Annotated in this window: 38 protein-coding genes (1 of these 38 only partly in view); 19 read left to right on the top strand and 19 right to left on the bottom strand. The window is 37.8% G+C overall.

The genetic code is table 11. The features are described from left to right. Positions 1-801: 801 nt before the first annotated feature. From FFO06_RS06885 to FFO06_RS06820, 14 genes are all read right to left on the bottom strand, one after another. Entirely contained in the window at positions 802-1,530 is a 729-nt protein-coding gene (locus tag FFO06_RS06885; protein ID WP_137907362.1) for a metallophosphatase, read from the bottom strand. Between the two features lie 44 nt (positions 1,531-1,574). After that, positions 1,575-2,384: a metallophosphoesterase family protein gene (locus tag FFO06_RS06880; RefSeq protein ID WP_137907361.1), complete on the bottom strand. Its 810-nt coding sequence runs from the start codon at positions 2,382-2,384 to the stop codon at positions 1,575-1,577. Next, on the bottom strand, positions 2,381-3,154 hold the full coding sequence (locus tag FFO06_RS06875) for a GTP-binding protein (protein WP_137907360.1): 774 nt from the start codon (positions 3,152-3,154) through the stop codon (positions 2,381-2,383). The genes FFO06_RS06880 and FFO06_RS06875 overlap by 4 nt, the downstream gene beginning before the upstream one ends. 20 nt (positions 3,155-3,174) lie before the next feature. Continuing rightward, the gene (gene hisI / locus FFO06_RS06870; RefSeq protein WP_236097085.1) at positions 3,175-3,549 is read right to left on the bottom strand and encodes a phosphoribosyl-AMP cyclohydrolase; all 375 of its coding nucleotides are present in this window, start codon (positions 3,547-3,549) and stop codon (positions 3,175-3,177) included. Between the two features lie 153 nt (positions 3,550-3,702). Continuing rightward, complete coding sequence (folE, locus tag FFO06_RS06865; RefSeq protein WP_137907359.1) at positions 3,703-4,350, bottom strand: GTP cyclohydrolase I FolE; 648 nt, start codon at positions 4,348-4,350, stop codon at positions 3,703-3,705. Positions 4,351-4,477: 127 nt separating this feature from the next. Further along, entirely contained in the window at positions 4,478-5,524 is a 1,047-nt protein-coding gene (locus FFO06_RS06860) for a CobW family GTP-binding protein (protein ID WP_137907358.1), read from the bottom strand. A 199-nt stretch (positions 5,525-5,723) separates the two neighbouring features. Further along, entirely contained in the window at positions 5,724-6,710 is a 987-nt protein-coding gene (gene hemB, locus FFO06_RS06855; RefSeq protein ID WP_137907357.1) for a porphobilinogen synthase, read from the bottom strand. A 276-nt stretch (positions 6,711-6,986) separates the two neighbouring features. Continuing rightward, complete coding sequence (locus tag FFO06_RS06850) at positions 6,987-9,221, bottom strand: glycoside hydrolase family 57 protein (RefSeq protein ID WP_137907356.1); 2,235 nt, start codon at positions 9,219-9,221, stop codon at positions 6,987-6,989. Between the two features lie 106 nt (positions 9,222-9,327). Next, positions 9,328-9,558, bottom strand: a complete 231-nt coding sequence (locus FFO06_RS06845) for a NifU family protein (protein WP_028084912.1) — start codon at positions 9,556-9,558, stop codon at positions 9,328-9,330. 86 nt (positions 9,559-9,644) lie between these two features. Further along, entirely contained in the window at positions 9,645-10,298 is a 654-nt protein-coding gene (locus FFO06_RS06840) for a DUF3386 domain-containing protein (RefSeq protein WP_137907355.1), read from the bottom strand. Between the two features lie 152 nt (positions 10,299-10,450). Beyond that, a complete protein-coding gene (locus FFO06_RS06835) occupies positions 10,451-10,813 on the bottom strand; it encodes a XisI protein (protein WP_137907354.1) in 363 nt (120 codons plus the stop codon). After that, positions 10,801-11,217 carry a XisH family protein gene (locus FFO06_RS06830; protein WP_028090069.1) on the bottom strand — a complete coding sequence of 139 codons (417 nt, stop codon included), beginning with the start codon at positions 11,215-11,217 and terminating at the stop codon, positions 10,801-10,803. The genes FFO06_RS06835 and FFO06_RS06830 overlap by 13 nt, the downstream gene beginning before the upstream one ends. A gap of 834 nt (positions 11,218-12,051) precedes the next feature. Beyond that, the gene (locus FFO06_RS06825) at positions 12,052-14,898 is read right to left on the bottom strand and encodes a tetratricopeptide repeat-containing S1 family peptidase (RefSeq protein WP_137907353.1); all 2,847 of its coding nucleotides are present in this window, start codon (positions 14,896-14,898) and stop codon (positions 12,052-12,054) included. A 153-nt stretch (positions 14,899-15,051) separates the two neighbouring features. Continuing rightward, on the bottom strand, positions 15,052-15,594 hold the full coding sequence (locus tag FFO06_RS06820; protein WP_137907352.1) for a COP23 domain-containing protein: 543 nt from the start codon (positions 15,592-15,594) through the stop codon (positions 15,052-15,054). Between the two features lie 281 nt (positions 15,595-15,875). On the opposite strand from FFO06_RS06820, the gene FFO06_RS06815 reads away from it, so the two are divergent. Next, positions 15,876-17,513 (top strand): serine/threonine-protein kinase, encoded by a 1,638-nt coding sequence (locus FFO06_RS06815; RefSeq protein WP_236097084.1) that lies wholly within the window; start codon positions 15,876-15,878, stop codon positions 17,511-17,513. Between the two features lie 279 nt (positions 17,514-17,792). Next, positions 17,793-20,411, top strand: a complete 2,619-nt coding sequence (clpB, locus tag FFO06_RS06810) for an ATP-dependent chaperone ClpB (RefSeq protein WP_137907351.1) — start codon at positions 17,793-17,795, stop codon at positions 20,409-20,411. A gap of 88 nt (positions 20,412-20,499) precedes the next feature. Here clpB and FFO06_RS06805 read toward each other — a convergent pair whose 3' ends face one another. Further along, positions 20,500-21,075 (bottom strand): DUF924 family protein, encoded by a 576-nt coding sequence (locus FFO06_RS06805; protein WP_137907350.1) that lies wholly within the window; start codon positions 21,073-21,075, stop codon positions 20,500-20,502. A gap of 5 nt (positions 21,076-21,080) precedes the next feature. After that, on the bottom strand, positions 21,081-21,647 hold the full coding sequence (locus FFO06_RS06800) for an SRPBCC family protein (protein WP_137907349.1): 567 nt from the start codon (positions 21,645-21,647) through the stop codon (positions 21,081-21,083). A 201-nt stretch (positions 21,648-21,848) separates the two neighbouring features. On the opposite strand from FFO06_RS06800, the gene FFO06_RS06795 reads away from it, so the two are divergent. From FFO06_RS06795 to dhaL, 6 genes are all read left to right on the top strand, one after another. Further along, positions 21,849-22,043: a hypothetical protein gene (locus tag FFO06_RS06795; protein WP_137907348.1), complete on the top strand. Its 195-nt coding sequence runs from the start codon at positions 21,849-21,851 to the stop codon at positions 22,041-22,043. Positions 22,044-22,052: 9 nt separating this feature from the next. After that, complete coding sequence (gene rd / locus FFO06_RS06790; protein WP_137907347.1) at positions 22,053-22,217, top strand: rubredoxin; 165 nt, start codon at positions 22,053-22,055, stop codon at positions 22,215-22,217. 72 nt (positions 22,218-22,289) lie between these two features. Then, positions 22,290-23,531, top strand: coding sequence for a BaiN/RdsA family NAD(P)/FAD-dependent oxidoreductase (locus tag FFO06_RS06785; protein ID WP_137907370.1), 1,242 nt, complete (start codon positions 22,290-22,292; stop codon positions 23,529-23,531). A gap of 63 nt (positions 23,532-23,594) precedes the next feature. Continuing rightward, a complete protein-coding gene (lpxD, locus tag FFO06_RS06780) occupies positions 23,595-24,641 on the top strand; it encodes a UDP-3-O-(3-hydroxymyristoyl)glucosamine N-acyltransferase (protein WP_137907346.1) in 1,047 nt (348 codons plus the stop codon). Positions 24,642-24,712: 71 nt separating this feature from the next. Next, positions 24,713-25,783, top strand: coding sequence for a dihydroxyacetone kinase subunit DhaK (gene dhaK / locus FFO06_RS06775; RefSeq protein WP_137907345.1), 1,071 nt, complete (start codon positions 24,713-24,715; stop codon positions 25,781-25,783). 1 nt (position 25,784) lies between these two features. Beyond that, positions 25,785-26,423, top strand: coding sequence for a dihydroxyacetone kinase subunit DhaL (dhaL, locus tag FFO06_RS06770; RefSeq protein ID WP_137907344.1), 639 nt, complete (start codon positions 25,785-25,787; stop codon positions 26,421-26,423). Positions 26,424-26,465: 42 nt separating this feature from the next. On the opposite strand, the gene FFO06_RS06765 is transcribed toward dhaL, so the two are convergent. Beyond that, entirely contained in the window at positions 26,466-26,654 is a 189-nt protein-coding gene (locus FFO06_RS06765) for a hypothetical protein (protein WP_137907343.1), read from the bottom strand. A gap of 155 nt (positions 26,655-26,809) precedes the next feature. Between FFO06_RS06765 and FFO06_RS06760 the strand changes: the two genes are divergently transcribed. The 8 genes from FFO06_RS06760 to FFO06_RS06725 all read left to right on the top strand — a co-directional run bounded on the left by FFO06_RS06760 (position 26,810) and on the right by FFO06_RS06725 (position 34,867). Further along, on the top strand, positions 26,810-28,126 hold the full coding sequence (locus FFO06_RS06760) for a helix-turn-helix domain-containing protein (protein ID WP_137907342.1): 1,317 nt from the start codon (positions 26,810-26,812) through the stop codon (positions 28,124-28,126). Positions 28,127-28,202: 76 nt separating this feature from the next. Next, entirely contained in the window at positions 28,203-29,612 is a 1,410-nt protein-coding gene (locus tag FFO06_RS06755) for an ABC transporter substrate-binding protein (RefSeq protein WP_236097083.1), read from the top strand. A 37-nt stretch (positions 29,613-29,649) separates the two neighbouring features. Further along, positions 29,650-30,669 (top strand): serine/threonine protein kinase, encoded by a 1,020-nt coding sequence (locus tag FFO06_RS06750; RefSeq protein ID WP_162501180.1) that lies wholly within the window; start codon positions 29,650-29,652, stop codon positions 30,667-30,669. Positions 30,670-30,741: 72 nt separating this feature from the next. Further along, positions 30,742-31,722: a tRNA lysidine(34) synthetase TilS gene (gene tilS / locus FFO06_RS06745; protein ID WP_137907339.1), complete on the top strand. Its 981-nt coding sequence runs from the start codon at positions 30,742-30,744 to the stop codon at positions 31,720-31,722. A gap of 816 nt (positions 31,723-32,538) precedes the next feature. Then, entirely contained in the window at positions 32,539-32,748 is a 210-nt protein-coding gene (gene ndhL, locus FFO06_RS06740) for an NAD(P)H-quinone oxidoreductase subunit L (RefSeq protein ID WP_137907338.1), read from the top strand. Between the two features lie 27 nt (positions 32,749-32,775). Further along, complete coding sequence (locus FFO06_RS06735; protein ID WP_137907337.1) at positions 32,776-33,087, top strand: DUF3007 family protein; 312 nt, start codon at positions 32,776-32,778, stop codon at positions 33,085-33,087. A 95-nt stretch (positions 33,088-33,182) separates the two neighbouring features. After that, positions 33,183-33,986, top strand: a complete 804-nt coding sequence (trpA, locus tag FFO06_RS06730; RefSeq protein WP_137907336.1) for a tryptophan synthase subunit alpha — start codon at positions 33,183-33,185, stop codon at positions 33,984-33,986. A gap of 224 nt (positions 33,987-34,210) precedes the next feature. Further along, on the top strand, positions 34,211-34,867 hold the full coding sequence (locus FFO06_RS06725) for a heterocyst differentiation related protein (RefSeq protein WP_137907335.1): 657 nt from the start codon (positions 34,211-34,213) through the stop codon (positions 34,865-34,867). Positions 34,868-35,091: 224 nt separating this feature from the next. Here FFO06_RS06725 and FFO06_RS06720 read toward each other — a convergent pair whose 3' ends face one another. Beyond that, positions 35,092-36,519 carry a hypothetical protein gene (locus FFO06_RS06720; protein WP_137907369.1) on the bottom strand — a complete coding sequence of 476 codons (1,428 nt, stop codon included), beginning with the start codon at positions 36,517-36,519 and terminating at the stop codon, positions 35,092-35,094. Positions 36,520-36,920: 401 nt separating this feature from the next. On the opposite strand from FFO06_RS06720, the gene FFO06_RS06715 reads away from it, so the two are divergent. The 3 genes from FFO06_RS06715 to phnE all read left to right on the top strand — a co-directional run bounded on the left by FFO06_RS06715 (position 36,921) and on the right by phnE (position 39,771). Then, positions 36,921-37,895 carry a phosphate/phosphite/phosphonate ABC transporter substrate-binding protein gene (locus tag FFO06_RS06715; protein WP_137907334.1) on the top strand — a complete coding sequence of 325 codons (975 nt, stop codon included), beginning with the start codon at positions 36,921-36,923 and terminating at the stop codon, positions 37,893-37,895. 127 nt (positions 37,896-38,022) lie between these two features. Beyond that, complete coding sequence (locus FFO06_RS06710; RefSeq protein WP_137907333.1) at positions 38,023-38,796, top strand: phosphonate ABC transporter ATP-binding protein; 774 nt, start codon at positions 38,023-38,025, stop codon at positions 38,794-38,796. Between the two features lie 177 nt (positions 38,797-38,973). Beyond that, positions 38,974-39,771: a phosphonate ABC transporter, permease protein PhnE gene (gene phnE, locus FFO06_RS06705; protein ID WP_137907332.1), complete on the top strand. Its 798-nt coding sequence runs from the start codon at positions 38,974-38,976 to the stop codon at positions 39,769-39,771. Positions 39,772-39,833: 62 nt separating this feature from the next. Here the strand turns inward: phnE and FFO06_RS06700 are convergent, their stop codons facing one another. Further along, a protein-coding gene (locus FFO06_RS06700; protein WP_137907331.1) for an S-layer homology domain-containing protein crosses the window boundary here: on the bottom strand, positions 39,834-41,039 show its 3' portion. The gene runs 87 nt beyond the window's last position; 1,206 of the gene's 1,293 nt are visible here — the last part of the coding sequence; the start codon falls outside the window, past its right edge; its stop codon occupies positions 39,834-39,836.

Below are 41,039 nucleotides of genomic sequence, written 5' to 3'. Positions count from 1 at the left end.
AGGAAGAACTATCATCAAATAATCAGAAAACATCCTAGGGTGTGTTAGCATTGCGTAACGCACCTAACCATCATCTCCTTCATCACTTCATAGTGACAGCAGTTCCCGATATTCACAAAATACAGATATTAATAATAAAACTCTTGTGGTGCGGGCAAGATGCCCGCACAAAATGTACTTCACTCAAAGCTACTTGCTGTAATTTACCTCCTCATCAAATCCCGCGAAAAAAGCAGAATTAGGGCTTGACAATTAATTAAAAAAATGTTATCATAGAACGGACGAGGAAGAACTATCATTAAATAATTGAGGCTTGCTGATAGCGTAGCGTGGCGTTAGCCATATAAACCTAAAACCATTTATTAACAAAGGGTTTCGCGGATTTTTACCACAAAAAAGTGCCAGGTTTTGGCTAATGGTGTTTCAAAATGAATTGCATTTTTCTTTGTCGGATTTGGAAAATTGCCGTGTCTGCCGTGTCTGCCGACAGGCAGGAGGATATCCAGACAGTTAAAACTGTTCCCAATTAAGAGTTAAGAGTTCCCTTCTCTCAACTTCTCGGTTTAGCATAATAAGTACCGGAGAACTTTAACTTTTCAAGGAGAAACAGCCATTGGTAATTTAGAAACAGAAAATATTGTGGTTAAAGGAGGTAATTCTGGACAGAAAGTAATAACAAAAATTATCCCCCAAGAAAATAGGTAATACAGCAGTTCCCAGTATTATGAAGTACAGATTTAGGATTATACAATTTAGCTGCGTAACAGCTTAACGATAATCTCTGACCAAATGGGGACACCCCTACTTTTGAAACCCTCTACGTTGTCCATAATATATGGTTTTAAATTTGACCTGATTTGTTCCTGGATGATAAATAGTGTAAGTAGCTTCTCCTGGGGTTCGTCCCACATTTCCTACCCCAACTACTTGACGGGAACCGGTGGTGACTATTTCTGGGGAAAATTGACTATCTAGAGTGGTAATTTTACTGTTGATAGAACCCCCTTGTAATTTGTATTGGAAGGTTAAACCAGAACGACCGCAAAAGAGGTTATTCGCTTGCATCCGTGATAATCTATCTAACATTTGTATGGGAGGAGTTTGGGGATTAAGTTCTTCACTCACACCCACGGTTGAACCATGTATTAATAAACAATCTAACTCAAAAAAACCAAAATCGAGCGATCGCAACCATTGTACTGTTTGACGAGAAACACAATCCCACAATCTTTGTACAGTGTCACCTCCATATTTTGCTATCAATTCTGGTGCGTCTGCGGTTGGTCCCCAACCATGTAAAATTAAACATTGTTCTTCCCACCATCCTTTACAAATCATCGGTGCTAATTCACCCCGTCGCAGTGATTTGACTCTTTGTACCAACCCTTCAGATTCCTGTGTTGGACCGACTAAATCACCGATAATGTATAATGCCTCTATATAACGGCTTTGACGTTTAATATCAGCCATTACAGCCTCATAGGCTGACAAATTTCCTTCAATTCCACTCAAAATCGCCCACATAATCAATTTTAGATTTTAGATTTTAGATTTTAGATTTTAGATTTTAGATTTTATCTGGTACAAACATGAGTTGGATCATCTGCGCGTTCTGCGTATTCTAAGCCATGAGCCAAGCGCCAAGCAAAAATTTCTGGTAATCCTTTTTGGATAATTGCTGCACAGGTTTTTTGATAATCATAAGTAACTTCTCGTAAAGTCACCGCTTGATTATCGGTTTCGTAAATTACATAAGTTGCATTTGGTCGTCCATGACGTGGTTCTCCCACAGAACCTACATTAACAATCTTTTTCAGAGGAGATAAAAAATTTATTTTACGTGATTTTCCTTGAGTATCAACTTCAATTTGTAACTCACCAGAATTCAGATCACGAGCATAAGGAACGTGAGTATGTCCACAAAATAGCACATCTGAACCTGTAGAAAGTACCCGTTCTAAAGCCACAAAAGCATCAAGTTCTGGTAATAAATATTCATGGTTACTATGGGGACTACCGTGAACAAAGGCCAAATTTTGCCATTGTAGACTATCAGGTAAATTAGCTAAAAATTCCCGATTTTCTGGGTTAATTTCCTGATTTGTCCATTGGTGAGCTTTAATTCCTCTTTTTTCTGCCAATACTGAAGGATAACTACAATCACAAGCGTTTAATCCCTCTACAATATCTTCATCCCAACAACCAGCGCAAGTAGGAATATCTAAAGAGCGAATTTTATCAATTACAGCATTTGGGTGCGGTCCATATCCCACTAAATCACCAACACAAAAGATTTTTTCGGCTTTTTGCTGGTCAATATCTAATAGTACAGCATCTAAAGCTTCATAATTACCATGAATACATGACATAACAGCTATTTTCATACTTCTTGACCTTCTAGTAAAATTTGTTGTACCTGTTGTTGATATTGAAAAATTAATGATTCAGACAAAAAGCAATCTAATAATGTTTCTTTTAAGGCTGTTTCAGCTAGATTTTTTCCTACTATTTCTATCCCACTAAATCGTTGAGGTCTTCCTTGTAAATGTCGTGGTAAATCTAATTCTAAAAAGTCTATTTGGGGAACACCAGAAACAAAATCACAGTAAAGGTAACGTCCGTCATTAACATCAAAAATTGCCTTAGCGCGAGTAACAATACCATAAGCACCATGAGTTATTTCATACCAAAATTCCTCTAAACTATTTTCATCTATAACTTGACCTGTAGTTTCTACTCGCCATAGATTTTCTATAATTATACTTGGGACTGGCGCACCATATATAATTTCCTTTGTCCAATGATCATATTCAGAGTTTTTCAAATCGGGAGGGATAATTGCCACCGCGCGGTAATTTAAATTACCTAATATTTTTGATATAGCCTTTAACTCTAGATAAGAACCTAATTCGATATAAACACTATCTGCGGTAGGGATATGATCAATAAATTCAATTTCTTGACCATCACTAAATATTTTTAAATCAGGAAAATCAGTAGCTATTTTAGTTTGATCAATGGGAATATTACCCGTTCCCAGACTAAAATAAATTACTTTTTCAGAAGATATAATCTCTCGAATCTCTTGACAAATCCAGGTAGTTTTGCCAGATCCAAATAATCCAGCCACAACAGTAATCATGGGCGTATTCATGAGTAAACTAATAATAAAAATTATGTATAGGTTGACAAAATTTCCACAGAATTAAAAAAACAACTTCTTGCTCCAGTATGACAGGCTTGATCACCAACTTGGTCAATCTTAACAAGAATTGTATCACCATCACAGTCATAAAAAAGCTCCTTTAGCTTTTGAATATGCCCAGATGTTGCTCCTTTATGCCATAATTGGGAGCGAGAACGACTCCAATAATGAACTTCACCTGTAGCTAGGGTTTTGACAATTGATTCTGCATTCATCCAAGCCATCATTAAAACAGTACCATCGTAGTAATCTTGAGCTATGGACGGAATTAAGCCCTGCTCATTAAATTTCAAATTTCCAATCATTTCAGTAGTATTGGCTAAATCGAATTTTATCTTAATCATTTATCTCTCATTATTTGCGTTTATCTGCGTTTATCTGCGGTCAAATATTTTTCTTTTTACCTCTAATAAATTCAGGATTGATAATTCATCATGTAGAGACAGATATATCTTATCTCTACATAATACCAACCAAATTTATCTCAAAAAAGGCCTTTAGTAAAAGTTAGGATTGTGTCGAATCAAATTCATAAATTCTTCACGAGTAGATGCGTCTTCAGAAAACACACCACGCATGGCGCTGGTAACAGTCCAAGAACCTGGTTTTTGCACTCCTCTCATCACCATACACATATGAGTTGCTTCAATGACCACTGCAACCCCTTTAGGTTTGAGTAAACCTTGCACTGCATCAGCAATTTGTAAAGTCAACCGTTCTTGTACTTGTAAACGTCGAGCATACATTTCACAAATGCGAGCAATTTTTGATAAACCAATGACTTTACCATTAGGAATATAAGCGACATGAGCGCGACCAATAATCGGTAATATGTGGTGTTCACAGGAGCTAAAAAGATCAATATCCCGGACTAAAACCATTTCATTAGCATCTTCTGTGAAAACTGCTCCATTTAATAGTTCATCCAAAGATTCATGATATCCATTCGTCAGAAACTTTAAAGCTTTAACAACTCTTTTGGGAGTATCTTTTAACCCTTCTCTGTCAGGATTTTCTCCCAATCCAATCAACAAAGTGCGTACAGCTTGTCTCATATCAGCTTCTGTTACAGTTGGTAATTCTTGCCGATATAAGGATGAAATGTCAGCAGTAGAATTTAGCTCTGGACGAATAGATAAAGTCATTTTTTTAGGTTAATGGGGATGATTTATGAGCAAAGTTAATAGTTTCATTTATAAACTATATCTATAAATAGCTATTAACTAAATTTGATTTGATGAATTTGAGAATTAATGAAGACTTTTAAACTAACTATAACAAACATTCGCTAAGTTTTGCATGAATCTCATTAGCCTCCAATTTTCTACCAATAAAAACTACCTGATTTTTAGGTTGATTAGGCCATTCGTCAGCGTGCAAAGTGTAACGAGGTCCACTGAGTTGAAAGATATGACGCAAGCCACTATCACTAAACCATAAAATTCCTTTAGCACGAAATACATTCTGCGGTATTTCTTCAGTCAAAAAATGCTCAAATTTATGGACATCAAATGGTTTATTACTTTGGAAAGAAATTGAAACAAACCCATCATTATCTAAATGATCGGAGTGATGATGATGATGTTCATGTTTATGGTCATGTTCATGTTCATGTTCATGTTTATGGTCATGTTTATGACGATCTTCATCATCAGTGACAATATACTTATGTATTGGTGTTAAACTCACATCTAAAATCAATGGTAAAGCAACTTCACCATATTGAGTATATAAAATTTTCGCTCCCATTTTGACATCATGGATAAAATCTTCTAATTCTTGTATTTTTTCTGGCTTCACAAGGTCTATTTTATTGAGGAGAATAATATCTCCATAGGTAATCTGTCTTAAAGCTGCTTCACTATCGAAATGTTTTTCATCAAAGGCTTCAGCATCTACCACTGTAATAATTGAATCTAGGTTAGTTAAATCCCTCAATTCTGTTCCCAGAAAAGTTAAAATGATTGGTAAAGGATCAGCAACACCTGTAGTTTCAATAACTAGATAATCAATGGGATCTTCCCTTTCTAGAACTCGATAAACCGCATCAACTAAACCATCATTAATTGTACAACATATACAGCCATTACTAAGTTCCATCATAGCTTCATCTACAGAAATTAGTAATTGACTATCAATGTTAATATCACCAAACTCATTGACGAGGACAGCGACTTTTAAATCTTGTTTGTTTTGAAGAATCTGATTTAAAAGCGTAGTTTTACCACTTCCTAGAAACCCTGTAATTATAGTTACTGGCATTCCTCTTTTGGGTATTTCAGGAATTGCATTTTTTGCGTTTAAACTGATTGTATTCATCTGAAAATCTGGGTTTTACTTGACAAAAAAAGTACGGTAAAAGTGAATTTTTAAGACAAGTTTTTCCTTGTCATACTGAATAAACTGACCATAGCTCACCAAAATGATAACCGTTATCAAGTTAACACAAAAAAGTGTGAATGTGAATGATTTTGTCATTTATTTGCCAAAAAATCTTTGCCACTTCCTGAATAGAACCTTAACTCAACATCAAAGCCACTTCTTTGGCAAAATAAGTTAAAATTAAATCAGCACCAGCCCGTTTCATACTGGTTAAAGTCTCTAAAATCACCTTTTTCTCATCAACCCAACCCTTTTGAGCGGCCGCTTTAATCATTGCATATTCACCACTAACATTATAAGCTGCAACTGGTAAATTTGTGGCTGATTTTACTTGGCATATAATGTCTAAATACGCCAAAGCTGGTTTCACCATGATAATATCCGCACCTTCAGCAATATCAAGTTTAACTTCTTTTAAAGCCTCTTTAGCGTTAGCCAGGTCCATTTGATAGGTTTTTTTGTCACCAAATTTGGGCGCGGAATCTAAAGCATCTCGAAATGGTCCATAATAGGCAGAAGCATATTTAGCCGAGTATGCTAAAATCCCCACATTTATATAACCTTCAGCGTCTAAAGCTTGACGAATTGCCCCAATTCTACCATCCATCATATCAGAAGGGGCAACAAAATCAGTTCCTGCTTCTGCTTGAGAAAGTGCCATTTTCACCAAAACTTCTATAGTGGGGTCATTGAGAATAATTCCATTTTCATCCACTAAACCATCATGACCATGGGTAGTAAAAGGGTCAAGAGCGACATCAGTAATGACAATTATTTCCGGGACTAGCTTTTTAATGGCTTTAACCGTTTCCTGTACCAATCCCTGCTGGTTGTAACTTTCCGAACCTGTTTCATCTTTGTCTTCCTCTGGAATTACTGGGAAAATTGCTACAGCATTAATTCCCAATTGTGACACTTCGGCCATTTCTTTCAGGAGTAAATCCAGAGAAAAACGATAACAACCGGGCATAGAAGATATCTCTACTTTTTCCCCTTCCCCCTCCATGACAAACACGGGATAGATCAGATCATCCACAGTTAAAATTGTTTCCCGTACCATCCTCCGTAGAGTTTCAGTACGACGCAGACGGCGGGGACGTTTAAGCAAGCTTTGAGACGACATATAAGATTAACCAAAATGATAACCATTATTATAAATCATCCCGTTCAAATCCCCACCACCAATTAATTTGATTTTACAGCAAGTAGCTTTGAGTGAGGTACACTTTGTGCGGGCATACTTCGACCAATCTCAGTACAAGTCTTGCCCGCACCACAAGAGTTTTATCATTAATATCTGTACTTCATAAACGGATAACTGCTGTAATTTTCCTCCCTGTTTGGAGGGAATCTGCGCGAAACAAAAACCAGAATTCCCGATAAAAATCGGGAATTACCACTAAGGAACATCAATAGGAATCAAACCATTTTCCGGCACATAACTAGAAAAACAACCATCATCAGATAACACCAAAATTAACCGTAGAGGATAATCTGGAGGAACTTGCAAATCAGCCCAAGGTATTGCTATTTCTAGACAAGAATCTAAAGCAACTTGAGCGCGAGTAGCACGAGGATACCATAAATGATTGTCTCCTGCTGCTCGAAATTGCACCGACTGACTCAGTAAATTCACTTCTAAATGATGGTGAAATAGATAATTTAAGGGTGCTGTATCTGGTACTTCAGCTAAAGGTATGGAACTATTCACCATTGTCCGCTCAGGATAATACCAGAATAGGTGTAAATCTGGTGGTATGTCCCGACCGGGAACAGCACCGATTTTAAAATCTACCCGCACGTAAAAGTTTAAATGGTCTACACCATACCAAAGACGCTGAACAGTGCTACTACTGTGCATTGTTCCCCTCGCACCACCCACTTCTATCCGTCCGGCTCTATCCCAATCTTGCTCATCACCTTTACCATCTATGTTAGGATGGATAAATCCCTCTGGTCTGTGGTCTAAACGGGCTGCATGGATTTCTAGGGGACTGTGGAGATAGGGTGGCACAGGTTCATTTAAGGCTTTGTAAATACCGTGCAGATGTTCCCGAAATAATTGGTCAAAAATGGCATCTTGGTTAGAAGAATGGCCTTCTCCAAACCACCAAAACCAATCTGAACCCTCAGCAGCATATAAGGCTTCCCAGGCTGCGGGGTTGTTTTCTTCTGTAGCTTCCGGGTGATTTGCTAATACTTGTCTAGCTGCGGTGAGATAGTCCCAAGCGCGGTTTTTAACCGGGTCTCCTATCCATGTGGTAAAATTGCCATCTACCCAAGAACCGCTATGGAGTTGTTCACTTTTTATGGTTGCGGTGGGAGGGAATTGGTCAATAAATTCCGAAACGGTGACAAGTTTGATGTGGGGTTCATGACTCAAACTTTCGTATAGTGTTTCTAGGAAGTCTTTACCGTCATGGGGATAAAATTCCCAACAATTTTCCCCGTCTAGAGCAATTGTCACTAACCAAGGTTGATCATCGTCACTTTCTTTTTGTTGTTTAGCGATCGCTTGCAAATGTCCAATTAAATCCGCTGCTGCTTTCTTTGCCGGCATAGATCCATAGGTAAAACCAATTAAATCCGATAACCTATGATCCCGAAAAACTATAGATACATCACCAGCAGCAGTTTGCAGACGATAGGGACGATAAAGCAATTGTGGTTGCTGTACATTTCCCGCAGCATTGCGATGAAAAAAGTGTTTTAATGACCAACCTAAAACCGCTTCATCTGAACAAATCCATTTAAAACCTTGTTTAATAATATACGGTAAAATTTCTGGACTAACGGACTGTTCCGAAGGCCACAAACCTCTAGGCTCTTGTCCAAATCTATCTATATATAAATCCCAGGATTTTTGTAGATGTCGAGGTATATCTTCTACCCACCCAAACCGCTGTTTAGGTAATGTCATCTGCGGCACTGCTACCCGTCCGGCGTTGGTATCAGCTAATAGAGGCAGAATTGGGTGAGTATAGGGAGTCGTGGTAACTTCTAGTTGACCACTTTTCTGCATTTTCCGATGTTGGGGAATAATTTGACTGAGAATTTGCCGCTGTTTGGAATAAATGCGCTGGCGATCGCCTAAACTAAAATCACGTCCTTGTTCTAACCAAGCAGCAATTTCCGGGTCATGCCAAAACAAAGGATCAATCCAAGCCAAATTATGCCAAGCTAATAAATCACCATAATCTGACAATTGCCAGTTTGCTAAACACCATTGCTGTCCCTGTTCCTGTCTTTGATAATATAACTGGGCATAACGAGGATGGGGATCAATCAAAGTATGATGATTAGCATCAAAGAAATGTTGAATAATAAACTCTTTTTGTTCCCGGGTCAACTGTTCCACAGCAGTCAAACTAGCAGTTAAATAGGGGTCAAAAGCCGTACCCGCAACATAATCCTCCAGTTGTAATATTAACGAAGGTACTAAATTTACCGTTTGGTGCAACTTAGGATACTTTTCTAACAATAATACTAAATCCAAATAATCCTTAGTTCCATGTAAACGGACCCAAGGCAAGCGATACTGTTGACTAGTCACCAGAGAACTGCCATTTTCAGGAGACTTGTACAAAGGTTGATGTTGATGCCAGATAAATGCAACGTGGAGAGGATGAGACATAAGATTTATAAAAGAGTAGTAATAGGTAATAGGTAATAGGTAATAGGTAATGGGTAATGGGTAATAGGAATATCTTACCAATCACCAATTACCAATTACTCACGGGTTAGATAACTTGCTCTACTTCAGAGATTTCAGGAATCATTTCCTTGAGACGACGTTCAATACCCATTCTCAAAGTCATAGTCGAACTGGGACAAGAACCACAAGCACCCTGTAACCGGAGTTTAACAATTGGTCCATCTAATTCGACAATTTCTACGTTACCACCATCAGAAATGAGATAAGGGCGCATTTCATCTAGTACGGTTTCTACATTTTCTAGCGTTAATTGCATTGTTCCTGTCCTACTTCTTGATAAATTGGTAATTATCCGAGTTGCTAATGATCTAGTTTAGGCTGATAATTGTCCGTTGTCCGTTTTCAGTTGTTACTTAACTGAATCTGAGAATAAACAAACTCAGTAATTGATTGGGGAGTTTCAGTTTTTCCGTCTTCATACTCTGCTACTACCTGGTTTGTCAAAATGTAATAATCACCAAACTTTTGATATGTATCCGTAAATTTGAGAATGCTATTAACATCACCTGTTTGCGAATTACGAAAAACCACATGATAAGCAGAAGGGATATAACCGCAGTCTGTAGCTAGAAAATCATCATAATTCATCTCCAAGGCCATACGACCCATAACCCGAACCTCTTGATATATTTTTTGGTTACGGATTTGATAGTGAGAATCAGTATTCCCACCCTTGACAAAAACCATTACACCATCATTTTCTACCGACTCACCTAAAATAAACTCATGTTGACCATAGGAATCTAAAAAACTGGTTTTTTGACAGCGGGTAACTACTTCCTGTAACTGAATATCAATTCCTGCTGCTATTTGTTGATCTGCGACTTCTGTAACTTGTATATTCAGGCTGGGGTCAATCTGAATCTTACCACTATAAACCTCACCTTCCTGTAGCAGTTGCACATTGGCAGCATAGCCAGGAAAATTCTCATCCCAAGTGTAACGACTTTCATAAGCAGTTTGAAATAAAGTTTCTGCTGTTGACTGAATTGCCATATCACCACTTTGACTGCACTTTTCTAATAGTTTAATGCAAAGTTGTTGTTTTTTAAATTATACAGAAATATATTTGTGTTTTTACGTGGGATGTGGTAATTGGCAGCTTTCCAGAGGATTATGTTGGCCGGGTGGGCTTCAAGTTTACCTCTTTAAGCCGACGCAAATTCTGTTAAACTGCGTTTACTGGGATGATGGAAACCTAAAACAATATCACTTTGGGGTATTCCTGCTGATAGTAAATCATCAACAACACATAAATTAGTTGCATCTTCTTCCACCCAAATTTTACCATTTTTAATACAAAGATAAATGATAATATGTTGTATTTGTTTTTTGTCATCCCAACCAAACCGAAACCAAATATATTGATCTCTTTGGTCATCAAAAGCTAACCGTTCAGTAGCCTCAATTTCACCATTTTCGCCATTTTTAACATTTTGAGGATTACTCATTTTGTAATATTCCATCAATATATTTTTGATGATATTACGGTACTGTTCTAGTTTATCCATTTTTGAATTTCCTCCTTTTTTGTATTTACAACTATCAATAGAAGGTGATTTTCTTGGATGACTGCTTGTACAGATTGACGTTGAAAAAATTTATCATAAACAACATCATCAATTGCTAAATAAAGTTTATATTCTGGTTGAGTAAGTTGAATAAGTTTCCGATATACTATGTATTGTCCCAAGGCACTGTGAAAATCATACATTAGAGACTTACCCACAAAGCTCTTGATCTCTACAACAATCTTCTGTCCCTGACGTTCTGCCGCAATTGGTTTTTCTGCTGCTAAGTCAGCGTAAAGTTCAGCATCTTCATATTTAATAAAGTAAGGATCATCTGTAATAGTCCAACCATCTTTTATCAATGCGTTCTTGACTTCATTATGGTATATATCTTTCGCTGGCATGGTATAACTATTGAGTAATAATATAACAGATGAAATAGCTTTAAAAATCACCAATATATTTGTGTTTTTACGTGGGATGTGGTAATTGGCAGCTTTCCAGAGGAATATGTTAATTGAGTTTAATTTCAGTATAGCATAAATTAAAATTGTCTGATTCAGACAAAATTCCATAGGGGCAACCCCCCGTAGTTGCCCCAAAAACAGCGGTAAGCACGGGGGCGCTACCCCTACATCAAATCCAAATCTTTTATACAATCAATTCTGCTGGCCTGTTTATCTCACCCAAAAACGCAAAGACAAACCAAAAATCTCACAATTACATCCTGTTAATCCTTAAATCCTGGACATTATCTCGACTTCGCTCGATAACCACCTGATTCAGACAAAATATTATTGTTGTCATCCAGAGCCTCCCGTGGGCATTCCCCGGCAGAGCCAGGGAACGAGGGAAATATAGTGGAGGCAGAGCCTCCCGTGAGCATTCCCCAGCAGAGCCAAGGAACGAGGGAAAATCTCACAATCACATCCTGTTAATCCTTAAATCCTGGACATTATCTCGACTTCGCTCGATAACCACCTGATTCTGACAAAATATTATTGTTATCATCCAAAGCCTCCTGTGAACATTCCCCAGCAGAACCAGGGAAAGAGGGAAAATCTCACAATCACATCCTGTTAATCCTCAAATCCTGGACATTATCTCGACTTACTTCGACAAGTGTTACAGTGAGCTTGTCGAACTGCTCAGTACAAGTCGCGGTAGTTGAGCGTAGTCGAAACTCGATAACCACCTGATTCTGACAAAATCACAATTAACATCACCAAAGAAACTCCCTACAACTCTTTTAATAAACCCATTGTTTGTTCATAAAGGGCAGTATTCCCTTGAGCCTTGAACAATTGCGCTGCTCGTTGCAGGTCTTCTCTGGCTTTTTGTTTGTCACCAAGTTGATAATAAACAATTCCCCGGCCGTAGTAGGCATTGGCATAGTTAGGATTAAACTTGATAGCTTGGGTGTAATCATCTATTGCACCCTGCTTATCTCCTAATTCATCACGGACAATTCCCCGGTTGTAGTAGGCATAGGCATCGTTAGGATTAATCTTGATAGCTTGGGTGTAATCATCTATTGCACCCTGCTTATCTCTTAATTGATTACGGACAATTCCCCGGCCGTAGTAGGCATTGGCATAGTTAGGATTAAACTTGATAGCTTGGGTGTAATCATCTATTGCACCCTGCTTATCTCCTAATTCATTACGGACAATTCCCCGGCCGTAGTAGGCATTGGCATAGTTAGGATTAAACTTGATAGCTTGGGTGTAATCATCTATTGCTTCTTGCTTATTTCCTGATTCATAACGGACAATTCCCCGGTTGTAGTAGGCATAGGCATCGTTAGGATTAATCTTGATAGCTAGGTTGTAATCTTGTATTGCTCCTGGCTTATCTCCTAAATCATCACGGACAATTCCCCGGTTGTAGTAGGCTTGGGCAATGTTAGGATTAATCTTGATAGCTAGGTTGTAATCATCTATTGCTCCTTGCTTATCTCCTAAATCAGCACGGACAAGTCCCCGGTTGATGTAAAATGCTGCACGGGGACTGAGTTCAATGGCTTTATTTATCGCTGCCTCTGCTTCTCTATATCTTTTTAAATCCTTTAAAACTGCCCACTTCTCATTATACAAATTAGGATTATTAGGCTGGAGTTGAATGGCTTGATTTATGGCTGCTAAGGCTTTATCCAGTTGGTTTGATTCTCTATAAACTACACTTAAATAAATCCAAGCAGGAACAAAATCAGGTTGAGATTGCACCGCTTGCTGCAATGCAGTTATAGCCTCTGGATCTTTTCCACTCCAATATAACGCCAAACCCTTACCATAATAAGCCAGGTGAATAAACTTTGGTTTTTGGTTAATTGCTGCTTCAAAAGCCTGTATTGCTTCTGAATAACGACCTAAGCGCCACAGTTGATTTCCCCTTTCTAACCATTGACTGGCGGTAGTATTGCCTTGGGAAACATCTACTGATAAAATCGCTGTTTGAATAGACTTAACTTTTTGTTGATTTAGTTCTGGTGGTGGGGTGGTTTCTATCTTTTGGGCTTGGGTATTCAGTCGGGTAGCTAATGCCAAAAATGTACTCACCGGAATACCCAAACTATTACCTAATTGGATAGTTTCTTGACTATTACTATTATTATCAATAGCAGTTTCTCCATCAGTTCTGCCATGAATACCAATGACTCGTCCTTGGGAATCTAAAACTGGTCCCCCACTCATACCGCCAAAAGTGATACTACTATAAACTAATTCATATCCTCCTGTTAAAGAAACTGCACTTTGGGCTGTACCAGAACTGTTATTGTTAAAATCTGATTGGGTAGTTTGTAATAATCCTTTTTCTTTACTATAAATCTGTCCCAATGTGAACCGCCAAGGTGATTTTTCTCCTAACCTGGGATAACCCGCAGTGAACATATATTCAAAATCTTTGGTGGGATAATTTGCTAAAGTCGCAACTTGATAATTTTCCCGACTGGTGAATTTAACTACTGCTAAATCTACCCCTGCTTCTAATTTAATCGTGCTTGGTTCTACGGGATATTGTTTACCATCTACTGTGAGGATTTTATAAGTATTTGGCTCACATGGTCCTACTTTATCTGGTGGTTTACAAACTACATGAGCAGCAGTTAAAACGGTGTAAATATCTCCTTGTTTAGCGATAATAACCCCTGAACCATTACTACCGCTACTGCTATCAATTCTGACGGTAATTTGTTTGGCTTTTGCTTCTAATTCTCCTAACCACCCTGTTAATGGTACTTCTGCTATTGTCTGTTTAATATCTGGTATAGGTAAATTATAAGCGGTGAGAATTTCTGGTTTGACCTGAGCTAAAACGGTTTTAATGGGTATTCCCCAACTGAGTTTTCTAAATTCTTGAATTTCTGGATTTGTGGGGCGTTTTCCGTTGGTATAAATATAAGCAGTATTGGACAAAGGATAGGAACTAATGCCATTAATTCCTATTAAATTTCCTGTATTACTAATAATTGCACCGCCACTCATTCCTTGTTGAATATCGCTGGTATAGCCAATTTCATAACCATCTTTTAAACTCGGTTGAGAAATTATTTGTTGTACTTTTCCTGTTGTCAATACTAATTTATCCTCAGATACAGCATAACCTGCGGCTATAACCGGTGTTTCTAAGTTAATATCAAAGGAGGCGATTCTGTCAGCAATTTCTGATGGTAAACAATATGTTTGATTAGATGTAAATTCTACTATGGCTAAATCGAATTTATCAAAGTTAGTATTAGGTAAAATCTTAGCTGCATATTTTTGACCATCGGCTGTGATAATATTGATGTTATTAATTCTTCTGACAACGTGGGAATTAGTCACTACTAAATAAGAATTACCTTTTCTAGCGAAAATTGTCCCGGAAGCGCCTCTTTCTTTGTCTCTGACTCTAACTGTAATTTGTTTAGCAATGGTTTGTAATTGTGGTTCTGAATAAATACCGTTTTCTGGGTCTGCTGGTCGTAATTTGCACCTTTGTGAGGTCTGTGTAAGTAGTTTTGTTGTCTTGGTTTGGGTTTCTATTGCTGACACTGGATAAGGTAGCAGCAGTAAGCAGGAGATAATAGCGATTTGACGTTTCATGATTAGTTAAATAGTGTTTTTATCAGTAGTGATTTACCCCCCTTAATCCTCCCTTGTAAAAGGGGGAAACCGGAGTTTACTCCCCGTAAAGGGGGGAAACCGGAATCCTGTCCCCTCTCCTTCGCAAGGGGAGGGTTAGGGTGGGGTATTTTGTTATTTAGAGATATTTTTGAGATATTCACCCAGATTTAAGTAAGTATTTTCACCTGAATTTTGCCAAGTTAGGTCTGAAGTTCTACCTTCTCTGATATCCTCAAGTTCAGCTAGAACTGTAGTGGGATTTACACCTGGTCTGACGCTAAATAAAATATTGTTTTTATTGCATTCACCAGGTTTAGCCGCACAGATAACTCCCAAACCATTCAACCTACCGGTAGTTAAATAATCTAATCGGCCTTGTTCGTAAAATTGCTGGAATTTTTTACTTACTTGTTCACAGCGTCTTTTAGGAGTCCATTCGCTACTGGGAAAGGAGTCAGATTTCCAAGCAATTATGGGTACATAAGGGTTAGGTTTTTTGTCGGGAACGAAGGCCATGGTAGTGGGAACTCTTTCCGTATTACCTTGGTAAGAAATTGAACGACAAGCAAAACTAACTTCTTGCTTGGGAATCTCTTGACTCAAACCGGGGTTAACACTCAGGGTAACTGTTAATGCGGTGAATGCTAAGGTATTAGTTAATGCTGGTAGTTGCATAATGTTTGACCTTTGATTACTGAATTTTGGTGATTATGGTGCTACTTTTATTTAAACTTTATAGGTGTTGGTGAGTGAAAATATGAATTTTCCTCACCCAGAGGCGCGGAGACGGGGAGTTTGAGACATGGAATTTTTGATTTTCATGTCTCAATTCAGCAAGGCTACTTGATACACACATAATTGATTATATACTAATCTTTTGAAAATATTCAGATATTTACTCGGAAGTTAATTTTATGATACAATCCAACTTGATGGATTAATCCTGTACCTCTATCATGTACTATTGTACCCGACCGCACTGCCCTAGTCCCGAAAACCGTTTTCCCGACTCTCCAGACCCTCACACTACGTCGGGAATATTCTGTCAAGCTTGTGGAATGCCTCTAATATTAAGGGGGAAAAGAGGACATTATCAAACTATTAAACCTGTGGGAAAAGGAGGATTTGGTGCTACTTTTCAAGCTATTGATTTAGATTCTGTGAATCAGCGTCAATGTGTAATCAAACGACTGAATATTAAAATTGATGAAATTCGAGAAGAATATAAGAACCCGGAAATTGTTGACAAAATTGTTGAAGGAATCAAAGCAGCTTTTGAACGAGAAGCTCAGGTTTTAGAAGTTTTAGGTGATAAGAGCGGGAATATTCCCAGTTTATATGATTATTTTTCCTTTACCGCTCCTGCTTTTGGTCAACAAGAAGAACTTGAGTTTAAATATTTAGTACAACAGTATATTGAGGGTGAAAATCTATCTCAGGAACTCAGAAGAAAAGGTCGTTTTTCCGAAACAGAGATTTTAAATTTTTTAAAGCAAATTTTACCGGTTTTACAATTTATTCATGAGCAAAATTCTATCCATCGAGATATTAAACCTAGTAATATTGTTAGGGAAACAGCAACACAAGAACTATTTTTAATTGATTTTGGGGCGGTGAAACAAGTTGTTTCTGGTGAAACAAATATAAAAAAATCTCTACCTATTTTTACAAAGGTGTACGCTTCTCCTGAACAAAGGGAAGAAGGAAGAATAGGAGAAGTTTATCCGTCTAGTGATTTATATAGTTTGGCTGTTACTTGTCTGGAGTTACTCACAGGTACAACTCCCGTTGATTACCTTAACAATAATTACCGAAATTGGCGACAACAAGCTAGTAAAATTATTAGCCCTTCTCTAGATAATATTTTAGATAAAATGCTCAAGGTTAACCCTAGACACCGTTTTCAGTCAGCAGCAGAAGTTATGACGGCTGTAAATGAATATCGAATAACTACACCACGGACTGAACCAACGACAATTATTCCTAAACAACTTAAAACATTACAACCTTTACTGATCAAATCGGTGTTTTTAATAATTCCAATAATTGCGGGTGTGATAGGTGTTAATAGTTATTTGCAATCATCAACTAAAGTAGTAGAAGTAGTAGAGGTAGTAGAATATGCAAAATCTGGGATTAAGTTTAAATATCCTAAAAATTGGCAAGAAACGCCAGCCATAGATAAATTAACGCGAATTATTCCCAAAAATATGATCTCATCTTCTCTAACTCCAGAGTTTTTTATCACTATAGATGAGTTATTCCAGTCGGAGACTTTGGCAGATTATACTAAGTTTTCTATCAGACAAATTGAAGCACTAGGACAAAATGCGAAAATTATCAAATCTGGACAAATACAACTTGGTGAAACACAAGGTTATCAAGTAGTTTATGAGTTCAGAGATAATATCCACAAGGTAAGTTTCCAAGAAATGCAAGTATGGATTGTTAATGATAAAAAAGCCTATATTCTCACCTATCGCGCTGAAGACAAATCCTATCCAGAGTTTGCGAAAACTGTGGAAGACACGATAATTAAATCCTTTAGATTGGAAAAATCCACCTCTGAAAAACCTAGAAGTCCAATCTGGTAATTAAGTCTTAATTACAAAAAAAGGGAATAGGGAATAGGGAACAGGGAACAGGGAACAGGGAACAGGGAACAGGTTACAGGTTACAGGTTACAGGTTACAGGTTACAGGTTACAGGTTACAGGTTACAGGTTACAGATAAAAAACACCGACAACTGACGACTTATTACTCCACATTGGGCAATAATACTACATTTTAAAGATGTGAAGACCGATCTAGCTATTCCGCCAAATATTTTTACAATGATCCTATTAAACAGTAGTTTGTTATTCTAAAAGCTTATGCAGCCGACTAACCCCAATCAATTTACAGAAAAAGCCTGGGAAGCGATCGCTCACACCCCCGATGTGGCCAAACAGTATCAGCAACAGCAGTTAGAAAGTGAACATCTGATGAAAGGGTTACTGGAACAGGAAGGACTGGCCAGTGCGATTTTCACCAAAGCCGGCGCAAACCTGCAAAAAGTCCGTGATCGGACTGAGCAGTTTATTCAACGTCAACCCAAGGTATCCGGTTCTAGCACTTCCGTATATTTAGGACGCAGTTTAGATACATTGTTAGACCGGGCAGAAAAATATCGTCAAGAATTTAAAGACGAATTTATTTCTATTGAACATTTATTACTAGGTTACGCCAAAGATGACCGTTTTGGCAAGGGTCTTTGTCAAGAATTTGGTTTAGACGAAAACAAACTCAAAAATATTATTAAAGAAATTCGGGGGAAACAAAAGGTGACTGACCAAAATCCAGAAGGTAAATATCAATCACTAGAGAAGTACGGTCGGGATCTCACGGAAGCCGCCCGCAAAGGTCAACTAGACCCGGTAATCGGTCGTGATGATGAAATTAGACGTACAGTACAAATTCTCTCCCGCAGAACCAAAAATAACCCGGTTTTAATTGGTGAACCTGGGGTGGGGAAAACTGCAATTGCGGAAGGTTTAGCACAGCGCATAGTTGCGGGTGATGTTCCTCAATCTCTCAAAGATCGTAAACTGATTAGTTTGGACATGGGGGCTTTAATTGCGGGGGCTAAATTCCGAGGTGAATTTGAGGAACGTCTCAAGGCTGTATTAAAGGAAGTCACAGAATCAGGTGGCAATATTGTCTTATTTATTGATGAAATTCATACCGTTGTTGGTGCAGGTGCTACCCAAGGGGCGATGGATGCAGGGAACTTATTAAAACCCATGTTAGCGCGAGGTGAGTTACGCTGTATTGGGGCGACAACTTTGGATGAATACCGCAAATATTTGGAAAAGGACGCGGCTTTAGAAAGACGTTTTCAACAAGTTTATGTAGATCAGCCTAATGTGGTTGATACAATTTCCATTTTACGCGGTTTGAAAGAACGTTATGAAGTCCATCATGGGGTGAGAATTTCTGATAGTTCTCTTGTGGCTGCGGCTACTTTGTCTAATCGTTATATTAGCGATCGCTTTCTCCCTGACAAGGCCATTGATTTAGTAGACGAAGCCGCTGCTAGACTGAAAATGGAGATTACTTCTAAACCTGAAGAACTGGATGAAATAGACCGGAAAATTCTGCAATTGGAAATGGAAAAACTCTCTTTACAAAAAGAAAGTGATCCTGCTTCCCGTGAACGTTTGGAAAGATTAGAAAAAGAACTAGCTGACTTAAAGGAAGATCAAAGAACTCTCAGCAGTCAATGGCAATCTGAAAAAGATATTATCACTAAAATTCAGTCAATTAAAGAAGAAATTGACCGCGTAAATTTAGAAATTCAACAAGCGGAAAGAAACTATGATCTTAACCGGGCTGCGGAATTAAAATATGGTAAATTAACAGACCTACACCGCCAATTACAAGCGGTAGAAACCGAACTTTCCCAAACCCAAAAAACCGGAAAATCACTATTACGGGAAGAAGTCACGGAAGCAGATATTGCGGAAATTATTTCTAAATGGACAGGCATTCCCCTGCATAAATTAGTAGAATCAGAAAAAGAAAAACTGTTACATTTAGAAGATGAATTACATCATCGTGTTGTCGGTCAACAGGAAGCTGTTACCGCTGTAGCTGACGCTATCCAACGTTCTCGCGCTGGACTTTCTGACCCCAACCGTCCCATTGCTAGTTTTGTATTTTTAGGTCCCACAGGTGTTGGTAAAACTGAATTAGCTAAAGCTTTAGCGGCTTATATGTTCGACACCGAGGAAGCCATGGTAAGGATTGATATGTCCGAATACATGGATAAACATAATGTTTCCCGTTTAATCGGTGCGCCTCCGGGGTATGTTGGTTATGAAGAGGGAGGACAATTAACCGAGGCCATTCGTCGTCGTCCTTATGCGGTGATCTTATTCGACGAAATCGAGAAAGCGCACCCTGACGTTTTTAATATTTTCCTACAAATTCTTGATGATGGTCGGGTGACAGATGCCCAAGGTCGCACAGTGGACTTTAAAAATAGTATCATCATTATGACCAGTAATATCGGTTCTCAATATATCCTTGATGTAGCTGGGGATGACACCCGTTACGACGAAATGCGGAATCGGGTTATGGAAGCGATGCGAAATAGTTTCCGTCCAGAATTTTTAAATCGTCTGGACGAATTAATTATTTTCCACAGTTTACAAAAATCAGAATTACGGCATATTGTCCAATTACAGGTAGATAGGTTAAAACAAAGATTAACTGACAGAAAAATATCTTTGAAATTATCGAGTTCTGCCCTGGACTTTTTAGCAGAAGTAGGATATGATCCAGTATTTGGTGCAAGACCCTTAAAAAGGGCTATTCAGCGGGAATTAGAAACCCAAATAGCCAAAGCCATCTTACGGGGTGATTTTAGTGACGGTGACACTATTTTTGTAGATGTGCAAAATGAGCGTCTTTCCTTTAATCGCTTACCCGCAGAAGTGTTTACGGTTTAGAGCCAGGGGTTCAGGGGTGCAGAGGAGAAGTATTTTTCTTGCTACTGACCACTGACCACTGACCACTGACTACTGACTACTAAGCAACTTAAAATGAAGAACCTGGTTCTTCTAAAAATTCCTCCTCCTCTGGGGTGGAAATACGCCCTAAAATGGCGTTACGATGGGGAAAACGACCAAATCGGGCAATTATTTCTTTATGTCGAAAAGCTGAAGCGATCGCTTCAGCACTATCAGGATCATGACTAAGTTGTTGAAACAGCTTAATACACTTCCGTTGATCATCTGGGTTTTCACTGTGTTCAAAGGGTAGATAAATAAACCAGCGTTGTACAGCCAATAGTTGTCTATCATAGCCCTTGTTTATAGCTTGTTTTGCTAATGACAGTGCTTCCCAATCCGTTGCAAAGGCTTGAGGACTATCACGAAACATATTCCGGGGAAATTGATCCAGCAATAGAATTAAAGCCAGACAGGTTTGGGGTGTATTCATCCAATCATGCAAATATCCTGCTACCGCTTTTTGGTAAGCTTCTAGAAACAGGTTGCGGACTTTACTATCGAAATCTGGTTGTTTATCAAACCAGAATGGTTGAATTTTCCCATAGTTGGGGTCATTTGCATGACCAAACCAAAAATCCAAAATGGTAGTTGCCTGGGACATTGCTATTATTTATAATTACAAAGCACTTGTCGCATTTTACAGAGATTTGCTGGCAATTCCAAATTCATGGCTTGTTGAATAAAAATTGAGGGAATGGGAATATTGGGGGTGGCTTGTACAGTATAAGCTAATAGGGTACCATTACCCATGTCTTTAAGTTCTAAATTAGCATGAAAATCTGTAAATGTGCCTCTTTCCATGCGAAACTGAACCTGTTGTCCCACTACTTCCACCACACGCAGATAAATTTCTACTTGAGCCGTGAAAAATAAAAAAGCTTTTTGTGCAGATTGATACAGACGTTTAATATCTCCTTTAGAGATAACTTCGCTTTTAGTAATGTCAGGAAAATATTGTACCCAACGGGGGTAATCTGTAATTTGTTGCCAAACATGAGATCTAGTTAGGGGAATATACATACAAGCGGTAACAGCACCACCCCAGTTAGTATGGGATTTCGTTTGTAGTAATACTTCACCCTGAATCAATAATCTCTGCTGATCTTGATTCCAGAGTATATCTGATAATGGTAAGTTGGCATCAGCTATACTTTTAAGATTGGAGTTTGACATATATGATATTCTCGCAGATATAGTAATTTTGGCGACTTTTTCACCGATTTTTTATTTGGGCTTAATTGAATTTACGTCGCTTGATTTTAATTACAGTCAAATTCATGGATTTTTCGCAGACAATTAGTCTAAAGTTGATTTTAAATGATCAGATCATAATTTCTGCATCAGCGCGTAAATTGGAGTTAAGAGGAAAACACCGTGAGTCAATCTTCCTTAAGTGGCAAATTAATCCAGGGTTTTGGTATTCTCTTGGGTATAAGTGTAGCCCTATTTCTACTCAGAGGTTTTGGTATTATTACTAATTTTCCTGGTGGTTTAATTACTTTACTGTTTTTTGGGGCGATCGCATTGGCAATTTTAAGTTATTCTTCAAAAAGATGGTGGCGTTTATAGGCAAAGAAGATGCAAAAATATATATGCAGCTTATGCGGTTATATCTATGACCCAGAAATAGGTGATGAAGATAGCGGTATAGCACCAGGAACAGCTTTTAAAGATATTCCAGATGATTGGGTTTGTCCGGTTTGTGCCGCCCAAAAAGATGACTTTGAGTTATATGAAGAGTAATATGGAGACAGATCCTCATCCTCTTGCAGAAGTTGGGGATCTGGATATTACGGAAACTTGTGATTTTTGATTTTGTTACCCTTGCAAATTGTCGTTATTGGTGGTGGGGCTGCGGGATTTTTCGGTGCGATCGCTTGTGCTGAAGCTAATCCCCAAGCTCATGTTACTTTAATTGAAGCCAGTCGTCAACCCTTGGCGAAAGTGCTAATTTCCGGTGGAGGTCGTTGTAATGTTACTCATGCTTGTTTTGAACCACAGCGTTTAGTCCAGAATTACCCTAGAGGTGGTAAAGCCTTATTAGGTGCATTTACCCGCTTTCAACCTTTAGATACTATTGCCTGGTTTGCGGCTCATGGGGTAAACTTAAAAACTGAAGCCGATGGCCGAATGTTCCCCATTACAGATCGAGCGGAAACTATTGCGGAATGTTTGATTAAAGCTGCTTTTGCGGCTAAAATAGAAATCTGCATTGGTACACCTGTAACTGTTGTCACTCGCAAAAATGACAGTTTTGAAATTCTCCTCAAATCAGGAGAAAGTAAAAAATGCGATCGCTTACTTTTGGCTACAGGTAGTAGTTTAGCTGGGTATAAAATCGCTAGGGAATTAGGTCATGAAATTGAACCTCCTGTACCCTCTCTTTTTACCCTGAATATTGCAGATAGTCAATTACGGGAATTAGCAGGAATTAGCGTTAATTCTGTAAATTTACGGTTATCCCTTCCAGGTAAAACCCAATTACAACAAACAGGACCCTTATTAATTACCCATTGGGGTGTAAGTGGTCCAGCAGTGTTGAAACTGTCCGCTTGGAGTGCGAGGATTCTCCATGACCACCGCTATCAATGTCAATTATTAATCAATTGGTTGCCGGAATTATCACAGGAGGAAGTGAGAGAAAAACTTTTAAATGTAAAATCGACATGGGGAAAAAAAGCGATCGCCTTACATCGTGGTGTAGAATTACCTCATCGTCTTTGGCAATATCTGATTAACCGTGTCAATATTACCACAGAAGATCGTTGGGCAGCCATATCTAATAAAACTTTAAATCAGCTAGTCCAGGAAATATCTCAGGGAGAATACGCAATTAAAGGTAAAGGTGTATTTAAAGAAGAATTTGTCACTTGTGGAGGTATCAACCTCAAAGAAGTTAACTTTAAAACAATGGAAAGTAAATTAGTACCGGGCTTGCATTTTGCGGGGGAAATATTAGATATTGATGGCATCACTGGTGGCTTTAACTTCCAAAGTGCTTGGACAACCGCATATTTAGCTGGTCAGTCCATGATCAAAACAACACAAGACAATTAACCTATTTCTGGCTTTGGGCTTTTGCGTGAGACAAAAATCTGTAGAAATTTTTAGTAAATAATTATGAAATTAAGTAAAATCATCAGCCAACTTGGCCAAGCTGTTAAAGCCGAAAACCTGACTATACAACCAGATCAGGATTTAGAAATTACTGGAGTTGCTGCCATAGATGAAGCTAAATCTGGTACTTTGAGTTATGTAGAAGGGACAAAATTCGCGTCTTTGATTGATTCTACCGGTGCAAGTGCTTTGATTTTACCAGAAGATGAAAAATTGCAAATCCAAGCAACGGCCAGGGGTATTGCATGGTTAACAACTACAGAACCACGCTTACTATTTGCCAAAGCGATCGCTCTATTCTATCAACCATACCATCCTAGTGCAGAAATTCATCCTACCGCAGTTATTCACCCCACAGCCCACATCGGGAATAATGTTTATATTGGTCCTCATGTCGTCATTTCTCAAGGTGTGGAAATTGGCAATTTGGCCATAATTCACCCCAATGTCGTTATTTATCCAGAAGTGAAAATAGGCAATCATACCATCCTACACGCTAATTGTACCATTCATGAACGAAGTTTAATTGGTGCAGATTGCGTCATTCATAGCGGCGCTGTCATTGGTGCAGAAGGCTTTGGTTTTGTTCCTACCCCCACAGGTTGGTTAAAAATGGAACAATCTGGTTATACTGTTTTAGAGGATGGAGTCGAAGTAGGTTGTAATACAGCCATAGACCGTCCCGCAGTGGGAGAAACGAGAATTGGTAAAAATACCAAAATTGATAATTTAGTCCAGATAGGACATGGTAGTAAAATCGGGGCTGGTTGCGCCATAGCAGGTCAAGCAGGTATGGCTGGAGGTGTAAAAGTTGGAAATGGGGTAATTTTAGCTGGACAAGTGGGAATTGCCAATCAGGTAAAAATTGGAGACAGAGCCATAGCTTCGGCTCAAAGTGGTGTCCACAAAGACGTAGCACCGGGGGAAATTGTTTCTGGTACTCCAGCGGTATCCCACAAAATATACCTGAAAGCATCGGCAATTTATAGCCGATTACCGGAAATATATCAATTTTGTCAACGATTACAACGAAAATTAGGTAATGGGTAAGAATTTTCGAGAATTTTAAATTCCGCCGTGAGGTATAGTTATTTTAAGAATTTTTTCAGTAGACTCAAACTATGAAAAAGCTGATTAATCGGCCAGAAAACTTCGTCCGGGAAAGTCTCCAGGGTATGATGTTAGCACATAGGGATTTAATTAAAATCAACTATGAGCCGACATTTGTTTATAGAGCCGACGCTCCCATACAGGGAAAGGTAGCTATTATCTCTGGTGGTGGTAGTGGTCACGAACCCATGCACAGCGGCTTTGTTGGTCAAGGAATGCTAGATGCTGCTTGTCCTGGAGAGATTTTTACCTCACCCACCCCTGACCAAATGTTAGCAGCCTCAACACAGGTAGATGGTGGCGCTGGTATTCTTTATATTGTTAAAAATTATAGCGGTGATGTGATGAACTTTGAAATGGCTATAGAATTAGCTCATAGTCAAGGTATCCGCACTGCCAATATTTTAATTGATGATGATATAGCTGTTAAAGATAGTCTTTATACTCAAGGCCGACGGGGTGTAGGCACAACAGTATTAGCAGAAAAAATTTGTGGAGCAGCAGCAGCAGAAGGATATAATTTACATCAATTGGCAGATTTGTGTAGAAAAGTGAATGTCAATGGTAGAAGTATGGGTATAGCTTTGAGTTCCTGTACAGTTCCTGAAAGAGGAACACCTACTTTTATTTTAGGTGACGATGAAATAGAATTAGGAATTGGTATTCATGGAGAACCAGGAAGAGAACGAGTTCCCCGGAAATCAGGTGATGAAATTACGGAGATTTTAGTAAATTCTCTTATTAGAGATACAAATTATAGTCGGATAGTCCGGGAGTGGGATGATAAAATTGGCTGGGTAGATTTGGAACTATTAAATAAACCATTGCAAAAAGGCGATCGCCTCTTGGCTTATGTTAATAGTATGGGTGGGACTTCCATTGCGGAACTCTATCTCGTCTATCGTCAACTCGCAGAAATCTGTGAATTGGAAGGACTGCAAATCGTGCGAAATCTAATTGGACCCTACATGACATCATTAGATATGCAAGGTTGCTCCATCACACTGCTAAAATTGGATGATGAGATGATCCGTCTTTGGGATAGACCAGTCAAAACGCCAAGTTTACGCTGGGGGGTTTAAAATGGTTACTCAGGTGCAAATCATCGCCTGGTTACAAGTGTTTGCTCATGTAATTGAGCATCATAAGGAGCAGTTGACAGAATTAGATGCAGCCATAGGTGATGCTGATCACGGTATTAATATGGATCGTGGGTTTAAAAAAATTACCAATATTTTACCCAGTTTTGCCGATCAAGATATTAGCAGTATTTTGAAAACTGTGGGTATGACCTTAATTTCTAGTATTGGTGGTGCCAGTGGTCCATTGTATGGAACTTGGTTTTTAAGAGCCAGTAAAGTCACAAATGGGAAAAAAGAATTAACAGCAGCGGATCTGCTGGAATTACTAAAATCTGGTTTAGATGGTGTAATTGAGCGTGGTAAGGCACAGTTGGGAGATAAAACAATGGTGGATGTATTATCTCCTGCTGTTACAGCTTTTGAACAGGCAATCAGAGATAACTCAAATACTGTTGTCGCTTTAGAGGCATCTGTCACAGCGGCAGAACAGGGATTAAAACAGACTATACCGATGTTAGCAAAAAAGGGTAGAGCGAGTTATTTAGGCGATCGCAGTATCGGACATCAAGATCCCGGTGGTACTTCCGCTTACTGGATGTTGCGGAGTTTATTGGAAGTGGTAGAAGGTTCTGAGGATTAATAGACTGGGAATTAATTCCCAGTCTCATAGCGAAGGTCTAATTTAACTAGGTGGGACAATAGGATCATCATCATCCCCTGCGTAATTAGTAAGGGATGACGAAATTCTGTATAATAATCGTGATTGCACTTGTATAGTTCTGAAGGTATCATCTTCTCTGTTGACTTTCGCAACCTGGGAAGCCAAGATTCCGCGATCATCAAGATTAGTCATTAACTGTTGGCAAACCATAGTAACCTCTTTTTTTGTCCTTACATAAAAAAGTATCTATGACGGCCATTTGATTGTCATCACTAAGTTACTTCAGTGATAAAGTTAATAAAGTTAATAAAGTTAATGCAAATTAAGATACAATCCAGAATATTCTGTGGAGGGAGAACTGGACTATGGATGAACTGGTCATACTATTAAAAGATTGGGTGCAGCGCTTAAAAGGAATAGATCTAAATTTAGATCCTTGTGAAGAAGCAATTTTAAAATATTCTTTGGCAGGAAAATCTTACAGCAAGATGAGTGATGATATTCCGAATTACGAATTAAGCACTATAGCGAATATAAAAGCCCCCAAATTATTCAAACGCTTGCGGGAAGTCACAGACACAGATATTAACAAAAAGAATTGCAAGTTAGTTTTAACACAACTTTTAGAACAAAATAATCAAGAAGTTATAGCAGGAAAAAATAACCATCTTTCAAAGATATTACATAGATCACATCTAAATTTACATGAAGCACCAGATTTCGGTGATTTCTATGGACGTTCTCAAGAACTGAGTGATTTACAAAGATTGATAGTCACAGAAAACAGTCGTGTGGTGGGGGTTTTGGGGATGAGCAAGATTGGTAAAACCGCACTGGTAAGAGAGTTAGTTGAAAATATTTACAGGCATTTTGATTATGTCATTTGGAAGAGTCTTGAGTATTCCCCCGGGTTGGAAGAGATTTTGACTGAGATAGAACGTTATTTCCCAGCCCACAATCCAGAAACAAATATAAATAATAGAATTAGTCATCTAATTAATCACTTAAATCAGCATCGTTGTTTGCTAATTTTTGATAAATGGGAAGCAGTAACAGGAAATGGTGAAGCATCGGCACAACAACAAGAAAATTACTCTAATTATGAAAAATTTTTGTCAAAAGTTGGGGAATCAAAACATAAAAGCTGCTTGATTTTTATGAGTATACACAAACCTAGTATCATGGATTTACTTCTGAACAGAAAAAATATTAATGAGTTGTCATTATCTGGATTAAAAAATCAAGAAGCCAAAGCTCTATTGACAAACTTGGGACTTTTTGAACCCGGAATTCAAGCACTGATTAAATGCTGCCAAGGACATCCGTTAGCTTTGAATTTGGCCGCTGAAATGATTAAAAATATCCATAATGGTCAAATTCCTAAATTCCTAGAAGGAACAATTTTTATGCACGATGTCATGCTTGGTATATTAGATAAACAATTTTCTTATTTGTTAAATTTAGAAAGAAATATTATCAAAAAATTAGCTGCTGAACCAGAACCAAAATTAACGCATCAAATATTTAAATATTTTCCCTCTATCCCTCAAGCAGAAATTACTCAAGCTGTCAATAAGTTATGGCAAATTCGTTTAATCGAAAAGGGAGAAATACAAGAATCTGAAGCCCTTTGGATTCTAAATCCTTTAATTAAAAAATATATAAAAAGACGTTATCACTAAAAGGCTAAGTTCAATGAGAAATTTCCGCATAAAAATTCGTAAAGGCTCAATCTTGATCAGAGGATTATCATTAATTTTGCTGATCGGTTTTGTTGCTTGGGGATATTGGATTATTAACCCAAGATTTATTCAACAGATAGTAGAGATATTAGATATTACTCCCACTTGGTGCAAAAATTTTGAATTAAATGATAATTTCTCCTGTGGAGAAGAAAGTCTTTTCACTCAAGAAAAATTCCCATTTTTTTTAGAAGGTAAATTTCAACAAGCTGTTGATTTTTTTACTAATGAGAGAAAAAAAGATCAAAATAACCCGGAAACTTTGATCTACCTGAATAATGCCAAATTGATGCAGAAAGGCAGAAAAAGTTACACCATTGCTGTCGTTATTCCTATTAATCAGGAGGCTCGAGATTTCGCAGAATCTATTTTAAGAGGTGTTGCACAAGTTCAAGAAGATTTTAACCAAAATACTAATTATCCCGGTCTAAAAATCGTTATTGTTAATGATGCAAATGATCCTAAAACAGTTAATGACTTAGCTCAACGTCTGCTATCTAAAGATGACATAGTGGCAGTTATGGGACATTATACATCCGAACTCACTAAAGAAGCTTTACCTGTTTATCAACACCAGGAAGTTGTTGTTATTTCTGCATCTGCTACAGCTTTACGCGAAACTATTTTAGATGGTAAGAAATATCCCAAAAATTTCTTCTTTCGGACTGTTTCTAGTGTTAAGGTTCAGACTCCCATGTTAATTGAGAAATTGCAATTATCCCAATTAAATACGGGAGAAAAAGTAGCTATTTTTTACACACCAACTAGCACTTATAGTAAATCTGCCTTTGAAGAATTTCGTAATCAATTGGGTGCAAATAAGATCATTGAAAGAGATATATCTATCTCTACTTTTATTGCTAATAATACCTTAAATGACGTTAAGAAACAAGGAGCTAAGGCACTTATTCTCATTCCTGATGGTCGGGTAAATTCTAACAGTATTAAAAACACTTTAAGCTTAATTGATGTTAATCAAGATCAACTACCAATGGCAGGTCAATCGGTTCTCTATGATACTCAAATACTCAATCGAAAAAATATTGTTAAAAAGCTTTTGGTCATCACTCATTGGCATCGTTTAACCAGTCCTAATCAGGAGATGCTTCGCACAGCTAAAGAAGTTTGGGGAACAAGTTCTATAAATGATAAAACCGCAATGTCCTATGATGCTACCTTGGTTTTAACAAAGGCTCTAGAAAAGGTGTCTATAAAAAATTCTTTGCAAAAACAACGATTGGATATACGGGAGCAATTAACCACCTTAAAAGTGACGGGAGGAGCTTCAGGAACTATTTCTTTTGATGACAATGGAGATAGGAAAGAAAACATTTCCCAAATCATCCGTGTTGTCTCTACCGAATGTTCAACCTTTGGGGCTACTTTTGTGCCGATTAACTATAATAAAGCTATAGATTGTCTATAAAATGATAAACTATGAAAATAAACAAGAGAGAAAAACTATGATTGAGCCAGGAGATTTTATCAGCGGTCGTTATTATATTATTCAAGAACTAGGAGACGGAGGTTTTGCTAAGACATTTGAAGCAGATGATTGCGTGAATGGTGATCATAAAGTCATCAAGATTTTAAATTTGGATTACTCCAGTAATCCCAAAATCCTGAAACTATTTGAACAGGAATATAGGGTATTAAGTAATTTAAATCATCCCGGAATACCCAAGGTAGAAATTGATGGATATCTTAAATTTTCATGTCCTCACACTCAAGAAATTTTACATGGTTTAGTCATGGAGAAAATCGAGGGGCAGGATTTGGGCAAATGGCTGAGATTAAATCAAAAAATTGCCAATGAAGCACAAGCTATTGATTGGTTAAAACAATTGACTGATATCTTAGATCATGTTCATAGTCAGAATTATGTGCATCGAGATATTAAACCAGATAACATCATGTTAAAACCTAATGGTCAATTAGTCTTGATTGACTTTGGCATTGTTAAAGAATCTATCCAAAAAACTCAAAGACAAACTATAGCCAATACAATAATTGGAACACTAGGCTATTCTTCACCAGAACAACGACAAGGAACATGGGAATTAAACTATAAATCCGATTTTTTTTCTTTGGGTCGTACTTTTGTTCACTTGCTAACAGCAATTTTTCCCGGCGATCAAAATTTAAAACCAAATTTACTATTTGAGAATGAAGAGTTATTATGGCGAGATCAAGCCATAGGATTTTCCGAACAATTCAAAAATCTCATTGATAATTTAATGGAGTATAACCCCAAAGAAAGACCTAAAAATACCCAAGAAATTTTGTGGTTAATCAAAAAACTTGAAGATAAAAAGCCATTTCCCCCACCAATTGTGTTTTTAAGCTTTACTCTCAATTTCGTTTTTTTGACTTTACTAGCTATGGGAGTTACATTAACTGTAGGGTGGAAAGTTTTATTCCTCGTGATTATCTGTGGGATTGGTGGTTTTTTGGTTACACCTTTGATTAAATATCTTTTTTAAAGATAATTTGCCCAAAATATCTCTCAAAATCCGTAAGTCCGATTAAAGTATGATCAAATATTGAAAACTCTCATGACATGGACTCCCCTTCACGCTAAAATACAGCGTACCATCCACCGCCGTCATCTATTTGAGCGCGACCAACGGCTATTAGTCGCAGTTTCTGGTGGACAAGATTCTTTATGTTTAATTAAATTATTATTAGATATACAACCTAAATGGGCATGGAATTTAGCTATAGCCCATTGTGATCATTGTTGGCGCGAAGATTCCCAGGACAATGCTGATCATGTGGAAAATTTAGCACAAAGTTGGCATATACCCTTTTATCTAGAAACAGCCCATGAACCTGTTAATAGTGAAGCTACAGCCAGAAATTGGCGATATCAAGCTTTAACTAAAATTGCCCAAACTCATCATTATCAATATATAATCACCGGACATACCGCCAGCGATCGCGCAGAAACCCTATTATATAATTTAATTCGTGGTACTGGTGCCGATGGTTTACAAGCTTTAACTTGGCAACGGCCACTAACTGATCATATTATCTTAGTCCGTCCATTGTTAGAAATTACCCGCTCCCAAACCGAGCAGTTTTGTCAAGATTTTAATTTACCCATTTGGGAAGATAGCACCAATCAAAATTTACAATATCCGCGCAACCGCATTCGCCAAGAATTGATACCATACTTAAAGGTAAATTTCCACTCCCAAGTAGAGACAAATTTAGCCCAAACAGCGGAACTGCTTCAAGCTGAGGTAGAATATCTAGAACAAACAGCCGATCATTGGCGGCTAGAAGCCTCAGTAAAGGGTGAGAAACAGGATTTACAGCTAAATCGTCAAATTTTAAAAACATTACCTTTAGCGCTGCAACGTCGGGTAATGCGTCAGGTACTTCAAAAAATATTACCTGAGTCCCCCAACTTTGAACACATTGAGAAGTTGGTAGCTTTAATTACAGCCCCCAATCGTTCTCAAACAGACCCCTTTCCTGGTGGTGTGACAGCCATTGTACAAGGAGACTGGATTTGCATTATTGACAGGTAACAGGTAACAGGTAATAGGAAGACGCAAATAAATAGATTTCTGTACTTCTGTATTATTGTGCCTTTAATTAGTTTTCAGATGGGAGTGGGGGGACTTGAACCCCCACGACCGTTTAAGGTCAACGGATTTTCATTCTCTTGCAGTTTTCACTACTACTCAGTTGCTCAAGCAATTCTAAGTTTTGAGAATTGGACTCTCTCTTTACCCTCGTCTTGACGTTAGGGTAGCTCCCGTCGAGTCTCTGCACCTTCCCATGGTCTTTAACTTGAGAAATTTTCATCTCAAATTTTAGATTTTCCGGGCTTGGCTCAGGATTGCCATATCTATAAACCAAATTTAGGTTATGAGATTTAGGTTTCCCTGAGTTTGAGAGCTTCCACTTGAAAGGTTTCCCTATCAAGGCTCAATTCCTTAAGTCCGTAGCGTCTACCATTCCGCCACACTCCCGAAGGGTTTTTAGTTTTTTGTGCAGTTTTTCGCCTGCTTGTCTGTTATACCACTAATTACTTTTTTTTGGCAAGTAGATTTTGAAAAAAATTTCTAAAAAATTTAGTTTTTATTTTCCTAACTTGAATATTTGGGACTTGGCCCCAAACAAAACAGAAAGTTAGGCTTTTGCTTGCTCAAGTTTCCAGTTTAATGGCTTTAGACGACTATATCATAAATTTGAGATTTTGAGCAAATTAAATTTTTTCCGTGTTGATAAATGGAGATTGATACACTAAATTGCTGATTACTGATTCCCTTAATCCCGGCATTCAGCGTATTATGAAGTGAATACACCAAATATAGTTTTCTCAAATTGCGGTAAGGAATATGGTTGTAGCACTACTGTATCTGAGTTTGGCTGGCGCTTATCTGCTAGTGATACCAATTGCTGTCTTTTTCTACTTGAGTTTAAGATGGTATACGGCTGGTTCTGTGGAACGGGTGTTTATGTACTTTTTGGTGTTTTTCTTCTTTCCGGGTTTACTCGTTCTCTCACCATTTGTAAATTTGAACCCCCGTCCGCGCAAAATTGCTTAAATAAAGATTTGGTAGGTCATAAAACTCATGCGACGTATTGACGCGATTGGTATTGGTTTCGGCGTTTTCGTAGCCGGTGGTTTGGCTTATGTGGGTTTGCAGCTAGTAGGTTTAGATAGTCAAAATGCTGGGATCTGGAGCCAGGTATTCTTGATAGCGGGTCTAATTGGCTGGTTATGCACCTATATTTTCCGAGCGATGGGGAATAAAATGACCTACCATCAACAACGAGAGGCTTATGAAACAGCTTTTTTGCAAAAGCGTCTTGATGAACTTTCTCCTGAAGAATTAGCCAAACTACAGGCGAAAATTGAACAAGAAAAAGAATCTCAGGTTTAAGGTTATCATTGTTCAGTTGTCAGTTGTTTCTTTATGTTTCTTTATAAATAACCACTGACCACTGACCACTGACTACTGACTACTGACTAGGTGAAATGACTGCTATTTCTCGTTGCTTTGAAAGTTTGAGACGGAATCAGGAGTGCGCTTTGATTCCCTTTATTACCGCTGGTGATCCAGATTTAGAAACTACAGCTAAAGCTTTGCAGGTTCTAGATCGTTCTGGTGCTGATATGATTGAGTTAGGTGTACCCTATTCTGATCCTTTGGCCGATGGTCCAGTGATTCAAGCCGCTGCTACTCGTGCCTTGCAACGGGGAACAACCCTAGAGCGGGTATTAGAGATGCTTAAATATATTAGCCCAAGCTTGCGATCGCCGATTATCTTATTTACCTATTACAATCCGATTTTACATCGAGGTATTGATAAATTTCTCCAGCAAGTTCAGGAGGCGGGAGTAGCGGGGTTAGTAGTTCCTGATTTGCCTCTAGAAGAGTCAGCAGGGCTAATAAAACCTGCCGCCCAGAGGGGGATAGATTTAATCCTATTGGTAGCTCCTACCAGTGATCATGAGCGGATAAAAGCGATCGCTCGTGCTTCCGGGGGCTTCATCTATTTGGTAAGTGTTACTGGTGTCACCGGTATGCGAACCCAGATGCAAGGACGGGTTTTTGATTTACTCCAAGAAATTCGTCATGTTACAGATAAACCCATTGGTGTGGGTTTTGGTATTTCCGAACCTGAACAAGCGCGGCAAGTAAAGGAATGGGGCGCAGATGCAGCAATTGTGGGTAGTGCTGTGGTCAAGCGACTAGCAGAAGGAACACCAGAACAGGGACTAGAGGCCATTGGTCAGTTTTGCCAAAGTCTCAAGACAGCCCTCAACAATCCCATTTAAACAAAAATAAAAACAGTGTATTTTTTTGTGATTTTCTACTGGACAATTTGACTGTAATAGCGTTAAATAATAACAGCATATATTAGAATAGACCAAAAACTAACTGATACACTGTTTTAAAACTTGAGTTTTACATATAATACGAAGTAGGTAAAAATTATGGGTGTGAGAGTACATCGGTTACATAAGAGTTACTGTTTAGTAGCATTCGGAGGATAACAGCAATGAGTGAAAGTATGGCATTTATTGGCGGAGTTGCTGTAGCTGGGTTAGCGGCTCTAGTCTTGCTTAAAGGGACAAATACCCCCATATCATCAAATTTTGCTGTCAGTCCACAAATGCCAGGAACGGTAATGGCACCCCAGGTAATGCAGCCTTCTGTGCAGTATCCGCCTAATTACGGACAACCAGTATATCCTAATCAACCGCCAACTGCCCCCACTTCTGATCAGCGTCTAGAAATGGAAAAGCAGAAGATGCAGATTGAGAAGTTTAAAAGTGACTATGAACAACTAAAGTTACAAAACCAACAACTCCAACAACAACTGCAAAGTGCTACTCAACAACAATGGCAAGCCCAATTAGCTAGTCAACAACAAAAAATAGCCGCGCTACCACAACCGGAGCAAAATGATTGGCGAAATTCCCCCATGCTTTGGGCTGTGGGCGGTGCAACATTAACCATTGGTGGGGGTATTGTGGTGGCTGGGGTATTGTCCTTATTTGCGCCAAAACAGCGTCCTGTGCGTACTGTCCAAGTAATTCATCCTTACAATGGATCTACACCGCCTTTAGCACCTGTTCGTCGCGCTGAGTTTTTGCCTTCTTCGCGTATGGAAGCAAGAAGGGTAGAAACCGCAGAATACGACGAAATGCAGTAATAGAGGGCAAACAGCAGAAATTATAAGAATGTAGAGACGTTCCCAGGAAAGTCTCTACAATATCATTAATGTCTGTACCAATATTGGCAACTGCTGTATTCCTAATTTTTTAGTTAAGTAGGTGAACGGAAAAAAACCGACATAAGTAACGAAAAGTAAAGTTGCCCAAAACCTGTACCCTGTACCCTGTACCCTGTCACCTGTCACCTGTCAACTGTCACCTGTCACCTGTCACCTGTACCCTTGTCATAACGACTAGATGATTCTGCTCGCACTTTTCTGGTTTGTTCGAGTATTTTGTCTATATCTTCTTGGGATAAACGTTGAATGTAGTTAATTTTAACTTCTTCTAAAAAGTCATTTAGCAAACTTTGAATTTCTACTAAAACTTGCTTTTGCTGAATTTCTGAAGTGAATGAAGTTGTAAATTTTTCTATTAGCTGAGTAGAAAGTTGTGCCGCCATAGGATCTTTAATAGTATTAGATAAAGCACCATAGATATTATTAGTAATTTGGGTAGCTATTTGTTCACTAATTTGTGTTTGAGCTTTACCTAATCCTGGTAACATGAGAATGTTATTATAGCCAGGTAATTGCTGACAAGCAATTTGAATACTATAGACTAAAATAGCATTTACTTCCGGTTGGATTTTTGGTAATACTTGATTAACCAGTGTTTTAATTAATAATCCTGTCATTGCTTCTACTTCATTGATATTATTGATATCTATGTAAGAACGCACATTTTCTGATTCTAATATCCAGCGTGTAATCTCACCTCGTTGAATTGAACCTTGAACTTGATTAATTACTTGAACTACGACAATTTCTGTAATTTCTTCCGCAAAATTAGCCAGAATACCTTGATGAATTTGTCTTCTGACTAAGTGAAAATCAACCAGCTTTGTTTGATCAAGTCGCACTGTCACTGGAATAACTCGTAACCAGCGCCAAATTGGTATTATTAATAATAAATCATACCAACGCCAGAGAATTGCTTCTAACCAACTTAAATGACTATATCTACGTTTTATAAAAAAAGTCCGTCCGCATAATTCTATAGTAAATAGAACCACAAAAGGTAAATCAATTTTCCAAAAATTATTCAGAAATTCCCCATTTTCATCAATTTTACGATAATAGTTGATCGCAATTCCCGGGCTAATTCTCTCGCGGAAAAAATCTATTTCTTGATTCCAATCATGTTTAGATAAATATTCCTGACTCCAAAAAGTATTAAATGCAGCTTTTGCAGATTTTTCTCCGATATGTTCCCGCATTCGGTTTTTAATTTTTTCCAGAGTTCCACTTTTTCCTGCTCCAGCAAAAGGATTAGTTTCAATCATCTCTTGACTAAGAAAACGGAGGTTTTCTAACTTAGTTTTGACTGGCAATGAGTTTAACCCTGTTTGAGTTATCTGTGCTTCTAATTCCTCTACTGCTTGTAAATATTGTTTGGTATCACGATGAGATTCAATACCTTTAATGGGGTCATAAAATCGAGTAATTCCAGGAAGTCTGCGGAAGTAAAAATCTCGCCAGGGTACGTAACTTAAATCCAATAAAACTAATATTAAGTTCAAACTGGCGGTAATGGCCATTAATCTTTCAAACCAGAGGTTTCTTGGCTGGTAAATTCTTAATTTGTTCATCATTTTTTATATATAGTTTTTATATATAGTAAATTCTGAGTTTATGGCATACAATAACATCAGTTTGAAAACTAATTTTCTAGCTGTTGTCTATTTATAATAATACCATAATTCTTCCTCAATGCAGATAATTTTGACTATCCTCACTGGTAATTTACCTAACTTTTAATATATATACTTCACGCTTAAATTTTTATGAGTTTTAGATCATCTTGATTAAGATATATTTAATTAAATATAATCTATCTACAATAGATATTAATTATTGACAAAGCATCCTAAATGTGAAAAAAATCTTCACCTTATTGACTTTTATTTCTAAAAAAGATAAAGTCTCTTTAGGAAATTAGTTGCAATAAATTTGCAAAAATATTGAAAATAATTCTTAATGGAGTAGAAAGATGAAAGTGTGTAAAAAAAGTCTGTATAGCCTTTCTGGAGGGTTATTAGCGTTAATGGGAATGGCTTGGACTAGTTCAGGGTTTTTGCCAATTGCGATCGCTCAATATCCCACAAAACAAGCAAAAACAGGCTTAATTGCTCAAAAAATGCAAGATATAACTATAATTTTTCCTAGCCGTTCTGATTCTACTGACTTGCAAAATAAAGCTAATAGTGTGGCCAAATTTTTATCAAAAGAATTAGGAATATCTGTCAAAGCGCAAGTAGGTGATGAAACAGCCGCAGTAGAGGCTTTAAGAGCAAATAGGGCTGATGTAGCATTTTTAAGCAGTCGTTCCGCGTTAAAAGCAGAACAATTAGCAAATTCTCGGTTATATTTGGCTGAAGTTCGCAAAAATTACTCTGGAAGATACACTTATAATTCTATTTTTGTTGTTCCTAAAAATAGTGAATTAAAAAGTAAAAATTCCGGGAAAGCAACCCTAGAACAACTAAGAGGAAAAACCATGGCTTTCACTTCTCCTACCTCTGGTTCTGGATTTATTTTTCCAGTTAGTGAACTAGTAAAACAGGGTTTTGTTCCTAATCGTGACCGTTTAGATAGTTTTTTTGGTAAAGTTAGTTATGGTGGGAATTATAGTAAAGCTTTAGATGCTGTAGTTAGAGGTCAAGCTGATGTGGCTGTAGTATCAGAATATGCTCTTTTTCCTCCTTATTTAGCAGCGGAAAATAGAGATAAAATTAGAGTATTACACAAAATATCTGGTGTTCCTGCTCATGGAATTGCGATTGATGATGATGTACCAGTTGTAGTCAGAGAAAATTTGATTAATGCTTTTGTAAAGTTAAATAAATCAGAAAATAATCAATTATTAACTGGTTTATATAATTCCACAGAATTGGTAAGAATTGATCATAATCGTCATCTGCTACCAGTGCGAGAAGCATTAAAAAATACAGGAATAGAACCATAAATAGGAGAGAATAAATACACAAGCGATTAGAAAACGCCGTTACACAGACAAAACCTGCTTACGCAGGTTAAAAATCTTTGGTTTTCCATTAGTCCTTTGATTACGAAATTTTGTAATTAGGTTATTTATGACTATTTATCAAGTAAAAAAGACCAATTCCCACTCATTAAATTTATCCAGAAGTAACGTGAATTGCATTGAATGTTCCAATTTAGAGACAGATTATATTTCATCTCTAAAACGTCCAATTTTAAATAAAATTAACTGCAAAATTAATCAAGGTGAATTTGTGGCTTTATTAGGATTGAATGGTGCGGGTAAATCAACATTGTTAAAATCTTTCGTGGGTTTAGTACCTTTAATCAAAGGAGAAATTAAAATCAATGGTGTTTCTTGCTCTCAACAAAAATTACCACAAATTCGTCGAGATGTGGGAATGTTATTTCAAGGAGGGGGATTAATTCGACAATTACCAGCTATTGATAATGTCTTATGTGGAAGATTAGGAGTTAGAAAAAACCGACAAACTTTATTGGGATTTCCTCAAAGCGATCGTAAATTAGCCTTAGAATTATTAACACAATTAGGCTTAAAAGAACACATATATCAAAAAACCAGTAAATTGAGTGGTGGACAACAACAAAAAGTAGCAATTGCTCGCGCATTAATGCAGTCTCCCCAAATACTTTTAGCTGATGAACCTACTACAGGTTTAGATATAATAGCTTCACAACAAGTAATGACAACTTTATCCGAATTACATCAACAAGGTTTAACTATTATTACTGTTTTACATGATTTAACTTTAGCTACAGAATACGCTCAAAGAGCTATTATTTTAGATAAAGGTGAAGTAGTTTATGATGGTAAATGTGAAAATTTACAAGCTCAATTTTCTTGAAAAAAGTATAACCTGATCTCACGCTAAGACGCAAATATCCAAAGAGAAAGAGTTTGATAAATTGTCAGCAGTAGGGTGTGTTAGCACCAGCGTAACGCACCTTATGTATCTACTTAATATTTGCGGCTGAATGCTTACGAAAAATTCAAAATAGAAAATTTTACTTTGTTTAAAAAAATGAAACCCTTTGCTAAGTTACAAATTCTTCATCGTTATCCTTGGTTTGTTCCTTTAGTTATTTTCTTGTTGATGATTGAAGTTTATATCTGGTCTTTACAAGGATTAAAGGTTGATTTTCACTTATTAAAAGATAGTTGGCCTTTTATTACGGATTTTATTTCTCGGCTATTTCCTCCAAATTGGCAAGTTTTAGATATCGCTGTTCAAGGATTAATTGAAACTGTACAAATGTCTGTATGGGGAACAACTATAGGCGCAATTTTATCATTACCAATTGCTATGGCTAGTGCTAATAATATCGCTCCTTTATGGTTAAGATGGATAGCAAATTTACTCCAAAATGCTGTTCGTTCTGTACCCTCAATTATCTTAGGTTTAATCTTTGTCGCTGCTACTGGTTTAGGCGCACCTGCGGGAACATTAGCATTATCAATATATACTATTGGATATCTGGCCAAATTTTATCAACAAGCTATAGAATCAGTAGATCATCGTTCTTTAGAGTCTTTACAAGTTATTGGTGCATCAAGAATGCAAATTGCTCAATATGGTATATTACCGCAAATATTACCGCTAGGACTAGGTTATACTTTATGGATGTTTGAATATAATATCCGTGCGGCTTCGGTTTTAGGAGTGGTTGGCGCTGGGGGGATAGGCTTTCAATTGAAAAGCTATATAGATGGATTTGAATATACTAAAGCGACAACTATGATGTTAGTGCTATTGCTAGTAGTGACAGTTATTGATTGGTTTAGTAGTAAATTAAGGCGTTATTTAGAATCAATGCAGTAACGAGAATTGTCAAACCCAGGAAAAAACACACAAAATCTGATTTCTGGAAAGTCCTGACTGGTTTAGTTTTTCAACTTCAAGGCCTCTGTCGCTGAAATTCCCTCACCTTGAGTACCGAAATACCATAAAGCTGCACCTGCTTCTGCACGAGTTACGGGTTTTTTCGGTTGAAATAAAGTTGTATAGCCAAAAACGCGGCGAATATTTGATTGTTCAGCATTTTGGAAATCAGCTAAAATGGCTTTCAATGCTTTTGGTTCTATATTACCTGCATCTTGAAATCCCCAAGTTTGTTTAACAGCTTCTAAATTAGCACCAGGTAAGGCTTGACGGGTATCTAAAGGAACTTTCCATAATAGTAATTGTTCTCGCGTTAAAGGCGCGTCAGGGCGAAATAAAACCGCTGTTGCATCTCCTGATAAAGTGCTATTAATTAAACCCGTTTCTGCTAATCCCTGAATCAAGGGAAAATCAGCATCTTGAGGCAGTATATCCCTAAAAGCTGGTTGAGTGCTAGGGGATGCTAACCGAATTTGTTTGGCTGGATTATTAGAATACATGGTATTATTGGCATTAACCAACCAGCGAGCATATTCTCGACGGGTGATAATTTTATTAGGTAGAAATTCTTGAGTGGTTTTGGGTTCGATAGAAAATACGCCTAATAATGCTAAATCTTGTATATGCGATCGCCATTCCGGGGGTGCTTTCTGTAGATCAATAAATTCTGGGGTGGCTAAAGTTTCCGATTTGTTAGTTGGTTGGGTGACTATTTTGGTATTATTGGTTTTAGGCAATAGCGGACCAATAAATTGGGGATGATCTGGGGAGGTGACTGGATTAGTAGCTGTAGTTTGGGAATGAGACGAATATTCAATTAATAATTTCGTCGCTGTTTGGGTTTGTGGCTGAATTGTCACAGTAATGAGTAAATCATTACGTCGGGCTGTAAAAGTACCCTGCACATCGTCTTCCGGCTGTTGGACAAGCCAATTTTGAGCCTGAAATTGTTGACGATAAAAACTGGTAATTAAATTACTAGGATCAGCACTTTGCCAACGAATTGAGATTTTATTTTCAGAATTAGCTGGTGTAACTTCTTTTAATTCAGCATTGGGATAAATCGGAAGATCTGGGGGAAAATCAGCCGGTAACTTAATTGTTGATGTGTTTGGGTCTGGTGTTACTTGCTGACTAGTCGGTTTAGCAAAGGGAACAGGAGTATTTTGCAGCCGAGGATCAGCAGCCAATGATTGTTCCAGGTTTTT

The organism is Dolichospermum planctonicum, from assembly GCF_005402965.1.
GTDB classification, from domain to species: Bacteria; Cyanobacteriota; Cyanobacteriia; order Cyanobacteriales; family Nostocaceae; genus Dolichospermum; species Dolichospermum planctonicum.
The sequence above is the reverse complement of the archived record's forward strand: the minus strand, read 5'-3'. Positions and strand labels throughout refer to the sequence as shown.

Bases quoted from the DNA above. Each gene is read 5' to 3' on its own strand.
- dhaL (WP_137907344.1), top strand. From the start codon at position 25,785: ATGGTTACTCAGGTGCAAATCATCGCCTGGTTACAAGTGTTTGCTCAT.
- phnE (WP_137907332.1), top strand. From the start codon at position 38,974: ATGAAACCCTTTGCTAAGTTACAAATTCTTCATCGTTATCCTTGGTTT.
- FFO06_RS06830 (WP_028090069.1), bottom strand. From the start codon at position 11,217: ATGCCAGCGAAAGATATATACCATAATGAAGTCAAGAACGCATTGATA.
- FFO06_RS06880 (WP_137907361.1), bottom strand. From the start codon at position 2,384: ATGAAAATAGCTGTTATGTCATGTATTCATGGTAATTATGAAGCTTTA.
- FFO06_RS06710 (WP_137907333.1), top strand. From the start codon at position 38,023: ATGACTATTTATCAAGTAAAAAAGACCAATTCCCACTCATTAAATTTA.
- ndhL (WP_137907338.1), top strand. From the start codon at position 32,539: ATGGTTGTAGCACTACTGTATCTGAGTTTGGCTGGCGCTTATCTGCTA.
- hisI (WP_236097085.1), bottom strand. From the start codon at position 3,549: ATGATTAAGATAAAATTCGATTTAGCCAATACTACTGAAATGATTGGA.
- lpxD (WP_137907346.1), top strand. From the start codon at position 23,595: ATGAAATTAAGTAAAATCATCAGCCAACTTGGCCAAGCTGTTAAAGCC.
- FFO06_RS06875 (WP_137907360.1), bottom strand. From the start codon at position 3,154: ATGAATACGCCCATGATTACTGTTGTGGCTGGATTATTTGGATCTGGC.
- FFO06_RS06825 (WP_137907353.1), bottom strand. From the start codon at position 14,898: ATGAAACGTCAAATCGCTATTATCTCCTGCTTACTGCTGCTACCTTAT.
- FFO06_RS06860 (WP_137907358.1), bottom strand. From the start codon at position 5,524: ATGAATACAATCAGTTTAAACGCAAAAAATGCAATTCCTGAAATACCC.
- FFO06_RS06800 (WP_137907349.1), bottom strand. From the start codon at position 21,647: ATGTCAAACTCCAATCTTAAAAGTATAGCTGATGCCAACTTACCATTA.
- trpA (WP_137907336.1), top strand. From the start codon at position 33,183: ATGACTGCTATTTCTCGTTGCTTTGAAAGTTTGAGACGGAATCAGGAG.
- folE (WP_137907359.1), bottom strand. From the start codon at position 4,350: ATGACTTTATCTATTCGTCCAGAGCTAAATTCTACTGCTGACATTTCA.
- FFO06_RS06715 (WP_137907334.1), top strand. From the start codon at position 36,921: ATGAAAGTGTGTAAAAAAAGTCTGTATAGCCTTTCTGGAGGGTTATTA.
- FFO06_RS06840 (WP_137907355.1), bottom strand. From the start codon at position 10,298: ATGGCAATTCAGTCAACAGCAGAAACTTTATTTCAAACTGCTTATGAA.
- FFO06_RS06820 (WP_137907352.1), bottom strand. From the start codon at position 15,594: ATGCAACTACCAGCATTAACTAATACCTTAGCATTCACCGCATTAACA.
- rd (WP_137907347.1), top strand. From the start codon at position 22,053: ATGCAAAAATATATATGCAGCTTATGCGGTTATATCTATGACCCAGAA.
- tilS (WP_137907339.1), top strand. From the start codon at position 30,742: ATGACATGGACTCCCCTTCACGCTAAAATACAGCGTACCATCCACCGC.
- FFO06_RS06725 (WP_137907335.1), top strand. From the start codon at position 34,211: ATGAGTGAAAGTATGGCATTTATTGGCGGAGTTGCTGTAGCTGGGTTA.
- dhaK (WP_137907345.1), top strand. From the start codon at position 24,713: ATGAAAAAGCTGATTAATCGGCCAGAAAACTTCGTCCGGGAAAGTCTC.
- FFO06_RS06845 (WP_028084912.1), bottom strand. From the start codon at position 9,558: ATGCAATTAACGCTAGAAAATGTAGAAACCGTACTAGATGAAATGCGC.
- FFO06_RS06805 (WP_137907350.1), bottom strand. From the start codon at position 21,075: ATGTCCCAGGCAACTACCATTTTGGATTTTTGGTTTGGTCATGCAAAT.
- FFO06_RS06760 (WP_137907342.1), top strand. From the start codon at position 26,810: ATGGATGAACTGGTCATACTATTAAAAGATTGGGTGCAGCGCTTAAAA.
- clpB (WP_137907351.1), top strand. From the start codon at position 17,793: ATGCAGCCGACTAACCCCAATCAATTTACAGAAAAAGCCTGGGAAGCG.
- FFO06_RS06835 (WP_137907354.1), bottom strand. From the start codon at position 10,813: ATGGATAAACTAGAACAGTACCGTAATATCATCAAAAATATATTGATG.
- FFO06_RS06735 (WP_137907337.1), top strand. From the start codon at position 32,776: ATGCGACGTATTGACGCGATTGGTATTGGTTTCGGCGTTTTCGTAGCC.
- FFO06_RS06850 (WP_137907356.1), bottom strand. From the start codon at position 9,221: ATGTCTCATCCTCTCCACGTTGCATTTATCTGGCATCAACATCAACCT.
- FFO06_RS06765 (WP_137907343.1), bottom strand. From the start codon at position 26,654: ATGGTTTGCCAACAGTTAATGACTAATCTTGATGATCGCGGAATCTTG.
- hemB (WP_137907357.1), bottom strand. From the start codon at position 6,710: ATGTCGTCTCAAAGCTTGCTTAAACGTCCCCGCCGTCTGCGTCGTACT.
- FFO06_RS06720 (WP_137907369.1), bottom strand. From the start codon at position 36,519: ATGAACAAATTAAGAATTTACCAGCCAAGAAACCTCTGGTTTGAAAGA.
- FFO06_RS06815 (WP_236097084.1), top strand. From the start codon at position 15,876: ATGTACTATTGTACCCGACCGCACTGCCCTAGTCCCGAAAACCGTTTT.
- FFO06_RS06750 (WP_162501180.1), top strand. From the start codon at position 29,650: ATGATTGAGCCAGGAGATTTTATCAGCGGTCGTTATTATATTATTCAA.